This window comes from uncultured Bacteroides sp. (assembly GCF_902491285.1).
Lineage (GTDB): Bacteria > Bacteroidota > Bacteroidia > Bacteroidales > Bacteroidaceae > Bacteroides.
On the sequence record NZ_CABUHK010000013.1, the window covers coordinates 1 to 57,671 of the forward strand.

Genomic DNA, 57,671 nt, shown 5'->3' on the forward strand with positions numbered 1-57,671 from the left:
AGTAAGTTACATACGAATATAAGAGCAGGGGATTTTTCTTTTTAGAGGAAAGGTACTGATAATTTTACTAAGTCTTGTGAAAATAAATGGCTTATCTATTCAATTTTGATTTGTTTTTCTGTTCGCCCCAAGGAAGTTCAGAAGATGCACCACCTCCACCTGTACCAACATGGACTTGTGCCTGACCACCTATAGCAAGTTCAAAGGCTACTCCGAGAAGGTTGGCTTGTACCTCATTGACCTGTTCATGTGGCTCAAAGACTTCATTGATGAGTTCATAAGCGGTAGCTTCGTTCTTGCTAAACCGCTCCCATATATCACTGAAATATTCTATATAAGTCCTTGTATCATATTCTTCATTGCCAACTTTCGTCCAGATATGGATGGACGGATTCCTCATGTTTGAAATATTGTAATGCACAAGTTCCGCACCGGATGAGAGTTGATATCTGTGAGGATTGGCTTTGCGGTCAAGCAGGTCAATACGTTGGTTCTGCCTGTCTATTACAGAATCCTTTTCTTTTGATTGCTGTTCTGCTGATTCTGCCCGATGGATAGCCTTGTCTATTTCTTTTTGATAACCATTCCGTAATTGTTCAATCTCTGATTTATGCTTTTCTTGCAGTTGGGCTTTTTCTGCCATAAGCATTTTAATCTGACTTTTGAGTTTGGCAATCTGTTCGTCCTTGCTTGCGAGTTCTTTCTTCGCCTTAGCCAAATCTCCTTTGCCGAACCATGACAGGACTGTACTTTTGCCTTCTTTTGCCTGTTCAATATCAGCTTGTAATCTGGCAATGTCTTCCTCATACTTATTCATCTGTAGCTTGTAGTATTCTGAGTTCACCTGATGCTTGGCGGTAGAACCGACAATTCCACGCTCCAATCCGAAGGGCTTCATAGCTACTGCATAGCTATTCTGATATTCATGTAACTTGGCTCGCCGCATCACATCATCTGCCGATAAGCGAGCACCGGATTTCGTTTCATACTTCTTATCGCCCTCTCGCTTTTTGCGAAGTCTTTCTGTGGTTACAATGGGTACGATAGTGGCATGTAAGTGTGGAGTTTTCTCATCCATGTGTAGCACACCTTGCGATGTAATCCAGCATGGTCTATTCTGAATTGTATGGCATCCGTCCTGTTCTTTACTCCGGCAGGAAATGCAATAAGTTCCCGATTAAGCTGTGTCCTGTTCGCATCGGCATTGGCCGGGACATATACCTTGCCTTTGGCATCCTTCCTTTCTATATGGCATGACATACCAGAGTCATTGCCGCTGCCACGTTGCAGGTGGCAGACTGCATATTGTGTGTTGCTCATATTTTTTGCGTTTTTGCGATTATTATTTCTGTGTTATGGTTCGTAAAATCCCGTCAATGTGCTACAGGCAGACATGTGTACTGGGAGGGTATCCCTCCGCTTATGGGCTTTTTGACTGCCACTCAGAGAGTGAAAGCGGTGAAAATGCCCTAATAAGCTACGGGATTTTACAACCCCTTTTTACACAGACAGCAAGCTGTCTGATTCTTCCATCGCTCTACTCCTGTCCTGCATCCACAAGTTCCAAGTCGAATGTATCTATCAAGGTATGCAATGCAGGATTGCGTTCCACCATCCTTGCTAGAACCATCTGCGGCGTATCTTCCATCAGGAGGAAGTCGGCAATATCCAACCCGGCTTCGCGCTGCCTGTCGGTCGCCATCTTCTCCAACAGGTCGGAACAAGTGACACGCTTGCAAATGGAGTGGAGCATCGCTGTCTTACGTTTCCATTCCTCTGTTGCTTTCAGGTCGGGGAACAAAATCACCTCACGCCCACACAACACCTGCATGGCTTTGCTGTTGAAACTGCCGTGCATTCCACCTGTGGCAAGCCAGACGAAATCCGGAATAAAAAGGGCGGCAATCAGTGCTGTCTTCTCGCTTTCTACAATGGCAACAGTACTTGCCGGAATTGAAGTTTCGGACAATAGGTGTTCACCGAACAGGCACTGCTTCATGTGGAAATCCGGAATCCTCTTAACCGAGTGTACCCAATTTACCTGATTGAACGGATGCTTGATTCGATGCCCGGTCTTAGCATCATAACCCATAATCTTGCCTGCCCGCACATTACCGTTGATGTCTATCTGCCAGAAAACGGTTGCCCCGTTCCACATCTTGGATGTACCGACCTTATAAAGATTGAACAGCCTGTCAGTCTTCTCCTTGCCTGCCACTTTGGTTAGATATCGGTATAAAGGGTTGACGTCAAACTTCTGCATGGACTGGCTAACCCAATCAGAGGGAAGATAAGAAGTCTGTGGTGCAGAACTAGATAATGGCTTCGCTATTGGCTTGACGGCTCTTGATGGGGTGTCGCTTCTGTTATTTTGTTCAATCATGGTTTCTTTGATGGTTGGATTATCCTGAAAATACTCCTTTGGGGTATAATGGTAGCCACAGCTGTTGATATGATCACATTTGCCCACATGGTTAGGGAATGTAATTTGCGCATTCCCGTCAACATATCGGGTAAAACAGGACTTTCTGCCGCACTTTGGGCACACTTTTTTACTGCCCGGTCTGTATTTTTGAAGATGGAATCTGTACTCACTCATAATGCTTTCGTTTTTGATTACTGCAAATCCCAAAGGCCATTTGCAGTCTGCAGTTCTTGCAGCTTTGCAGGAAAACATCATTTTAGAGCCCCAAGACTGCAAGACTGAAGAAACTGCAAGCTGCAACGCGGGTCATTCATTGCAGTTTTTGGTTGATGGTTCATTTTCGTTTATGGAATATTTACCGGATTCATACACCATTTTCTCGTAATGCCCGGCTTTGGACTTTTTCAAGAGCCTGCAGTGACACAACTCCCTGAGATAGTTCATCACCGTGCGCTCGCTGATGTTCTGCAGTTCCTTACCGACCGCTATGGCCGTTTTCGTATCGAAGGTATCGGGTAACAACGACAACAATACTTTGGGAGGCTCTTCACAAGTATTGTCTGCCACGAAGGAACGGATTCGTATGTATGAATCCTCGAAATAGTCATTCAGTCGGATAGCGGCTTTCACCGACACCGGATCCACAAACTGCAGGTGGCTTTCATCGGAAGCATACCGCAGGACTTGGATAATCAGAGCCAGCCGTGCCACGTGAGCCGGATGTTTCATCTCCCGGCTGTCAACGTCGGCATCATCCTCTATCCGGTTGATACGTTCCACTTTTTCGTTCCACCAGGAGAAGAAATACTCTTTGGCTTCACTGTTCATGGAAAGCACATGGGCGGCGTGTTCTTCCATTCCATCTCCTTCCGTTTCTGTATCATAATCCAAGGCAAGCACCTTGTCCAGTATCTTTTCCCAACGTTTTGCAGCCAAAGAGGTCTTTTCTCCGTCATCATCCCGGCTTGTCCATTTTGACACTTCCCGGGATTTGGGAAGCACGAACAGGATACGGTCAAGCAGTCCGTTTTCCTCGAATCCTCTTTTGAGAAGTTCGTGAATACGTTTGGTCTGTGCAGTCCCGATGATGTTGATGCACGGGCGTTCTATATGTACAGGAGTGGAATTGCTTATCCTTATTACATCCAAGGCTCCGCCACTCCATGCGGTCAGCAATTGCTCTATGAGTTGCCCGTTCGTGTAACGGTTGGCGGAATTGAACATGCCCATGATCTCGTCCACCAGAATGGCAACGCTCCGTGGATTGTTGTTATGTGTCTGTAGAAGCGATTCGGGCGTGAAGTCGGATACGATGGTACGGTGAAGAACAGGTTTCTTTCCGTTTTCTCCTGCCGCTTTCCATGCTTCCACTTCTGCCTCATACGCCTTGAAAAGGGCATAGTCATGTTTACGGATTGGACGGTATGCAGCTTCCAGCGGTGGGGTCTTGCCTAGTCCGGGCCGGCCCACCAGAATGATGTACAGTGCGCCGTTGCTCTGCCAGTCGCTTTTGATACGGATACGGTAAGTACCGCCCAAGGCTGTCGATGCTGCCGACAGCATGGACGTCGCGATGAACTCAATCACGTAGTTCTCGTATTTGGTCATGTCAAGTATAACGGACTGTACGGCCAGAGGGAATGCGTCCAAAGGGAAACCTGTGTCTTCGGTATGCTCCGCCTCCATGCGGATTCGGTTGCACAGTTCAAGCCGGCTGTTTTTCATGTCAGCCATTTTTCTTCTTGCAATAGGATGTTACACTTTCGGACTTGCCCCCTGTCTGCACGCGGCGTACATCTGACTTGGCATACATATTCTTGTTGCCTACCTTGACAGGCACGAGGTAGCCGCGCTTCGCCCACAGGTTGAGCGTACCTTCGCATACGTTCAGCAGTTCCCGGACTTGCTTCGTGTTGAGATAGACTTCTTCCGCTTCACGCTGCATTACTGCCTTATGCTCTTCCTGCTGTGCCAGGATGGTACGCTGTACGATGGATTCGGCAAACATTTTGAGGTCCGAGGGAGTAATTTCCAGTTTTACATTAGCTCCCTGTTCGACCAGAGTTTCTATGGTAATCATAAATGTCAGTTTTGAAATTTATCACGACCATCTGTAAAAGTTCCCTGATGCCTCACTCCCGATGGCTTGTAAAAGAGAAGCACCGCCAACCTTCGGGGAAAGGATTGACGGTGCAAAAGTATGTATGAATTTAAACTAATTGATATATAATGCTTTGTCTTAAATCGTCATGACAATTTAAGACTGCATGACAATATAAAACAGCCTTATTTTACCTTATTCTGCAATATCTGTTTCTTCATCTGTTCTGATAATGCCACTGATTTCCTCTGCTAATGTCCGGAATAGTCCCCGGTTTTCGTCACTTTCTATAAGTGGTGCGGACTGGTCTTTCCCGTCCTTGATTATGTGCCTTGCCGTTTTCAGAGATCCAACGGCCTGTCGTATGGCACTTTCGCTCTTCAAAGACGGCAAATCCGGAATTTGCAGGGTCAATCCAACACTGTATTCCTTGGCGGTATGCATACCGTTCACCAGCCGCAATTCTTTCAGTACATAGTACGGCAATGCCTGATGGACGGCACTCCTGTTAATGGAAACAAAACTGCGGAGACATTGTAGAACCCCCGTTTTATTCTTGCAATTAAGATAATCTATAAGAGGTCGTTCCTGTATCTTTTTCCTTCCGGCTGTACGCTGTATCTTTGATGTTGCATCAATGCCGGAATCTGTTGATTCCGCGCCATTAATGTTACTGTCTGTATCGGATTCCATTTCAGCTGTTGCGGATTGCAAGGCCCATTCACCGATGCGATTTTCTTTAACGGCTTCGTTCATGGCTAAATATTCGTCCCAGTCGGCACGGGTACGGAAACCACTTTTGATGGATACGCTAATGATTTGTCGGGTAACAAAAGAACAGCTTTGTCTGTCCGCTTCGTCTGCTTCCGGACTCCCTGCCTGTTTGCTGACCATGCTGACCATCGCCTCGAAACTCTTTCCGTAGTACAGCCAACTCAACACAAGAGGTGCTGAAAGGATAATGCGCGGTTCTTCGGGCTTGCTGCTGAAAATGGATTTTATCCTGTCCCATAATGTGGCCGGAGCTGTATCATGCAAAGGATTACTCTCCTCCCTCTGTTCATGGTATAACTCCACTATCCGCTTGGGTACTGCATCCTCTTTGAACATGAGGTCTATATTCTCAAAATTGCCCTTACTGTCATCATCCCAACATAACTCCCATTCAGTCTTGATTCTGGGCAGTTGTCTGAATATGGCCTTACAGATGTCAAGGTACTGCCTCTCGTCCCCGTTTGTCATCAGTCGCGCGAAACGGTTGTATTCCTCTCTGTGCGTGTTCTTCCAATGAAGGATATCCGCCTTGAACTGGTCGTATGTCAATTTTCGTTCATCCATATTCATAGTGTATTATATTATTGGCAAGTATAAAAGGGGATATTAGAAAAGAGGGAAACGGTCAATCCAATAGGTTTACCAGTTCCTTTTTCATATCGTCATCAATCTTGCGGTATCGTACAAAAGCCCGGCTACCTTCCGAATGCCCCGACATGGAGGCGATCAGGTTCGGGTCTTTGACCTGCTTATATAAGTTGCCTATAAAAGTCTTTCGTGCCGTATGGGTGGTTGCCACCTCGTATAGAGGCCGTGCCACATCCTCGCGTGTCTTCGGGTCGAGGACTCTCACCATGCGGTCTATGCCCACATATTTGAGAATCTCCTTTATCTTCTTGTTGTAACCGAAATGAGAGAACCGGGGAAGTAATGCGTCTTCCAAGTCCTTATATCTCTCCAGTATGTCCAAAGCCTTTTGATTGAGCGGAACTCTGACTGTATTGGCGTGTTCCATTTTGGTCTTCTGTGGAATATATTCCACACATCCGTCCACAACATTGGCTTTGGTCAGTCTGTTCAGGTCGCTGACGCGGCAACCGATCAGGCACTGGAACATGAATATGTCCCGATAGACCGGATGGGTGGCCCCCAGACTGCTCAGGTCGGCATAGTAAACCCTGTCCCTCTCTTCGAGGGTCAGATAAAACGGGTCGCCGTACATAGGTTGGGTTATCTGGTACTGGTCAAACGGATTGTTTCTTGTCAGCCCGCGCTTGATGCACCACTTGACAACCGTCCTTATCCGGTAAAAATAGCCTGTAATGCTGTTCTCGGAGCGGATCTGCTCGTATTTCTGCTTTTCCACATCCTTATAGAACAATGGATATTGTCCGGCAAGATTATGTTCCTCCTGTAGCCAGCTCTTGAACTCCCGCAAATCATCGGCGGTAATCGTGTCAATACACAACTTAAAGCCTCTGCGATGCAGTACTTCATGCTGGAAACGCTCGTAACGGCTTATCTTGTCTATATTGCCAAGATGGTGCTTGTAGCTGTCGTCCGCCAAAGTGTTTTCTGCGATATACCGGCTGATCTGATAGACGAGATGGTATTCTTCGGCTTTGTTGCCGCCCCTTGCGTTGATATCGGGATGGTGGTATTCCTCTATCAGTCTTTTCAGCCAGTTCCCGTCCACACCACGGTGGTACTCCTTTGTGATAAGGTGGGTGATTTGCTGGATGTCCCTGTCAAAGTTCATCCGCTTCTCTTCCGATACCAGAGCCACACGTGGCTTGTAACCCTGTTTCTCCGCGCTCCAGTGATTGGGGCTGATGGAAAGCTCGCTTGCCGCTTTTATATCGACTCCGCCAATATCCCGGACACGGAAATAGACACGTGCCAGATCCGTCACATTGTTCTTGGCCGATGTCTTTCTGATGAATGCCGTTACTTTCATATATATTTCCTTCTTAGTTTATCATTTCTACCAGTTTCCGCTTCATGTCATCGTCTATGGTGCGGTATCGCCTGAACGCTCGGCTTCCTTCCACGTGTCCCGACAGGGAAGCGATCAGATTCGGATCGGGGACCTGTTTGTACAGGTTGCCTACAAAGGTCTTGCGTGCCGTATGGCTGCTGGCGACTTCATACAATGGTTTTTGTACGGTATTATAGCCGTGCGTGTCAAGGATGGTGACCATACGGTCAATGCCGCAATACTTCAAAAGTTCTCGTATGCCAAGATTATAGGTATGTATGGGCTTGAAAGGAAACAGCCTGTCCGCGTTTACATCATAGCGTTCCAGTATCTTCAAGGCCTTTTCGTGCAAGGGGACTCTGACTGTCTTTGCCTGACACTTTTTCGTTTTCTGTGGCATGTATTCCAGAAAGCCGTCCTTGATGTTTTCCCTTGTCAGCCGGTAAAGGTCTCCGACGCGACAGCCGATATAGCAGTGGAACACGAATATATCCCGGATGACCGCCAGTTTAGGATTGTCACTCAAATCCGCATCGTACAGGACATTCCTTTCCTCCGAAGTAAGGTAGAACGGGTCCCCGTATGTCGGTTCCTTGCAGCCGTAGAGTGCATACACCTCGTTGTCGGAATACTTCATCCTCTTGCACCAGTGCAGGAATGTACAGAAGAAGTTCATAATGTTGATGACGGTCGTGTTGGAGAGCGGCTTGGGTTTGTGGTTGATAAGCATACGGGGAACATAGAACTCAGGATGCTCCTGACGCAGCAGGTACTCATTCGCGACATAATCCCGGAAACCGTTCATCTGTTCCAGTGTGACAGTCTCCACAAAGAGCGTGAAGTCACGATTACCCAGTATTTCCCGTTGGTAGTCGTGATAGCGGGACATCTTGCGCTCGAAACGTATGATATGCTCTTTGGTTCTATCAGCCCCTTCGTACTTCTCCAAATATTCATGAACACGATAGAGCAGAGTTGGATGGTTGCGTTCGAAGGCGCGTGCAGGATACAGCACATCTTCGATAACCTGCTTCAGCCATTTGCTGTCCGCCTTGTCCGAAAAGGTCTTCTCCACTTTCTCGATGATGGCGGCAATCTGCTCGGGCAGGCGTTTTTGGTCGGTGGCAGGTACGGCTGTCGTGCGTTTATAACTTAGGGTATCTGCATCCCAGTACTTGTCATGAACTGTAAGAGACGAAACCACCTTTATATCCACATTCTTCTCACGGACACGGAAGCAGATGTTCGAGGTCGTAAAGGAACACTTTTTCAGATAGACGGAAACTTTCATCGGCAATGCGTTTTTGGTTCACATCGCAAAGGTATATAAATTCCCATATATGTTCCCATATATCCCGAAGAAACTTGAAACGGATTAAAACAAATTAAGAAGTCAATCCCGAAACTGATACCACATAAAGCACTGTAAATTAGTGGTTATATTTGCTTTTGTTATGCTTTTCTTTTCAATTCTTACTTCTTTTTCCTATTTTCAAAACAGATATTGCAGTTCCACGCTTTATTTATATTTGCAATACGTTTTCTGCTCGTCAGCGTGGTGAAACTTGCGGAAAGCGGTTTTTATTTTTTAGGGAATATGTAAAGTTTCATCTCTCAGAATCAAAATTTAGCGATTTTACTGCGGAGAGATGATGCGGCAGATATCGGGACGGTTGGTTGGAGAAACTGCGCAGAAGTCTGAGACGGTTGTTGCCGAACAAGAAGTCTTAAACGTGTTTACCATCCGCAGGGCTTTCCGAAGAGGAGAAGCTTTGTAGGGCATTTGTAATGCTTTAGTAAGAATTTTTATCTATTCGTTTTATTTTCTTAACTCCGAACGTTTCGTAATTGACACGAGACCACCTACTTTTATCCCCACATTTGCAGCATTTCAGAATGTCCTGCGTCTAATAAATAAAAAACTAAATCATTCTAGTCATGAAACACAGACTGTTGCTACTATTACTATTCATGTTTGCTACATTTGCGGCGGGGTGGGCGCAAAAAGCTGTAGCTCCTTCTTTTACCATCAAAGGCGTTCTTCTGGATTCGTTAACCCAAGAGGGAGAACCGTATGCCACCATCAGGATTACCAAGAAAGGCGTTCCGGACAAAGCTGTAAAAATGGCGGTGACCGGGGCAAACGGTAAGTTTCAGGAGAAATTGAATGTACCGGCAGGCGATTATGTAATCAGTATTTCTTCGATAGGTAAAGCTCCTGTTGTGAAAGACTTCACTTTGAGATCTTCTACGAAAATAGTCGACCTCGGGACGTTGTATTCTTCGGAAGCCAATAATGAATTGAAGGGAGTGGAAGTTGTCGCCCAGAAGCCTTTGGTGAAGGTAGATGTGGACAAGATAGAATATAACATTGAAGACGACCCCGACTCCAAGTCGAACAGTATTCTGGAGATGCTGCGCAAAGTTCCTTTGGTGACGGTAGATGGGGAAGATAATGTGCAGGTGAACGGAAGCAGCAGTTTCAAGATACATGTGAACGGAAAGCCGAATAACATGATGAGCAATAATCCGAAAGAAGTACTGAAAAGTATGCCGGCAAATACTATTAAATATATTGAGGTGATTACCTCGCCGGGGGCGAAGTACGATGCGGAAGGCGTAGGCGGTATTCTGAATATCATTACGGTGGGTAGCGGATTCGAGGGATATACGGCTACATTTCGGGGAAATGCCAGTAATAACGGAGTCGGGGCCGGTACTTATGCGATGGTGAAACAGGGTAAGATGACTGTTTCCGTCAATTATAATTATGATTATAATAATCGTCCGCGCAGCTACTCGGACAGTTACCGTGAGAATTACGAGCCGGGAACGAGGGACGAGAAGTTTCTCGAATCTCAAAGCAGTTCCAAGTCAAAAGGGAATTTTCAGTATGGCAATTTGGAAGCGAGCTATGAGATTGATACGTTGAGGCTGCTGACGGTGGCTTTCGGGATGTATGGCAGCAGTGATAAGAGCAACAATAACGGAAATACGGTAATGTATAGGACGGATCATGAGGACGTTGCTTATCGTTACCGGACGGATGGGCATAGTGAAAATTCGTGGTATTCCATAAATGGGAATATAGATTATCAGCGTACTTCCCGGAAGAATAAACAACGGATGCTTACCTTATCCTATAAGATAAATACGCAACCTCAAACTGATAATTCTAACAATGTTTATCTGGATATATTTCCCGACGAACAGAAAGACGAACTGGCTGAGCGATTGCGGTTGGAAAATTATCATTCGGACGGAAAGACGAATACGATGGAGCAGACTTTCCAGGTAGATTATACGACTCCGATAGGGAAATTGCATACCGTTGAGACGGGGGCGAAATATATTTTCCGCCGTAATAGCAGTGACAACGCGCTCTATGAGGCGGCAGGCGGGAGCGACGACTATGTGTACAATGAAAACCGAAGCAGTGAGTACCGTCATCTGAACCATATCTTATCAGCCTATGTGGGATATACATTGAAGTATAAGGACTTCTCTTTCAAACCGGGAGTACGTTATGAACAGACCATACAACGGGTGAAATATATCGTAGGGCCGGGTGAGAATTTCCATACGAATTACAGCGATTTGGTTCCCTCCGTCTCTTTGGGGATGAAAATCGGCAAGACGCAGAATCTGCGTGCCGGTTATAATATGCGCATCTGGCGTCCGGGAATCTGGAGCCTGAATCCTTACTTTAATAATCAAGACCCGATGTCTATCAGTCAGGGAAATCCGGACTTGAAGAGTGAGAAAAGCCATGCTTTTGATATTGCGTACAGTAATTTCAGTGCCAAGTTCAATATAAACGTTTCGTTGCGCCATTCATTCGGCAATAATGGGATAGAGAGGGTAAGCCGGCTGATAAACAATGAGGACGGAGAAATCTTTGACAATAATCCGGAACACAGGGCGCCGGACGGGGCTATGTACAGTACTTATGATAATATCGGCAAGAATCGGGATACCGGATTGTCCCTTTATCTGAACTGGAACGCTTCTTCCAAAACACGTATTTACGTGAACGGGCGCGGAAGTTACAGGGATTTGAAGAGTGAGGCGCAAGGGTTGCACAATTATGGATGGAACGCTTCCTGCCACGGAGGTATCCAGCATACGCTTCCTTTGAAAATTCGTTTGAGCCTGAATGGAGGCGGGGGGACTCCGTATATCAGTTTGCAGGGAAAAGGTTCCGGCTACCAGTATTACAGCATCGGAGTGAACCGTTCGTTCCTGAAGGACGACCGTCTCAGCCTGAACCTATATTGCAGCAATGTCTTTGAGAAGTACAGAACGTATAACAGCCATACGAAAGGCGACAATTTTATATCGAAGAGTAGCGGAAAGTATCCGAACCGTTATGTCGGGTTCAGTATCGGCTACCGGATTGGAGAGCTGAAAGCCAGCGTGAAGAAAGCTGCCCGCAGCATCAGTAATGATGATGTGAGAGGTGGTGAGGGCGGTGGAGGAAGTGCCGGTGGCGGCGGTGGTCAGTAAGACCACCACTGCTCAACTTAGCCAGAAGGATATGACGTGTCTTATGTCATATTTATCCAGTATGGCTAGGAATCTTTCATCTTCGAGACATTCTTTGTAAATATAGAACATTGCATCATACTTCACCCAACGCAGGTCGTAGTTGTATTTCAGGCCAAGTTCTATATTTCTGTAGAAGTCAAGTTTCTCATTCATGCGATATTTGATTTCTGCAAGAGTGATATATATTATATCCAGTTCCGAGTCGATTTCGAAGGCTTTGTTGACCGATTCCAGAGCTTTGTCGTATTTCTTATAGAAATTGTACATTGCTGCCTCTTCGTTATAATATATTGCATTATCTGGATGGGCTTTTATTAATTGGGCAATCGCTTCCATGTCTTTTTCTTCATTGTGATAGAGGACGTGCTCTATCTGTATCTTGAGAAATTGTGCAAGCTCATAACCTTCGTCATAAATCTTATTCAGGAGGGTTTCACTTTTCCGATAATTTCCTAACAGAAAGTTCAAGTAAACCTCTTTTAGTTGGATAGAGAACAGTTCAGGACCAAGGGTCTTAGTCGCTTTACTTGCAAATTCCAATGCTTTCTGAAGTTCGAAACGAGCATAATAATAGTTGCTTAGGAATGAATATCCATAAGAAAAATTGGGATATTTCTCAATCAGCAATTCTGCTTGTTCTATGAAACGGGTATCGTTTTCTTTATAGTAGCGTAATGCTTTGTCTACTTCTAACTGAAGCTGCTTGTATCCGTCAAAAGTGACAAGGTCTTCTTTTGAGAAATAATTCTTTACCAAAGAATCATACAAGGCCATATATTCTTTGACGGAAGAAGTTTTGGAGACTTCGTATATATAAGAAGTGTTGCAAAGCTCGTTCTCTTCCAGGCAGCGGTCCGAATGGATTACATTCGCGCTTTCGAGGGTGATGCCATTCTGTGCTAGACATTCTTTGATGATATTTGTCTTTTGCTCTACAATGATATTATGTTTTACTTTTTCATCGGGACTGTCCGGTAGAGGGATACGGGTCAGGACAAAATGATAGGTCCTCTTGATTCCCAGCAGGTTGTTTTCCGGTGCCGAGAGCGAGTTCAGGACTTTACAGCAGCCTTTGATGTTTTCTTCGTTATTGGCAGCTAGAAAGACAACGTCGTCGGCAAGCAAGGACATCGTGATAGCGGACATTTCCGTGATTCCTGTTCTGGAATCTATCAGTAAGAAGTCGGGAGCCAGTTCCTCTTCTATCTGTTTCTTCAGGTTCAGAAAGAAATCAATGCCGTAACTGTTTTCTGCGTAGAATAAGTTCCACCAATTGATGCGTGCGAGTTTTTTCCAGTAATCACTTGAGTCAACATTGCCTGCCGCACATAAATGGATGGTATTTATTGCGTTGGTTAAACGAATGTCAACCATATAATCTGATATATGACGGGGCTGTACATTTTCCACGGCATATGAATAAATATAATCCACCAATCCTTTGTCGATAGGCTGTTGAAGTTCTTTGGCATATTTGCTTTGCAACCCCGGAGCTTCCAAGTCAAAGTCGAGGATACACACTTTCTTTCCAAATTCAGCCAAGCGATTGGCTATGTTGACTAACGCCAATGTGCGTCCGACTCCTCCTTTGTATGAATAAAAAGTAAATGTTTTCATAACTCTTATATGATTAGCATGAGTGAAGCTCTTTCTTTGGCGATGCGAGTGGCTCTGGCTGATTCTTCCGTCTGTTGGAATGGAGCAGGAATTTGGCCGGAGGCACTAAGTTGAAAGTTCAATTCGCATTTTTTAGCGAGTGCCCGTATGATTTGTACGACTCGTTCAAATTTAACTTTACCATATTCTTGTTGTTCATAGCGTTGGATTTGTTGTTCCGGCACTCCTATTTTGTCTGCCAGTTCCTTTTGGGTGTATCCGGAAGCTATACGCAAGGCTATGATAGATTTAGGAAGGTTTTCGTTTGTGAAAGACAGGTATTGCCGGTTTCTTAGTTTCTCGAATTCTTCGATTTCCGAACTCAAGTCTTTCAAACGGCAGCAGTATGCTGCTTTTTGCATACGGTCGGTCAGTTCTTCTCCTTTTATCTGATACAAGGCATCCAGCAACTCTTCCATTTCCTGTTTGGCGCGTGTCAGTTGGCTTTCGTTCTTAATCATATCTTAGTTCAGATTTATTTTTATTATTCCCTTTTTCTTCCTCTTTGCTCCTTTTATTCCTTGAAAGAAATCCAGATAGGAGATATTCAAGCCTGCATAAAGGCTATAGAAGAATAGCTCTCCTTTGAATTTTTGTTTTTGCGTTTCCCGCAGTTTATAATCGTCAGTGAGGAGCAGGCAAGGCTCTTGTCTTTTCAGTGTCTTAAGAGATTGTGCACTTCCTTTGAAGCAGGCATCCCAGTCGTCGGGTTCCAGTTTGTCGGTGACGAAGCTACCGTCGATATAGATAGCTTCGCAACCGCAAATCTTTAGTATATTTATAACTTGAAGTAAGCCTTCCAGCAGTTCTTTACGTTTGGGGCTGAATCCGAAGGTTATTTCAAATTCTTCCCAACTGAGCGTGTGAATTCCTTCAGGCAAATATCCTTCTTTATTAAATTCCATAATCACACATCATTTCTGTTGTGCAAATATAGAAAAAAATACCTGGATATTGAAGGATGGATAGTTTTATTTCTGTCTCACATCTATTTCTGTCTCACATCCTGTTTGTTGGTATTAAAACCCAGCTTCGTCAGTCCCGCCTGTACATCGGGATGGCTCATGAAGAGGTTCCATAACAAGCCTGTGCGGTAGTTCTCAATCATGACGGCGATAGGGCCCTGGTCGATGGCGAGGTAGCGTTGCGGATACCAGTTGTCCGTCTCGCTGAAAGCGTCGTAGAATCCGAAGGGACCGAATACTTTGTCGCCCATATTATAGAGGTGGCGCATCACCTGCATGGAATATTCCGGTGTATAGACGATGGATGAGAGGGCGGCGGTAGGAGAGATGACTCCCTTGTCGTCCTGCTCGTTGGGTGAGTGGGCGGCATATCCGTCTACGGAGTAACTGGCGGTCAGTCCCCAGCAATCGGGGCCGAAACCTTTATAATGTTTGGGGTTGCGGATGCAATAGGCACGGTTGACTAATGTCAGGTTACGCATTTCGTGGAAGTAGCTGGGGCAGTATTCGTCTTTCAGCCCGACGGGGTCGAGTCCGAGGAACGAATATTGTGCCCAGAAAAGCGGGCCGGCTTCTGTTCCCTGGTAGCGGAGATGAAGTTCGATTCCTTCTACTTTATGTGGAGAGACGATGGCGCCGTTCTGTGCCCATCCGTCATGATAGACGGCGGCAGGTACTCCGTGCGTTGGCGAAGCGGCGGCAAGGATATACATAATCATGCATTCGTTGTAACCGTGTACGGGGAAATTCATTTCCCAGCCGTAAGTGGGGCTCCAATGCCAGTAGAGGACGTTTTGCCCGCCTTTCCGGTACCAGTTCCAGTCGACGTCACGCCAGATTTGGTCGATGCGTTGGGCGAGTGCTTTTTCTTTCTCGTTGCCGTCTGCGTAATATTGGTGTACGGCAAGAAGTCCTTGGATAAGGAAGGCGGTTTCTACGAGGTCACCGCCGTTGTCTTTCTGTCCGAAAGGTTTCACTTTTCCGGTATCGCCATACCACCAGTGCGGATAAGCTCCGTGAAAGCGGTCGGCTTTTTCGAGGAAGGAGACGATGCGTTCCATGCGTGCCAGTCCTTCTTCACGGGTGACGTAGCCGCGGTCTATTCCGGCAAGGATAGCCATGATGCCGAAGCCGCTGCCACCGGAAGTGACTACGTTGGCATCGTCCTGCGGGTATACACCATCTACATGATAGCGTTCGGGAGCAAGACCGCTGTTCGGTTCCGCGCCTTCCCAGAAATAGAGGAAGGTACGTCGTTGGACGGTATCCATCAAGGCATCGTCCGACAGTGAATCGGTGACGGCGGAAAGGTTGTCGCTTTTGCTTTTCCCTTTACAGTTTTGGAAAGTCAGGGCAACGGTGGACAGGAACAGCAGCATGAGAGGGAGTGCGCTCATTGCTGCGAGTCTTTTATATTTATCGTTCATAATCAGGGTAATAGTTTATTAAATTAGGCACGGATTACCGTGCCTACAAGTTTAGTTTAACGTGAATTTAGCGGTTTTCACATCCCGGCTATTCGTGCCAATCATCACTTCAAAGTCGCCCGGTTCAGCTACCAGTTGCAGGTCATAGTTGTAATACCTCAACATCTCCGGTGCAATCTTGAAGCGGACAATTTTCATTTCTCCCGGTTGCAGGAATATCTTCTGAAAACCTTTCAGCTCTTTCACGGGACGGGTGCTGCCGCCTACTACGTCACGGATATAGAGTTGCACGACTTCCGAGCCGGGCCATGTGCCGGTATTGGTAACTTCCACTGCTGCGGTCAGTGAACCGTTCATATCCATGCTGGAATGGCTCAGGTCAATATCACTGTAAGAGAAAGTGGTGTAAGAAAGTCCGTATCCGAACGGATAAAGCGGGTCATTGTCCACATCCAGGTAGTTACTGCGGAACTTCTCGAACCATTTGCCCTGTCCCAACGGGCGTCCGGTATTCTTGTGCGCATAGTAAAGAGGTATCTGACCGATGTTCTTCGGGAAAGTCATGGTCAGCTTGCCGCCCGGGTTGACGTAGCCGAAGAGGGCATCGCCGATAGCATAAGCAGCTTCACTACCACCGAACCATACATTCAGGATGGCAGGTACGTGCTCCTGTTCCCAGTTCAGCGTGAGCGGACGGCCGGTGAATAGTACAAGTACTACCGGTTTGCCTGTCTTTAATAATTCTTTCAGCAGGTTCTGTTGCACGTCGGGGATATTCAAATCCGTACGGCTGCTGCTTTCACCGCTCATTTCCGAAGATTCGCCGAGGGCTGCGATGATAATATCCGACCGACGGGCTACGTTCAAGGCTTCGTCCAGCAACTGCTGGTCTGTGCGGTTGTCACGGTTCAGTGAACGGCCGAACATCGTTGCACGTTCTTCATAGGCGGCATCGCTAATCAGGTTGCTTCCTTTGGCATACATGATATTCGCTTTTCCGGCGGTCATCTCTTTCAGTCCTTCTACCAATGAAGGACAACGGTCGAGCACGGCAGCTACGCTCCATGTACCCGGCATATTGCTGCGGCTGTCGGCCAGCGGGCCGATAACGGCGATATTCCCTTTGGGGTTGAATGGCAATAACGGATTCCCGTTCGGGTTTCCGTCGGGGCTGTCGTTCTTTAAGAGGACGAAACTTTCGGCAGCAATTCTGCGGGCTGCGTCACGGTGCGTTTTCGTAAAGATGTCGCGTGCCGGACGTTTTGGGTCGCAATATTTATAAGGATTGTCAAACAGACCGAGTTTGTATTTGGCTTCCAGGATGAGGCGGCAGGCGGTATTCAATGTTTCCATAGATACTTTGCCTTCCTCGACGGATTTCTTCAATGTTCCTACGAAACCTTCGCTGACCATGTCCATATCCACTCCGGCATTGATGGCACGGGCGGATACGGTCTGAAGGTCGCCGATACCGTGGTCTATCATTTCGGAAATTCCGGTATAGTCGGTTACAACGAAGCCGTTGAATCCCCATTGTCCGCGAAGGATGTCCGTCATCAGCCATTTGTTGGCGGTGGCAGGTATTCCGTCCACCTCGTTGAACGATGCCATCACGCTGCCTACACCGGCTTCGACGGCTGCTTCATAAGGCAGCATATAGTCATTGAACATCCGTTGGCGGCTCATATCCACGGTGTTATAGTCACGTCCTGCTTCACCTGCACCGTACAGGGCAAAGTGTTTCACGCACGCCATGATTTCGTCATTGCGTTGCATATTCTTTCCCTGATAGCCGCGTACCATTGCTTCGGCAATCATGGCGCCGAGGAACGGGTCCTCGCCGTTCCCTTCGGATACACGTCCCCAGCGAGGGTCGCGCGAGATGTCCACCATCGGGCTGAATGTCCAGGAAATTCCGTCGGCGCTGGCTTCTACGGCTGCAATGCGGGCAGACTCTTCGATGGCTGCCATATCCCAGGTACAAGACAAACCGAGCGGGATAGGGAACATTGTCTCATATCCGTGGATAACGTCCATGCCAAACAATAGCGGAATGCCCAGACGGGATTGTTCCACTGCCTGTTTCTGTACTTCGCGTATTTTTTCCACTCCTTTCAGGTTGAACAGTCCGCCTACTTCGCCCTTTTTGATTTTAGCGGCAATATCGCTGCTCTTGGCTTGTCCGGTGGTGATTTCTCCGGTGACGGGAAGGTTTAATTGACCTATCTTTTCTTCCAGCGTCATCTTCTTCATCAATACGTCGATGAAACGGTTCATATCCTGCGGTGACTTTTGTGCCGTGGCAGTCAGGAATCCGGTAGCGAGAAGAAGAAGTGACAATATTGTTTTTTTACTTATCATATCGTTCTATTATATTATTGTTTCATGTTATGTTAATAATCCGGGTTTTGTACCAGCACTCCTTTGGACTTGTCTATCTCAGTCTGAGGTAATGGAAGCAAGGCATTCTTGTCCTGATAGTTGACTTTTCCGGCTGCATGCAACACTTCTTTGGCGATGCCCCAACGAACCAGGTCGTAGAAACGGTCAAATTCCATGCCCAGTTCCACGCGGCGTTCGTGACGGATGGCTTCACGCAGTTCTCCCTGGTCGGTAGTCGTTACTTTTGGCAATATGTTGGTATTCGTGCCCCTGGCACGTGCGCGTACCTGTTCGAGATAGTCGATGGCCTCGCCGGGGATACCTTTTTCATTGGCGGATTCGGCTCCCATCAACAATACGTCTGCATAACGGATCAGACGGATATTTACCCAGAAACCTTTGTTGGTATATTCTTTACGCAAAGCCGGGTCGGTATAAGCTTTCTTGTTGAAGTAAGCGCCCGTTGCCGGAGAAACCGGGGATTCGCCGTAAGGCTCGTTGGTATTCTCGGGAGTAATCGGGTCGTCGTCCGAATGACGGAAGTAGAGCAGGGTGGCGTTTTTACGCGGGTCGCCCTGTTCGTAGGCTTCCGCCATATATTCTGTTGCCATGTGCCATCCCCATCCCAAGTCCCATTGGCCTGCTCCGCGCACACCTTGTACTTCGCAGAATTGGCTGCCGATAATATCACTTTGAGGAAGGGCGGTGGTGGCGGTACATTGCAGTTCGAAGATGGAGCCGCCGTTGTTTTCACCTTCGTCCGTAAATATCTCATTGTACGGGGTTCTCAGATTGTAAAGCCCTTTTTTAATGACATCGGTAGAGGCTGTGTACATATTGTTCCAGTCGTTGCGCATCATATAGGTACGGGCGTGCAGGGAACGTGCGGCTCCCCAGGTCAGGCGTCCGAGGTATTCGGTGCTCCACGTTTCCGGCAGTGATTCCTCAGCGGTTTTCAGGTCGTTGTCAATCTGCTCGTAGATTTTATCGGCGGTTGTTTTCGGAATATTGGCTTCCGAAGCGTCGTTGATTTTGTACGTCACGAGAGGCACCTCGCCGAAAGCCCTTACCAGATTGAAGTAGCAGTAAGCACGGAAGAAAGAGGCCTCGCCTTTGTTGATAATATCTTCAGCTTCCGTTTGTCCGGCAGTCTCTTTATCTGCAATGGATTTGAGAATGTCATTGCACTGGTAGATGATGGCATAATTCTGTCCCCAGTAGGCGCCCAGCAGGCCATTGTTCGCAGTATATATGAAATCATCGTACATTTCCGCTACGTCGGAACCGTCGCTGGCTATACTTCCTTTCTCCGAATCTTCGGAACGGAAGCAGTGGATGGCGAATGCGGGAGGCCCGGCAGTAATGTTATAATTACGCATCATTGTGTAAACATTGTAAATCTTACCGTTGACGAGTGCGTTGGGATTGTCGTCTTCGGTGAACTGTCCTTGCGGACTGCGGTCGAGAAAGTCGCTGCAACTGCCCAGAAACAGTGTGGTAGCGGCAATAAGGGCTGAAAATATATATTTATCCAGTTTCATATGATTATAGTTTTAGAATGTTAAGTTGATTCCGAATGTATAAACTGCCGGTACAGGGTAACTGCCGTTGTCTACTCCGAATGCGGTGGCGGTGCCGCCCAGTTCGGGGGTATATCCGGTATTATGCTTCCACGTTTTCAGGTTCTGTATGTTGACATATACTTTGAGAGCTTGCAGGCGGATTTTTGCGAGCAGGCTTTTGTCAAATGCATAAGCCAGTTGTACATTACGGATGCGGAAGAAACGACCGCTTTCAATGTAATAATCCGAATTCAGCATATTGATGGAATGTTTGGAGTTCAGCAATGGCTGGCTGTTGGAGGTTCCTTCACCGTGCCAGCGTCCCAGACGTTGTTCCATGTAGTTGAACTGGGCAAAGTTGTAGTTGTCCCATGTGCGGAAAATCTGGTTTCCGCCTTGTCCCATCATGTCGATGTCCAGCGACCAGTTGCGGTAGTTCACTCCGAGAGAGAAACCATAAGTTACTTTCGGGGTAGGATTACCTATCATCGTACGGTCTTCCGGGGTAATCTTGCCGTCACCGTTGACATCTGCAAATTTCAAATCGCCGGGGGTGACTGTGGCAAGCGTATTCTCAGGGGATGAGTTGATGTCGGCCTGTGACTGGTAAACTCCCGCCACTTTGTATCCGTAGAAATAACCGATAGGATAACCTGCCATCGTATAACTCTGCTGCTTGTCTCCGGCAATGATGGAATATCCTTCCTGCACGAGGCTCTTCACTTCGTTCTTGATAGTGGTCAGGTTGGCACTGACGGTATATCCCCATTCGCCTATCTGGTCACGCCAGGTTACTGCCATTTCCACACCTTTATTCTGAATCTGTCCAAGGTTGCCGATGCCCGGAACTGTTCCGGAGATGCCGGGAACTTCTGCCAGCAGGTCTTTGGTGTTCTTCTTGTAATAAACACCCTCGAAATGCAGACGGTTGCGGAGCAGGTTCGTCTCAAATCCGGCTTCCCAGGCTTCTACCTTTTCCCAGCGGAGATTCGGGTTGGGCAGATATGCCAGTTGGTATCCCGGGTAGATGATGGAAGGCTTGCCGAATACGGCAGAGTAAGCGTTGCTCAACAGCGGTTCGGCAGGGTAGGCCTTGTCCAGGTTCTGGTTTCCCAGCGTACCGTAAGATGCTTTAATCTTCAGCATATCCAGCCACTTGATATCTTTCATGAATTCTTCTTCGCTCATCAGCCAGCCGCCGCCCAGTGAGAAGAAGTTCTGCCATTCGTTGCCCGTGTAGGAGAACGCTGAAGAACCGTCCCGGCGGAACGACCCGTTGAACAGGTATTTGCCTTTGTAATTGTAAATGACACGTGCGAGCATGGATAAAGTGCTACGTTCCCATTGTGTACTTCCGTTGGTGGCAGTGGCGGCATCTCCGATGCTGACAAACCACTTGTCGGGGTTGTCCGGAATCATCAGTCCGACTCCCTGTTTGCGTGCTCCGTCCAGTCGGCTCAGTGAGTTGTAATAGGTAGTGAAGCCTGCGGTAGCCGTCAGGTTATGGTTGCCGTTGTCAAAACTGTTGGTATATGTCAGCACATAGTCGCTTTGTACTTTCGTCTCATTTTCCTTGAATTGGCTGACTTCCGTTTTTCCTGTTCCCAAAGTGGCGATGTCACCATTGACAGTAGGGTCGTACACTTTGACAATAGGAGTGTAGGTACGTCCGTTGTTGGATGCGTAGTCCATGGAGAAGGTAGCTCTGAAATTGAAATGTTTCAGGAAGTCCACTTCGCCGTAGATATTTCCCGAAGCACGGTAATTCTCGGCTTTGGTAGTGTTCGCCTTCAATTCGACGTCTACCATCGGGTTGTTGATTTGTGCCTTCTGGAACTCGGGCAGGGCAGTGTACAATCTATATTCATTGTTGTAAACCGGAGCGATAGGAGTGGCACGGAGCGCATTCAAGACCTGTTTGGAATCAGCGGGAAGCATACGTGCTCCGTTGAACTGGAAGCCGACTTTCAGGAAGTCCGTGATTTTATAATCATTGCTGGCATTGATGGTTACCTTGCTGAATTTCTCATGCTCGATGTTGCCTTGTTCGTAGGAGTAACCTACACCCAGGTAGAAACTGTGTTTGGGTGAAGCACCGGTGATACTGATATTGTTGTTGGTGATAAAAGCGTTTTGGAAAATCTCGTCCTGCCAGTTGGTATTTGCGTCCCATCCGGTATAATCGAACGGATCATCTCCTTGGTTGGCAAGCTGCTCGCTATACAGTTCCTTGAATTGTGAACCGTTCACCATTTTTACTTTATCCACTACTTTCTTGAAACCGAAGGACGTGTTTATATTGACCAATGTCTGCCCTTCTTTCGCTTTCTTAGTGGTGATGATGATAACACCGTTCGCACCACGTACACCGAAGATGGCGAGGGATGACGGGTCTTTCAGAATCTCCATAGATTCGATGTCCTCAGGGTTGAGGAAGTTGATGTTATCGTTGAACAGTCCGTCAACGATGTAGAGGGGTTTGTATCCGTTGATGGAGTTTGTCCCGCGGATACGGATTTCCGGGTCGGCACCGGCACGTCCTGAGTTTACGATTTGTACACCTGCCACCTTACCTTGCAGGGAAGAAAGCGGGTTCATCGCCGGTTTGTTGGCCAGTTCTTCTCCTTTGATGTTGGTGATGGAACCTGTCAAGTCTCTTTTCTTAGCGCTACCATATCCGATAACGACTGTTTCGGCCAGTACTTGCGAGTCTTCTTTCAAGGTGACGTTGATAACGTTCTGTGTCCCTACCTTGATGCTCTGCGTGGTCATACCTACGTATGAGAATACCAGTATGTCGTCCGGAGTGACAGAGATTGAGTACTTACCGTCCATATTTGTGATAGTTCCGGTGGAAGTTCCTTGTACGAGTACCGATGCGCCGATTAACGGCTCATTGGCGGCATCTGTCACTGTTCCTGTCACTGTCTTTGTCTGTGCAAAGGCAGATGCGGAAGCCAGTAGCAGGCAAGCGAGCGCAATGACGCCCTTTAGCTTGATGGTTTTTGTCTGAAGATGTTGTAAAAATCTAGTCCTCATTGCATTAAATTTTTCCATTTGTTACTATTTAGGTTGAAGTCTTTTTTTCTGCCGTCTGCGCCGGCGAAAGTAACAAAGGAAACAAACTAGACTCCAAAAAGATTTTGGAAAAAGAAAGAATGCTCGATTTTAACACAAAAGACAGGGCAAACAGGCCCTGTCTTTTGTCTGGTTTTAATTATTCTATGTTTTGTTGTTTAAAACATTTCTTTTGCAGTCGTCATGCAGTGAATGACGTCTTCTTTGCTTCCGCTGAAAGGACCGGATTTCTCAATTTTCAATGTAGACATGGCTGCCGCAAAGCGTCCTGCGTCTTCAATGCTTGCGCCTGATACCCGTTGGTACAGGTAGCCGATGGTATAAGTGTCTCCGCATCCTGTCGCGTCTACTACTTTTTCGGGTTGGTAAGCCGGGATACGATAGAAGGCAGTTCCGTCAAAAATAAGCGAACCCATGCTTCCGAGTGTGACTAATACTTCTTTTACTCCCCATTCGTATAATCGGCGGGCGGCTTCGTGTGGGTCGGCAAGACCTGTCAGTACTTCCATCTCGTGTTCGTTGACTTTGAGGAAGTGGATATATTGAAGTGCTTCCCGTTTATCTGTCCAGTCTACCGGATACACGTGCGTGTCACGTACTTCGCGAAGATAACCTTGCGAGTCCACCGCTATCAATCCTTTCTGAGAAAGTTCTTTGATTACTTCCAATGAGAAGTCATCAGCCAGTAAAGAACCGAGATGATAAATCTCCGCGTCTATCTCTTTGAGTTGGGAAGCGGTGAAAGGGTCTGCTTTTGCCAATACACGTTGGGTACGGTCGTCTGGATTATCTCCATAGATATTTTCAAAATATACCGAATACTTGCTGGGCAATGCGGTAACATTAATGCCTGTTTCGCGTAGTTGTTCTACTACGTTCATTTCGGTAGCACCGACTGCTGTCACCAATGCGTAGTCAATATCATTGAAACAACGGATGGCGTGCGAACAATAAAAGGCAGTCCCGCCCGGCATATAGACCGTGTTTTGTGGAGTAACCACTTTGTCCAGTGTGATGTGACCGATACAGCAAAGTTGATGTTTATTCATATCCAATCAATTAAAAAGCCTTCAAGAGAGTATCTTGAAGGCTTCTAGTTTTATTTCTGTGCGGATGATAGGACTCGAACCTACACGCCTCACGGCACCAGATCCTAAGTCTGGCGCGGCTACCAATTACGCCACATCCGCATATGTAGCTTTTTTGTTTAGCGGTGCAAAGATAGGAAGATTTTCTGATTTGACAAATAATTCGGTGATAAAGTTATTCACTTAATATCTCGAATGCCTTTTCAATCAGGGTATCTTTCTTTTTAAGTTGGTCTGCTTCAGACATATTGATGGCAATATCCGGTGCGATACCTTCTTCTAACGGTTGTTCGTTTTTGTCGAAGTGTGGACTGGCAGAGAAGCGTATGCTCCATCCGTTCGGCAATTCCGATGAGAAAGGAAGTCCCGAACCACCTCCCGTCCAGTCACCGACCTGGATAATTTCTGTGTCTTCTATGCTACGCATTGCATTGACAAAATCGTTTGTCGCACTGTAGCAACGGCGATTGGTTAATATGACGACCTTCTTCTGCCAGCGGATACTGCTGGATGGTTCCAGATAAATCGGTTCCTTCTTAGAGAAGTCATTATGTCCCGGTCCGGTTTTATGCTGGATGTATCCGGTCAGCGTTTTTTTATTGGTAAACCGGGCGGCAATGCGGGTAGAGTTTGTCAGGTTTCCACCACCGTTGTCGCGTACATCAATGATTAATCCGTTGCAAGGTGCCAGATAAAGGAGAACCTCGTCCAAGTTGCCGTTTCCGACTCCGGCGCTGAAACTTTCATAACGGATATATCCTATATTATTATCGAAAATCTTGTATTTCAGTCCGGAAGCCGTGTAATAACCACTGCTGGCACTACCCAGATAAGTTTGATAGAGAATATCTTCCCGGTAGTTCCAGTCGTATCCCTGATACCAGTCATCGTAGAAAGAAGTGCGTTTGGCAGAAGAAAGATTGACATGCCCGTCTTTCAGGATATACAGCATCTGGCTTAGAATATCGAACAGGTCATCGTTGGACATGGTCGGTATGATTAGCTTCCTGTATTCTTCGTGAACGGCATCCCAGTCAATTCCTTTTGCTTCCAAAAAACAATACTGTTCGTCAATGATCTTCCATAGTTGCTCGAAGTTGCCTATGGGATCATTGGCGTACTCATCCTCCCTAATGCAACCGGTCAGTACTGGTAAGCAGCAGATTAGCAAAAGTAGTTGTATAATCTTATTTTTCATTCTTGTTATTTCTCACGCTTTGAAATTTCAACATTAAATTTTAGTTCTCTTAGTAAGCTCTTACCGATGATGGCAAAGAACCTGTTCCTTTTTTATTTCGGATACGGTATAGGTCTTTCACAAATCCTACCATGAATACATGGGAGTAGGTATGTGTTTTGATATTATTTACTTTGTATTGCTGCAAATCGGCCAGATAACTGAAGCGCATTTTTGTATATCCTATCGGAAGGTCAACGGAAAGCATCTGCCGGAGTGAAGGCTGGTTGTGTAGGGAAGTGAATTTAATCACTCCATTAGAGTTGCCCAAGGAGAATATCTCATAATAGGATTGTCCGTAGTGCGGTGAGAAAAGCACTCCCATTACAGGCAAGTTGACCTGATAACGTAACACCATCGGATAACGCTTGATTTTCAGATGCCAGATTGCCATTCCCGAAGCGTCCAGATTTACGTAAGCTCTAGCGGAAGCGGGGTTGTTGGTGTTCCGGAGATTGTAGACAAAGCCACCGTTGGCATCTATCAATCCACCTGCCAGTAATTTGAAATTCTCTGTCAGCCGGAACTGGTAATGAAGACCGTAATTCCAGTTGACCAAACCGGAGAATGTATTATTGTTGTCGGCACGGTTGTGCGTATAACCGATATCTGCCTGAAAGAAATTCTGTACGGAAACATTTCCATCGAACAGTTTGGTCATCCGAATCGTCTCACGGGAAACACGGAAGTCGATTCCTTTATATTCCTGTGGCGAAAGATAGGTGTCAAACACATTAGTAAATCCGACACCGTACATGGTAGCACGTGTTACATAGCGATGAGCCTGCAGACTGTCGGTCTGAGCTTGTAATTTTGTGCAGAGGGCGAACAGGATGCATCCTGCCAGCCCCCAGTATATTAGTTTTTTCTTCATCAGAATAATTTCATCTGCCCGGTGATTTCATCAATGATATCCCCTTCGCTTTTGTCGCTGTCCGGATCCAAGTTCTCCGGCTCTTCTTCCGGTTCTTCCTGCGGTTGCTGTTCGGGCTCGGGGAAACGGGTAGGTTCAAGTTCGTTAATCGTCTCTACCGTGTAGGTAGTGAGGCGTTTTCCTTTAGCCTTGAATCCTTTGACAGCAATAAACTCTTCTGCATCAATTTCCAACGAGTCACGGAAACTGTCGTGTCCGCCAAATACAACTTCCAGGCGGGGGTAGTATTCATCGGTCAGCAAGATGAGGCGGTTATTTTTGTTTTCACCCAGATAGTTCTGTTTGCGGCTGGAACCTTCAAAACAGAAACGTTTCAGGTACGGATAATTCTGCTGGTCGGCATCATAAAGTGCGGCGGTCCATACCTTGTTGGGATCGAACTTCTCAACGATGCTTACATTATCTTCGTAGTGATTGCTCAAGTCGAAGTTGCTGGTGTAGAAGTCACCGTTGTTCAGAACAACCAGTATGGTGTCTTCACTCTGGAATTCACCCAGATATTCACCTCGGGCATCATAGTTGAGGCGGAGGATGTCGCGGTCAAACCATACTTTACGTCCTCCGAGCGTAGAACCGCCTTTCTGTTTCAGGGCGATTTTGTGTATCGGTAGACGGGTGAGGATGATACCGCGTGCTTGTCGGCCTTTAATGCCCACTTCGCTGAAATCTTGTTCGAAGATGATGCGGCGTACACGCGGATTAGGTTTCAACGTAACCTTGATGATTTCAGCTTCTCCGTTCGGATTGGCGCTGAAATAAGTGATACGTGAATCGGGTGTGCCCTGTGTGATGTCATACTCACGGTCGCGGACTACGGAAGTTACGGCGAAACGTTTGACATAAGTCGTTCCCTCTTTTCCGTCACGGTATGCCACGTTGTAAATTGTACGTTTGTCGTTCTTCTTGAATACGTTGACGTAAAGAACGTTCTTGCCCACAAACTTCTTGTCGGCAACAGGCGTGACAAGGTATTTGCCGTCACGGAAGAAAATGATGACATCGTCAATATCCGAACAGCAAGCCACAAATTCGTCTTTCTTCAAGGCAGTTCCGATAAATCCTTCTTCGCGGTTGATATAGAGCTTTTCGTTCGCTTCCACTACTTTGGCGGCCTCGATGGTGTCGAAGTTGCGCAGTTCCGTGCGGCGCGGGAAGTTCTTGCCGTATTTGTTCTTCAACATCTGATACCAGTTGACGGTATAGTCTACAATATGTGCCAGATGGTCGTCAATTTCGGCGATGTCTTCTTTCATTCTGGCTATGAGTTCGTCCGCTTTGTCCGAGTTGAATTTCAGGATACGTCCCATCTTGATTTCCATCAGTTTGAGAATATCCTCTTTGGTCACTTCACGGACAAATTGCGGATAATAAGGAGTCAGGCGGTTGTCGATATGTGTGCAGGCGGCATCCATGTCTTTGGATTGTTCGAACTCCTTGTCCTTATAAATGCGCTCTTCGATAAATATTTTTTCGAGAGAAGAGAAGTGTAAGGCTTCCAGTATTTCGCCCTTCTTGATTTCCAGCTCCTGTTTCAGCAGGTCGAGTGTGTTGTCTGCAGATTTCTTCAGAACCTTGCTGACGGTGAGGAAATGGGGTTTGCTGTCGTCGATTACGCAGCAGTTGGGCGAGATACTTACTTCGCAATCGGTGAAAGCATAGAGGGCGTCGATTGTTTTGTCCGATGACGTTCCGGGTGCCAGGTGCACTAATATCTCTACGTTGGCAGCCGTGTTGTCGTCTACCTTACGGATCTTGATTTTTCCCTTCTCGACAGCTTTTAGGATGGAGTCGATAACGGATGAAGTGGTCTTGCCATAAGGAATCTCCGTGATGGCAAGTGTCTTGTTGTCAAGCTTGTTGATTTTCGCACGTACTTTTACAGCTCCGCCGCGTTCTCCGTCGTTGTACTTGGCTACATCAATGGAACCACCCGTCTGGAAATCGGGATATAGCTGGAACTCTTCGCCACGCAGGTAGCTGATAGAGGCATCACAAAGTTCGTTGAAGTTGTGTGGCAGTATCTTGGAAGAAAGTCCGACGGCGATACCTTCCACTCCCTGTGCCAGCAATAACGGGAATTTCACGGGAAGAGTGACCGGTTCCTTGTTTCGTCCGTCATAAGACAGTTTCCACTCGGTAGTCTTGGGATTGAAAACAACATCCAAAGCAAACTTGGACAGGCGCGCTTCGATATAACGGGGAGCGGCGGCACCGTCTCCGGTGAGGATGTTACCCCAGTTTCCCTGGCAGTCGATTAACAAATCCTTCTGCCCGAGCTGCACCAAGGCATCTCCGATAGAAGCGTCACCATGCGGGTGGAACTGCATGGTGTGTCCCACAATGTTGGCAACTTTGTTATATCGTCCGTCATCCAGACGCTTCATAGAATGCAGGATACGTCGCTGAACAGGTTTAAAACCGTCATTAATGTGGGGAACAGCGCGCTCAAGAATCACATACGAAGCATAGTCCAGAAACCAGTTCTGGTACATGCCTGTCAGTTGATGTTTTACGTTTTCGTCCCGCGCGTCCGCCGGTTTGTAGTCTGAATGTTCTTCCGGTATCTCGTTAATTTCGTCACTCATAAATCAATCTTCACTTTGCTTTTACAACAAATAATCTTCCTGAACATCAAAAAAGGGGATGTCCACGCAAAAATACGAAATAAATTCATATGAGGACGAAAAGAACTCACGTTTTTTATGATACTGACAGCTTCGTTAATCCTTTGTTTTCACATTCCAAACCAACAATGCGAAAAAGACGGAGAGTAATGCAGCGCCAATCCAGAAGATGTTGATGTAAGAAAAATCGTAGATTTCCTTACCGTCAATGATACTTTTATGTCCTTCGATAAGAATACCGCTCATGATATCCTGTATGCCGGCACCAATGTAACTGGCAACTCCCACAATTCCCAAGGCGGCTCCCGATGCATTACGTGGTGCAATATCGACAGCCATCAGCCCGCCGAGAAAACAGAGCAGTACACCGATAGCTGTTCCAAACAGAACCATTGCTGCTACATCCAGCCAGAAGTGTACACCGGGAACGAGAAGGAACAAACAGAGGGCGGCTACGTTCATAAGCCCGAAGATTAGTGCAGGCATATTGCGGCGCCCACCGAAGAACTTGTCCGAAATGACACCGGAAAACATGGTGCCGATAACTCCGCAAACAGAACTGATGGAAATGATAAAACTTGCGTCTAAAGTAGAATATCCTTTTTGCGCTTCCAAATAGAATACTCCCCAACTGTTGACTGCATAACGGCTGATATACATGAGTGCGCTGGATAAGGCCAATATCCATATTGCGGGCATACTTAATGCTTGCCGTTGTGCTTTGTTGAAATCGGACTGATTTATGGCGTCTTCTACTTTCTGTTTCGGATGATTGACCGGAGGAATCCCTTCGCTTTCGGGTGTGTCATGAAAAAAGTTCCATACAACTAAAGCTCCGATAAGGCCGATGATTCCCGCTCCGAAGAATCCGTATCTCCATCCGAGTACGCTGACAATAGATGCTATGATTATAAACGTCATAGCTTCGCCGATGTTGTGGCTGGCAGACCAGAATCCATAAAACGACCCTCGCTTTTTATCACTGAACCAGCGTGAGAGTCCGACGACACATGAAGCGGCTCCCATCGACTGAAACCAACCGCTGATTCCCCACAGGATTGCGAATAATATAAACGAATGGGCGAAACCTAAACAAAGATTGACCAAGGCAGTCACCAAAAGCCCGGTGGACATAAAATGTCGGATGTTGCTGCGGTCTGCCAGAAAACCATTGGTGAATTTCCCTATTGCATAAGTAAAGAATAGCACTGCGCCGATAATGCCTAGTTCAGTCTCCGAGAAAATCCCCTCGTCGACAATGGGCTTTTTGATTACATTCAGGCTGAGGCGGCACACATAATAAATGCCATATCCGGCAAGAGCGGATAAAAAGGTAGCCCATTGCAGTTTCTTGAGTTTATGAGAATTTTCCTGTAAGATGGGAGCGGGGCTGCTGATACGATAGAAATTTATGATTCTTTTTAACATGATAATTAGGGTGTTGTTTGCCCGGAAAAGGCAATAGTTATGAGGGAAGGTGCATCGAAACCGCTCGATACACCTTCTTCTGAAAAATCTTATTTGTCTTTTGATTAGTAGCTTAAACCATCTTCCCAGCCTGGATTTTGGGTGAGAACGCCTTGTGTCAGTACACGTTGGTCAGCAGGTATCGGCCATAGGTAATCCCTTTCTTCTTTCCAGTCTTTGCCGTAAGTGACTTTGGGGAATCCGACAATATAGCCGGACGTTCCCTCGGATAGAAAAATGTCTTTGTCCAGTTTCTTCTTGTTGTCACATTGTGAAGTGGCTGTTGTTTCGTAGATTTCCAGGTCAGGTGTGCCGTCACCGTCCATATCATAGGTTCCGACACCGGGAATATAGATACCGTGGTAAGGAACATATTGGTTGAACATTTGCTTTGCTTCTTTCCAACGGAACAAATCCCATTGTCTGAGTCCTTCCATAACCAATTCAACGGTACGTTCCCGGCGGATTTCAAGTATGACACCTTTGTTTGCTCCCTGGTCGACGTTGGGGTAACAGGCTGCTAGGTAAGGATCGGGATTGTTGTTGGCGTCTGCCAGAATGAGATCGTCCATTTTTGCCCGTTCACGAATTTTATTGATGGAGATATCCAGGTCTTCCTGTTTTAGTGTGCCCAATTCGGCTTTGGCCTCCGCATAGTTCAGATAAACTTCCGCTGCCCGCATCAGAGGCCAGTCGGATGTACCTTTAGCTGCTCCGTCGTGGTCTTTGGTACTTACAAATTTAATAGGTCTGTAACCGCAGTAGGCGGTCAGGTCGTTGGCGGTGACAGTCGTTTCCCCTTTCTGTATGTAGTTCGGGCAAAGTACGGTCTGTTGCAGACGCGGGTCACGGTCTTTCACCTCGTCTGTATAAAACATCGTTTCATAACCCGGCTTATCTGTGAAACGTGTACCGTCCGCCATCAGATAGTGATTCATGAATCGGCGGGTAAATCCCATTTGCAGGTTGGCAATACTGAATTGTACGGAATGTGACAGTTGCAGCCCCTCAAAGTTGTAGGCTCTTGCCAGTACGACTTCCGTTGTTTTGGCATTGTCTGCGCAAAACATATCCCGATAAGGTTCCGTTCCCTCTTTATACAGGCTGAACCCACTTTCGTCAATAAATCGTTTGGCAGTGCTTGCGGCAATTTCCAGGTATTTCTCATAATTGTCCAGACCGTGATATTTCCGGTACGTTCCCTCGTAAAGTGCCGCCTGACTGGCAAATGCCAGCGCTGCCCATTTGGTGACTCTTGTGTTTCGGGTTTCCGTACTCTTGACTGGTAAGTTGGCAGCGGCATCTTCAAAATCTTTGAGAACCTGGTCCATGACGAACTCACGGGAGTCTCTGGCCTTAGTCAGCAATTCCTGGTCTTCCGAACCCAATACTTGATCATACCAGGGCACGTCTCCATAACGGCGTACTTTTACAAAGTAGAAATAAGCTCTGAAGAACTGTGCCACACCGTTATATTGGTCACGGGCTGTCTCGTCGTCGCAGTTGGAAGAATGTTGCAGGAAGTAATTGATATGGCGGAGTTTCGACCACGACCATCCGGTTTCGCTGGCAGCCGAGCGGGTGCCTTCGATTACTTGCCCCATCCCTTTGTCAATCATGTCATCGGCATTCGTTCCTGCTGCGGCATCCGGTTCGTCCAATAATGTATAAAACTGGTTTGTCCACAACTCCAGATCAGATTTATTTTTAAAGTAATTCTCCGGTGTCACTGCGTTTTCGGGCAGAAGGGTTAAGTCACAACTACTGAATAGTGCGGTGACCATTCCCAAAATTATTATTTTGTTGATAGCTTTCATACTATATCTGATTAGTCATTAATTAAAAAGTAATATCTACTCCCACTGTGTAAACGCGTGGATAAGCATACCCCGAACCTGTATTATTCTGATAGGTACTGCTGGAGATAGCTAACTCCGGGTCAATCGTTTTATTGTGCTTCTTCAGAGGCGACCAATAGTATAGATTCTCTCCCGACACGTAAATGCGAACTTTTTCGAAGATACGTTTGCTGACAGGCAAGGTGTATCCGATGGAGAGGTTCTTGAAACGCAGATAAGCTATGTTTTGTATATACCGGTCGTTGACTGTGCCGAGTGAACCTCCCGAATAGGACTGATATCCTCTGATACGTGGGAAGAAAGCGTTCCTGTTATCTTCTGTCCAGCAGTCATCCGGAAATGACTTTTCTACAAATGAGGTGGAAGGGAAGGAGTAAGGGCCCCAGAAGGAGTTGGCTCCTTGTGATGTCGAGTTATGGGGTGGATACCAGTCTCTTTTCCCGATTCCCTGGAAAAAGGCGGATACGTCAATACCACTCCAGCTTGCATTCAGGCGGAAAGAGTAATTGTATCTAGGAGTTGTATTTCCGATAATACGTTTGTCCCCCGGATCATCTACTGTTCCGGCTCCGGCTCCAATCACGTTATCACCATTCAGGTCGGCAAAGCGCACGTCGCCTGCACGCAGATAACCGTCCACTTTGCTACTGTAAACACGCCCGTTGACGGCTTTATCATTAATTTTGGCCTGATATTCCGCGGCTTCTTTATCTGTTTTGAATAATCCGTCGACATGATATCCCCAGATTTCCCCCATCTTCTTGCCTACATAGTGGTCGGAAATCAGTTTGTCGGGATTATTGTATTTGGTGATGGTACGCTGGTAATCTCCCAATGTCGCTTGTATCCCATATCTGAAAGGCTTGTTGGCTACTTTGAACGAGTCGTTCCAGGAAACGGATAGTTCCCAGCCGTTTGTCCGTAAGTCTGCACAGTTGGCTTTCGGGGTGGAAGCGCCATACACATCGGGCAGAGTTAACGAGGTTGTTAACATATCGGTTGTTTTACGAACATAATAGTCGGCATTCACGTTTAATCGGTTGTTCAGGAATGACATATCAACTCCGATGTTATAGGTGGTAACTGTTTCCCATGTCAGGCCGGAAGAGATCGGGTTGGATATTTTTGCGTAATATGCTTTGCCTTCCCCGTCGAAAGTATAATTGAACTGGTTATCGGAAGTAATGGTTTGCAGGTAGGCATAATAATCTACTTGTTGGTTTCCCAAGCTACCTACAGATGCACGCAGTTTGAGGCTACTCCACCAATCGCTTACCGGCTTGAAGAATTTTTCTTCCGAGATTCTCCAACCTGCTGATATGGAAGGGAACACACCCCATCTGTCGCCTTGTGCAAACCGGGAAGAACCGTCGGCACGGCATGAAACTTCAAGCAAGTATTTACCCATGTAGTCATAGTTGACACGTCCGAAGAAACCAAGGGTTTTGTAAGCGTTGATATCCTGTGACACGGTAAGTACACTCTCGGGAGTTACGGCGGAAAATGAGTCCAGGTTATCATTGGATAAATTAGTCATGGACGTGTCTTTATTGACATTCCGGTAGGTCTCATACTGGCTTCCTGCCACTGCTTTGAAATTATGCTTTTTGGCCCATGTATGTTCATAAGTTATATAATAATTCAGCATATGGGTGACCGGAAAAGATTCATCTTCTTCGTAGTTGTTGAAAATACTTCCGGAAGTAAAGGTCTGCGTTACTCCCTGGCTGCGTGAATAATCGAATGTATTGTTCCGGTATCGGTATAGTTGCTTTCTTTGCTGATAGCTATAGTTGGCGGTCAGTGTAAGTCCTTCCAGCAAAGTCAGGTCTATTTGGTTGACTACGGACAACAGTGTTCTTGATTTCGTATTGTGCCCTCTTTGGGACGTCAGATATCCACCGTCACCGGCTCCGAGAGGAGAGTTGGCGTAAAGTTGGTTGGTATATTGCACGATGCTGCCATCTGGATTGAAGGGTACGAATGACGGACTGATATTCGACTCCAGGCGGGCAATGGTCATGGCGTAATTGGACGTTCCGTTATATTTATAATTGTTATTGTCCAGCCCGACGTTTGTCGACCATTTAATCCATTTGTTCAGTTGGGCGTCCATCTTGGCACGGAAAGAGTAGTCCTTGTAAAGGTCCTTGTCAATGTTGAACATACCATACTGCTGGTAATAACGTCCGCTGATGTAGTAATTAACTTTCTCACCGCCACCGGTAATGGAAACATTATGTTCCATTTGCGGACGGGTACGGTTGTAAAAATAGCCGTACCAGTCGGTATTACCATAATAATAGTACTTACCGTCGTCTCCGATTTCTACCCATGGGCGTTCCGGATTTTCGGTCATATCGTTCCGGCGGTCATAAAGTTTCTGAAGTTCTTCATCTTCGTACAGATACATATTAACCCCGTTGTATGCATTGTAGAATTTATTGGCGAATGTGACATAATCGTATCCTGTACGGATAAAGTCGGTAGATGTTGTATTCTGCGTCCATCCGAAACGGCCGTTATAACTTATTTTTGCTTTCCCTTTCGCTGCCGCACTGCCCGATTTGGTTGTGATAAGCACGACACCTGCTGAAGCCTTTGCTCCGTAGATAGCACAGGATGAAGCATCTTTAAGTACTGAAATAGACTCGATATCATTGGCGTTCACCTGATTCAAGGGAACTTCTACGCCATCACAAAGCACTAGCGGAGAGCCGCCGTTTACGGAAATGCCTCCACGAATGTTCAAAGAATAGCCCGATTCGGGAGAACCGGTACCGAAAGTCAGATTTACAGCCGGGTCGGCTCCCTGCAAGGCGTTGGCGGCCGATACTACCGGACGATTGTTCAAGTCTTTGCTGGAAATCGTTGATACCGCACCTGTCAGGTTACTTCTGCGCTGGCTGCCGTAACCTACCACGACCACTTCGTCAATCATCAGACTGGAAGGTATCAACCGGATGGTTTTCGTTTGCCCGTCTTTTGCGTGTACAGTAGCTTTCTCGTATCCTACGTACGATACTTCTATTGTAGAAGGGATGAAGGCTTCCAAAGAGAATTTACCGTCCAGGTCGGTGATACCTCCCTGTGCGGTTTCCTTGATAATCACGGAAGCACCGATGACAGGATTACCTTCTTCGTCATAAACAATGCCGGCGATTGTCTGTTGTTTCTTTTTCTCACCGGGCTTTTGCTGGGCTGTTCCCGCCTTTTTGCTGATAATGATACTATGCCCGTTAATGGTGTAACTGACATTTTGTCCCACGAATATTTGGTCCAAAATTGTATTGATGGTAGCGTTTCTGGCATTGACAGACACTTTATTACTCATGTTGACTTCGGATGACCTGATTACAACTGAATAATTCTTTGTTTTATGTAAGGCTTCTATCGCTTCTTTTACTGTAACATTCTGTAATTGTAGGGTTATGTCTTGTGCTAGAACGGGTTGAGAGAAAATGATCATCACACAAGCAAACCAGATTGTTGATATATATTTTCTATAAATATTAGTTTGCTTCATATTAGGTTACACTACTGCTGATTTTATTGAGTCGCAGAGGTAATCATGATTACTCCTTGACTTCGGGTTATGGACATTTGTCCGTCTGTATTGAGATTGGATAGAATCTCATCGAGAGTTTCCCCGTTAGTGAAGTAAGCGATATAGTTACTATCGGCTAACTTTTGATCTAATATGATGATTCTGGTATCGAAATAATATTCCAGTTCCTTCACAATGTCACTAAGGGGAAGATTACTGAAATAGAATCCTTCGTTTTTGGCCGGGCACTTGTACATATTGGCAAGGAATGTATCGCGGACAATCTTTTGTGAAATACGGTTATACTGAATCATTTCCCCTTTTGTCAGAAGCTCATTGGGATGAGTGGGAGTCTTGAACAGTACCGAACCTTCTACGAGTGCGACTTCTATGGTTTCGATGTTTCCGTAAGCGCGAAGATTGAATTTTGTACCCAGCACCTGCACATGAACGTCACCGGCAGAGATGATAAAAGGTTTGTCCGGGTTCTTGGCCACTTCGGCAAAGAGTTCGCCACTGACAAAGATTTCTCTTTTATCTTCTGTGAACTCGGATGGGTAGATAACCCGTGTGCCTGAATTGACATGGAGCCTGGTGCCATCCGAAAGAGTGAGCGTCTGATGCATACCGTGGGGTACGGTGATATCATTCCAGTGTGTATTCGCTTTCTTGTTGAGAAGCAAATAACCGGCTAAAAGCAAAAGCGGGATGAAAAGGACGGCGGCCACCTGTTGAATCCGGTGAATGGTACGCCGGAACTTAGGCTGTAATGTACGAACCTGTCTGGGATGAGTCGCTTCTTGAAATTTCAGAAAGGCTTTTTGAGATAACTCACGGTCTTCCATTTGAATTTCAGAAATAATCTCACGGAAACGTTGGTCCACCTGGTCATTGTCATTTTCTGTCAACCACTTTTGGATTTCTATTTCTTCCTCGTGAGAACACTTATCATAGAAATAATCTTTTAATATGTCGTTGGTTACCTTCATAGCGTATCTGTTTAAAATACAAAAATGCATCTTTTTTCTTGAACAGTGAATATATTATGTTGATTATTTCCGAATAAGGTGTTCTATTCGGGATAGATTTGTTTTCTTAATCTGACCTTATCATAGTTCTTGTTTTTATGGGGCTGCTTGATGGTATTACAATCTTTTAGAATTAATCGTGACGTCCGATTTTCTTCAGGTAGCTGATTAATAACTCCGGTCGGTCTGTTTGTATGATTGACGTTCCGAAGTCGAGCACTTTCTGGTAAACTTCCGCCCCATGCTCAAAAGCATAATCATCGTACAGACCTGCTTCTTCACCGCCACAGAGCGAAGGCCAAAGGGTGTTTACCCAGATTTTGGAGCCTTGTGCGAGAATGTCTTGCATACATTTCTCCACTTCGGGAGTATTCCGCTGCCAGCATACCTCATAGGCCAGAGGAACGATTTTCTTGCTTATGTATTGCTGGAACAGCTTCTGACCGTTTGGTTTGTTGATGTCAATAATGGGCATATACATCATCTCATGTTTATATTTCTTAGCCTGGGCTTCTACAAAGTCAACAGGCTTTTTCCCTTTAATCAGGATTTGTTCCGTTACACCCAGTTCTTCTGTGATAGCCATCACAAGATCATAATACTGGTATCCCTGGTCGATGTTGACTACAATACGGTCTTTACAGACTGCCAATGCCTCTTTTAAGGTCGGCATTTTGTATTTTGTCGGGCAGTTGTGTCCTGTTTTCAAGTAGCAACTTTGGATATAGTCATAGGTCACTTCACTTACCCGTCCTTTTCCGGTGGTAGTCCGGTCGATCGTTCCGTCATGGCAGAGGACGAGTACGCTGTCGGCAGTCAGCTTCAAGTCAAGTTCCATTACGTCGACTCCCATACGTATAATGGACTCGATGGCAGGAATTGAGTTTTCGGGGTAATCCCGCCAGTCTCCCCGATGAGAAACTACTACCACATAATTGCTTTTGGGATTGTGAATGGCGTCTACAATCTTTTGCGCATATGTCTTTTCCGGAGAAACGGGATTTGTGGCAAAAGAACTTAGGGTGAGCAAGGTCAAAAGCCCGGCATAGAAGATTCTTCTTTTCATATTTATATCGTTTTAAGGATTAATTTTTCTTGAATAAGAGTGGTCTGATTACCAGATGGCGCAGTTCATAGGCTGTGATAATGAGATGTCCCTCGTCGAAACTATTTTCAAATGTTACGGTAAGGGTGCGGGTTTCTTTATCAAGCGTTGCTTTTACATTTGCTGTCTGGGCAATGGCGACAATTGCGTCCTCTGCCGATTCTCCCGTCACTTCATATTCAATTTTTAATGGTTTGGATGTGTCGCTCACAGTAGTAACAGCATCCGATTTGAGTTTAAGATTCAGAGAATTGAAAATTTCCAGTGTCAGTGTTTCTCCGTTGCCTAAAGTGATTTCAAGATACCCGTCCTTGGTTTTGGCTATTTTCTTGAAAATGCAGGTCTCATCGGTTGTGGCTGTAATCGGATTCCCTTTGCTGTCTTTCAGGATTTCGCCATTTACAGTCCAATAACCGTCTGCGTTTACCCCCATTTCGGGGGTATAACCACAGACCGGAATTTTCTTGCCGGCATTGTCCGTGAGCCAGTTCGTTTCATTGCCGATAGTCGTTGTCCAGTAGTACAACTGGTCTTCGTTATTGAGACGTACACCCAGTACGGGAATTTCGATAACGTCTTCTCGGGTTGCTACAATGACAGCTTTTTCTTCGTTGTTGCTGTCCTTATAAGTAAGGACATATTGCCCGTCGGAATTTTGTGTGACAGAAGTGATAACATTGCCTCCTGTCAGATATCCCAGTTTGGAAATATCTTTGTTGAGCTTGTCCGCTTTTTCTTGAAGGACGGCAATTCGTTCCTTGAAGTCGTTGAGCTTGTCTTGAATTGCAGAGTCGTCATAATCCTTGCAACTGCCTAACAGAAGGCCAAGGAGTACCGAACAGAAGATATATATTCTTTTCATATCTTATTCCTTTGTTTTTAGAAGTTTATACTAGGATCGTAGTTCTTGTTTGCATGGCAGAATGCATTTTCATTGGTTGCGTCCGGTGCTGAAGTCGGGTTGTCCTTGTATTTGCTGTAATCGCCTACATAACCGCCGCATACACAGGCTTTACAGTTAATCCAGATCGCGGTGGAAGCTCCCGAATAGCCGCATAGCCAGCCCGGTCCGTGTCTGTTGGTGCCGTTTCCTTCGGTGAATACGTCTCCGAGTACTGCTCCCTTGTTCACACAACCTATTATCTGTATGTTGGAGTGACCGATAATACCTCCTGTACGGACACTCAGGTGAGTGATGACGTTACCGTAGTTTGTACACGATTCCACTGTACATTCCGGTTTCGTACGCAAATCATCCGTACCGCCTACAATTCCGCCCATACGCTTATAATTGTAAGTGACACTCATTTCTTTGCCCTCGTATTGCCCTACTTTATCGTCTTCAACGGTTCCCCTGTTGTCGCAGTTGTATATATTGCCATACATTAATGTGGCTACAATACCGCCTGTTCTTCCGGTCGGACTGCTGATATCGCCATAATTGGTACAATAACTCAACTTGCCGCCTTCTGCCTTTGCCATGAAAGCACAGATACCTGCTGTCTGCATACCCGTACCACCGTTGGCTGTGTTGCTGATACGACCGGTGCGGACGAATCCTCTGTTGGCACAACTCTGTGTCTTGGATTCTCCTCCGATAGTCGTATTGATGATTGTGCCTGCCAGACCGGAAAGGGCTACGAATTCTCCTGATTTATTATCGGCGGTAAAGTCTATATTATAATAGTTGGTGCATCCCTCTATTATAGAATTTCTGGCGAAGCAGACAAGCGGTGCGATGATGGTATATTTGGGTGCTGTTCCGCTCATCGTCCAGGTTACAGCCGTATTTGCATCTCCTAAGACCAGATTTTTGACAGTCGCATTTTCTAATGAACCGAATAATCCGTAGGACAATCTTCCGTTGGTTATATCCGAACTGCAATTCAGGTTTTTAATGGCATATCCCTGACCGTTGAAGACTCCGGTAAACGGATGTACCGCCACATAAGGTTCTGCTGTTGTGTAGTTGGAAGCATCTACGTCACCTATCGCTGTCCAGTCTGTAACAGATGCCATATCTATATCGTTCAGCAAGACAACTTCTCCTGCATCATTCTGCCAGCGCGAAGTGCTTGAACCGTTGTTTACGGCTTTGGCAAAGTTCACAAGATCGGCAGTAGTACTGATGCCGCCTTTATCTTCCACTTCTTTCGCTTCCTGTATGACGTTGATACTGGAAGAAATATTGTAGAGTGAATTGGAGAAGGTAATCTTTCCGGTACGTTCGTCGCCTGTCTTGTTGGCTAGAATGGTGAAAGCGTGGGTTGTTGTCACTAACGCACGGGTGCCTTTGTAAGTAATCCAATCATTTTCGGTGGTGACCTGATAAGATATATTGGCGGATATCTGCATTTCTATATCCATCTGAGTCCCTTTGAGTTGGATAGGACCGATATGTCCTTGATACTGCGGTTCGTCGAGGATGGCAGTTCCGTAGGTAAAGTATACCGATTTCAGTATCGTATGATTGCCTGCGCTTGCCAGTAGCAGGATATTCCCTTCCGTTGCTCCCTCTTTCATGATAGCGGTAAGCGTGGATGAGGCTTTATCTATTTTTACTTCCATATTATAAGCGGTAAACAGGTCTACATAGGCATTCTCTGATTGGGTTCCATATATTTCGTATGGGATATGAACCGGAGTGGCGTAATCTGTAACAGCATTGTACACCGGGCTGTTGAACCGGATGCCGAGTGCTTCTTGCAGGGTCATCCGCAATTCCTGCCCGTCAGCCAGAATGAATACAGCTTCTCCTGTTTTATCGTCTATATAGGCGGATTTGAATAACAGGTTGCTTACATCATTGGCCAGTACGCCGGTGCTGGTTCCGTTTACACTCCAGTATCCGTTTTCGTCTATCTGAACCTTGGGTATAACTCCGCCTACCGGAAACTTCTTCCCGTCTCCGTCGAGGATGAAGGTATAGTTCTTTCCTTTATCGGTCGTCTGTGCCCAGTAGAGTTTACCGTCAGTATCTTGTTTTGCGGTGATGATGGGCAGCTTGGTCACTTCGTCCTGAGTGGCGATGGTAACGGTGTGGTTTTCTCCACCGTCATTACTGTAAGATATGACATAATTCCCGTCAGCATCCTGACTGATTAGCGTAATGAATGAGCTTCCCAACACTTCAGACAATGAAGCCATCTGTTCGTTCAATGTACGGGTCAGAGACTCATAATCTCCAATCGTCTGTTCTATATCGTTGAGGTCCTGCCATATTCGTTCGTCATCATAGGAACTGCAGCTTCCCAGGAAGCAGGCGGATATAAATAATGAGATACCTATTAACTTTTTCATATATTCAGTGATTAACATTCATTTGATTCGTTATTCAAGTGTTCTGACATGCAGGTAATTCATGCAACTTCTTTCTCCATTGGTATCAGATACATGATTAATGATTTTGCCGACACCATTTTCATAAGTCCACATCACCGTAGAACCACCACCGTCAAAGCGGATAACATCATATAGTCCCAGTTTCTTGGAAACTCTGTAAGCCTCGTAGAAGTCGAGTCCTCTGTCATTATCGGTTCTTCCGTCTACACAGAAAATAATCATCTTTGATTTATCTTGCGTCATACCAAGATTGGTGGTCGGGTTGATTGTTTCTGCATCTTCCTTTTTGGGTGGTGCGGCATACACTCCGTTGTAAAGGAAGCGGTACATACTGGAATTATGAACCTTGATGGGAGCGGTAGAGCTACCGATTTTAAGCTCTGCGCTGATTTTTATCTTATCGCCGTTTTTCAGGCTTTGTGCCAGTTCGTCCGCTTTCTCTCCTGTTACCTGTAATACCCATTCGTTTTTACCGGTCACGTACGGAGCTTCCACAATAGCATTTCGTCCGTCAATGATTTGAGTGACAGTAGCATCGAAATCACCGGAATTAACTTTCAGTGGCTGGTCGTTTCTGCCTACTATAAACAATGCTTTGGTGCCTATCGGATTAGTCAGTCCCGGATGAGGCTCTTTCACATACCTGAATGTGTAGAGATTGGCGTCATAAGATGGCTTACCGCCCAGGCGGACAATGGTATCATTCACTGAATAATACTCATATTCTTTGGCTCCGACTTTGAATTTACCGGTGAAATCTCTCTTTTCGAAGCTGACAGTACGGTTATCAAAGAAGGTGAATCCCCAGACATGATTGGTCAGGATGGAACGCACATGAGGATTATTGACGAACACCGGTTCTCCTTCCTCTATATGCATACCTCTGGGAAAGCCGTCATGGGAATTGAAGAAACCCGTATTGATTCCTACCACGATGTCTCTTCCCTCATTTCTGCGTCTTACACAAGTCTCGGAAAGCGTTTCGCGAAGTATCTTTCCATTGTTCGAGTTATTATTCCCGTTAGGGTTCGGGCAAATCTCATCTGCCATTACTGTCTCGAATGTAACTTTCGGGTTGTTCATATCAATCTCGATTGCATAGATATTCTGGTTGAAATTGGTGAACGAATAGTGTTTGTATGTAATTCCCGACGCTATCTCACGGTCTTCTGTTATCGTCCAGTCATAATATGCCTCATCCTGATTGGAGAAATTATTGGCTTCTTTGGAGAATGCTCCGTGGCGGACTGCATTGCTGTAAGTTGCTGCGGAAGCATCGCCCGGGTTCTCTTTATACGTGCTGTAATCTCCAACTTTTCCACCGATGTGACAGTCAGTAATATAATCCACACCGGTTTTAGTGCCGCTATAACCGCATGCCCATCCGGCTCCGTGCTTGTTGGCACCGTCTGCGGTTGCATCGGATAAGATGATGCCGTTGTTTGTGCATGACTGGACAAATCCGGCATTGTGACCTACAAATCCACCTGCACGGCTTCCGTTTTGAGAAAAGACGTCTCCGTTGTTGACGCAGTTCTTGATTATTTTGTCGGTGTTCAATCCGCCAGCCAGTCCACCGATACGTTTCACATTGTATCGTTTGCTTGTTCCGGTGAAAACGTCGTTAACATCGTCCTGGATTAATCCTTCATTGACACAATTTTCCATTGTCCCTTCTTGCAAAGTCCCTACAAGACCGCCGCCGCGTCCCGAAGGTGAACTGACGGAACCTTTATTGACAGCATAGCCGATATAGGCTTCGTCATTTTCCACATATCCGGCAATGCCGCCCTGATTGAATGCGGAATAGGCGCCGGAAGCTGTGTTAGCGATTGCTCCGCAAGTCAGCATGCCTTCATTGATGCATCCGTTTGCCTGCGTTGTGTCGCCTATCTTATTCCCGAATAATACACCTGCCAGACCGCCTAACCGGACGCCGAAATTGGCGGCGTCTGTTCCTTCAAAAGAGATATTGATTTTGTTGGTGCAGGCTAATATACTTCCTTCGCAATACCCTACTAATCCACCGATTGCCGCTCCTTGCGGAGCATCACCTGTGATGGTGGCGTTACCCGAAACGGTCAGGTTTTTGATAATACCGGAACTGCCGAGCGCGTTGAACAGTCCATGGGCGATATTCCCGTCTTCAAGGTTATATGTAAAGGTCAGATTGGTAATCGAGAACCCCTTACCGTCAAATGCGCCGTTGAAAGTCTGTTCTCCGGCTGTATAAACGACTTTTGTATTGGCTTTGGTCGTATTGCTGGCTACCGGGCTTCCTGCACCGCTTGTCAGCGTGATACCTTGCATGTCAATACTGTTCAGAAGTACTACATCTCCTTCTTTATTCTTGAACTTACGTAAACTGTTGCCGTTGGTGACAGCATCTATGAATTCCTTGAAATCAGTTCCGGTGGCAATGCCGCCGTTTTCAACAACAGGCAGCGTAAAACGTACCGGCTTGATTAGGATATTGTCCTCGGCATCGTAGAGCATAATCATCGTCACACCTTCTTCAAAGCTATCGGCAAAAGTGGCAGCCAATGTTTTATCGGTACTGCTCAACTTGGTTTCCAGCCCCTCGTCACTGCGTGTTATAAGCATTAATGCTTGCGCTGCTTTTTTACCGATAATGCTGTAACTCAGCGTAAGGTTTCTGGTTCCTTCTTCTATAATAATAGGAGAGATTGCCGGCTGCTCCCCGTTCTTGAATTCTACATTAAATAAGGTGAACGTGCTGACTGATAATGTCTCTCCGTTTCCTAACGTAATAGAAGCCGTCCCGTTATCATTCATTTCTACTTTTGTGATTAGTGAAGTGGTTTTCCCTTCTGCTTTGATAGGTTTCCGGTCGCTGTCCAGAATTTGTTTCCCGTTTACTACCCAGTATCCATTTTCGTCCACCTGTATTTGCGGGGCACTGCCTGTTACAGGGATTTTTTGATTGTTGGCATCGAGCAGGAAAGACGTTTTCCCTCCTGTTGTAGTAGTCCAGTAGTGAATACCGGCTTCTTCTTGTATTCCGATAATCGGACTGGAAATCATTTGGTCGGAAGTGGCGATTGTGAAGCTGTGTTCTACATTGTCAGTTCCTTTGTAGGAGATGACAAAGCCGCCATCGGCAGCTTCCGTAACGGAAGTGATGGCACCGCCTTTAATGATTTCACTCAATGCGTTCGCTTGCAGTTGCAAGTTGTTGAGTTTCTCTTTCAGTTGGTCGAGATCCTTATAGATTTCGTCGATGTCCTTCCATGCAGCCGAGTCATTATAATCGTCGGAGCAACTGCCAAACATGGGCATGAGTAACAAGAATAAAAGTAGAAAATTTCTCATGTTCTTTAAATAAAATTGATTCAATGGTGTAATGTGAGCCGTCTCTATAGTGAAGAACACATCATCCGGCAAGGGTACGTAATCAGTATTGAACTTTTTTTTAATTTCGTTAGTATTTGTGGTAAGGCTTGAATTTTTCATATTAATTTCATAGTTTTGTCACCTGAAGTACACTGTCCCTTATCTATTCCCCTTTAGTATATTACAATATGATGTGATTTTTTGGATGAGGTAGTCTATCTTCTGTTTTATTAATAGCTTTGTTGACTGGAATCTTTTTCGAAGTATAAATGATGGATAAAACTGAATCATCTTCTATTATTGAGGAACAATTGTTGTTACGACAGTTGAGAGAGGGAGACATGGCTAGTTATGAAATCCTGTTTCATCGTTATTACCCTACATTTTTTGCTTTTGCCAAGGGAATGTTAGAAGACGAAGGGGCTGCCGAAGATATTATCCAAAATGTATTTATGAAGATTTGGATACATCGCGAAGCCCTGGTCGAAACAATGTCTATCAAGAATTATATTTATGTACTCTCCAAACGGGAAGTATTTAATCATTTACGGGCAAAATATAATACGCACGTCGTTCTGACAGAAGATATGATGACATTAGAGCATCCTTCGGAACATGAAGAAACGCAGTCGGATTATAGGGAGCTGTGCGAAGCAGTGCAGAATGTGATTGATGCCATGCCGCCCAAGCGTAAGAGTGTGTTTTGTCTTAGCCGTTTCAAATCATTGACCAATCAGGAGATTGCGGATAAATTGGGAATTTCTATCCGCACGGTGGAAAAGCATATTGAGCTGGCTCTTCGTACGTTTAAGGAGCAGTTGGGGGGATTCTTTACGCTGCTGATGGGAGTGCTATTTTAATTGTTCCCATTTCTTTCAACATACTCTGTTGGGGAGCAGCCGTAAATTGCCTTGAAGCAACTACAGAAATAAGAATGACTGTTGAAACCAACTAAAGTCGAGACTTCTGAAACGGTAATTTTCTTTTCTATTAACAGGCGTGCTGCCATTTGTAAACGTGACCGTCGCATGAATTCGGTAGGAGAGAAGTTAGTCAGTTGTTTGATTTTATAGTAGAGATTGGTCTTGCTCATTCCTATTTCATTACAGAACTTTTCAATGTTTAGTTCCGGGTTCGACATATTTTCTTCCATGACGGCATATAGCTTTTGTAAAAAGCGGTCGTCAGCCGACGTTATATTGGCGCCGATATCATGTGTGTTAAAGTTTTTGCTATATATTTTTTTTAATTTATCTCTGGAAGTAAGCAGGTTTGTAATGCGAACTTTCAGATGCGTCATGTTGAATGGTTTGGTGATATAATCGTCTGCTCCTATTTTTAATCCTTCTTCTACTTGCAAAACAGTAGTCCGTGCGGTGAGTAAGATGACGGGAATATGCCCAGTACGTAAGTCTCCTTTTATGATGCGGCATAATTGAATACCGTCTGTCCTAGGCATCATGATATCACTGACTATCAAATCAGGCATATAGCTGAATGATTTTATTTTGGCTTCTTCACCATCGGCGGCCTCTATGACATTATAGAACTTTGATAAGTTCTGTTTTATGTAGTGACGTAATTCTTTGTTGTCTTCCACAATTAATATCGTATACTTCTTGTTCGTAACTTGTTCCTTTGTTTCATAGAATTGTTCGTTGGAGTCAAACTCATTTAATGATAAATTAATGTAACGTGTGATGTCTTCACTGTCCTTGTAGTTTACAATAATCTCATCTGTGGACAAATGAGCATTTCCAGTTGGTAATTCTACGAAGAAGGTACTTCCTTTTCCTTGGACGCTTTCTACATAAATACGTCCCTTATGCATTTCTACAATAGCTTTTGTAAGATATAACCCGATACCGGTTCCGGGAGTGGACGAATCTGACTCGTTGACCTGATAGAAAGGGTCAAAGATGGCGTTTAACTTGTTTTGTGGAATGCCGATGCCTGTATCTTTTATTGTCAATAAGATTGATTGTCCGGTTGTTTCATTATAAACGGTTCCTATATCTATTCTTCCACTATCAGGGGTATTCTTTATGGCATTTGACAGTAGATTGAACAAGACTTTTTCCATTAGTCCGCGGTCGTACCATAGGTTGATAGGTGCATCCGGTAGATTATAAAAAAGGGTAATACCTTTGGAGTGTGTGAGTTCCTGAAAAGCCAGTACAATTTCTTCTATGAACTTGGAGAAGTTACCTTCTGCCGCTCTTAGACTCATCTTACCGGCTTCTTTTTTCCTGAAATCCATAAGCTGGTTAATCAGAAATAGGAGACGTTTGGAATTGCTGTACATCAGTTCCAAAGGTTTTTTTACAGTAGAAGATAAATCCGGACGGTTTAATAATTCCTCTAAAGGGGCAATGATAAGAGTCAAAGGTGTGCGTAACTCGTGAGAGAAATTTGTGAATAAGTTGATGCGGTCATTATGCAATTTCTCGGAGTTCTCCTGCTCCATTTGCTTTATATGTACGTCATTCGTTAATTTTATTCTTACTTTTAAATAATGCAGGTATGAAACGATGATGCCTAATAAGATAAGAATATAGATACCTATCGCCCACCAGGTTTTCCAAGGCGGTGGTAATACTTCCAGCCGGACGCTGACTCCTTCTTCATTCCATACGTTATCGTTGTTGCAGGCTTTTACATGAAAAGTATATTTTCCTGCGGGCAGGTTGGTGTAATGCGCCATTGTCCGGTCACTGACATATATCCAGTCCTTATCGAACCCTTCCATATAGTATGCATATTGGTTCTGGTCGGAACGTATAAAATTCAGGGCGCGATAATCGAATGTAATATTAGATTCATTATAATCTACTACAATTGCATCTTTGTGAATATTCAACTGCTTTAGTGGAATTCTCTTGTTATTGATTGAGATGTTTTTTATTACAACGGGTGGGATGTTGGTATTTGTGCTCCGGTGGGAAGGATTGAAAGATACGATGCCGATATCACCTCCGAAATAGCAGATAGAGTCTGTGCGCAGGCAGGAGCGTAATGCGAATTCATTGACTTGGAATCCAGTGAAATTACTGATACTTTTTTCTTCCGGAGTAATTTTGGCTACAGAAGAAAAGGTCGAGGCCCAGATATTCCCGTTTGCATCTCCGGTGATGGCACAAATAGTGTTTGATTTTAAGCCATCGTCAATGGTATATTGGTGAGCGACTTTCTTGTCGCTTGTCAGCCCGATAATACCTTGTCTGGCTGTTGCTACCCAAATTTGGTTGTTGATGTCACGATATAACTGGTTAACACAGATATTTAATCCGTTTTTGTCCGTATGTAGAAAAGAAGAACAGTCGCGGGTCTGGAAGTTGTAGCGGTAGATTCCATGTGAATTACTTCCTAATAAGAAATAGCCGTTCTCGTCTTCTAAAATAGAACAAATATTACTGAATGTGATTTCTTTACCGGAAGACAAATAGAAACAGGTTTGTATCTGTCCGTCTGCGGAAATGTAGACCAGCCCTCTTGTACCGGAAATACCTAATAAGATGTTGCCTTTGGAGTCGGGATGAATAGTGATGATAGAAGACCCGCCGGGTAGTGTAACAGTACGAAGTATTTTTCTTTGTCGAATATCGAAAAGAGAGAGTTTCCCGCTGTTTGTTCCTATGTATAATATGGAACCGTTGTTATATAGACAGGTCACAATATTGGAACGGAAATCAAAATCTCCTTCTTTATTGTTGATATTGTACCTTGTATATTCTTTTCTTGATATATCATAATGAAGGAGACCGCCGCCTTCGAGCCCTATCCATATCCCATTATTATCATTGGCCAGTGGACCTACAATACCGAGTAGTCTTTTCCCTTCAAAGGTAGGAGTGTAGAATTGGAAAAAGTTATTGTTTTGCAGATTGAAGTAGTTGACACCACCTGCCCAGGTACCTAACCAAATCGTATTGTCTTTATCGCAATAGGCGGAGTGTATGGAAAAGTGAGACAGCCCGTTTTGATTATCGAATTTTTGCTGATAGGCTATGAACGTTTTTTTCAGAGGATTGAAGATGTTAATTCCGTTGAATGTTCCGATTATAATATTGCCATCATGGTCTTCGGTAATACATCTGATAGAATTATTACTTATACTGTTAGGATTATAGGTTTGATTTACATAATGTGCTTTAATGTCCAATTGGCGATCTAATACAAACAAGCCATTTTCGGCTGTACCGATATATATGGAACCATCTGTACCTTTATACAATATTTTAATTCCGGAGATCATCTGTTTATCGGGAAGTGGAACAAACTTATTTTGTGAAGGATTGAAAAGCAGTAATTCGCTGTCAGTACCGACCAGATAATTGTTGTTGGTATCCAGATCGATAATTGTATTGATTCGGAAGCTTTTTGTTGAGTCCGGAGAATAGTGGGTAAAGTTTCGGTAGTCAGGATCAAACAGGTTCAACCCGTTATCTGTGCATATCCAGACTTTCTCTTTAGGGTCTATATAGACCCTGCGAATAATACTTGAACTAAGAGATTGTCTATCGTCTTCTTTAGCGTAAAACTGTTCAAATTCTTCGGTTTCTGAAGAGTAGCGGTTGAGCCCGTACAATGTACCAATCCATAATGCTCCTTTTTTGTCTTTTCCTACCGATATTACATAGTTGTTTGATAAGGAAAGGGAATCATTTGCCCGGTTTTGAAAGACATCTATCGAGTATCCGTCGTATCGCGCCATACCGTCTCTGGTGGCAAACCAAATATAACCTTGGTCATCCTGAATAATATCGAGTACGCTCATTTGGGGCAAGCCCTGGCGTGTTGTCAGGGATTCGAATGATACATTCTCAGCGTATACAGCTTTTGTATATGCAATGAGTAATATAATAAGTAGAATATGAAAAGCAGATGAATGATGACGCATAAACAGTTTGCTATTACCGATACAAATAAAAACAATTATTTTATAACCTGCAAAAATAATGCTGCGTTTAAAATGTGTCAAGTGTGTTCTCTAGCATAATTTCCAGTCCGTCGTATTCAAAAAAGTCCATGCCACGGAAACTTGGATGCTGATTACCACGGGCATAAATATCGGATAGGGTTTCAATCAGGTATTTCCAGCCTTTGGGTTGCAAGGAGGTATTCTCATTTCCCTCATCACCATAAGTATTTACACTCACTTTGACACATACACTTACTGCATTCTTATAAAGTTTATTCGCATCCTCAAGTAGGGGAAGACTACGGTTCCATATTACTTCTGCACGATTGTAATAAGCCATGACATGAACGGACTCGCATTGTTGCAAAAACTGTGTTGTACTACCATAAGACAAACGACCTTCATCATATTTGGGCTGATATAAAAAAGATATCGATTCTTTGAGCTTAAGGGGGGATAGCTCAAAAGAAGCGCGTTGAAGTATATTTAGTGTGCGTTTGAGAAGCTGGTCGTTTTCTTTTCCGATGCCATAATGGTTGTTACTGTCCCAATATATGTCCAGTCCTTCCGGCGCCTGTTCGTTTTCCGACTTAAGGGTATGAGGTTCGAGGTCGGCCATAACGCCATCCAGTTTCTCGGAGTTATGGACCGTCTGGTTGTACAACTCCAGGTTACCAAGATCCTCAAAAAGAAGATCTTGGTTGGTATATAATCGGGGATTGCTTAACAATAAGGCAAACACTTGGATATTGTATGTGTGTAAAAATGAGATGAATGTTCGCATCCACTGAAAGTTAGCACTTTGTATAGTGCATAAGGTCGATTTGGGGGTAGATAAATAAACTTCGCTGAATCCTGATAAAATGATTCGGGCGGCTAACTTTTCGGGTGCATCCAAGTATTTGTCTATTGTTTTAGAATATACATATATACCGTTCCGGCTGGAATTTGTAGGATGAGTAGTGGCTTGGAACTGTTTTACTCTCTCCATTGTCGATGATGTGAAATCAGCTTGTTCAATCAAGATTTGATTGTCTGTAACTGAACTTCCCTTACCGGGCTTTTCCTCTGTTTCTTCATTCGCCCCGCAAGAGGTGACAAACAGTAAAAGGAATAAAAAGAAGTATGTCCCTATATGTTTCATTGATTAATTCTTTTATTTCCATTGTCTTTCCACATCATTTCAAAACCTTGAAACTCAAAAATGTCGATACCTCTGAAAGATACGAACCGGGACGATTCATTCATTAAAAACTGGAGTGCGTTGATCATATAATCCCAACCATGAGTTTGAAAAGAAGTAATAGGCCCTTCATCACCGACTGTACCTAGGCTTGTTTTGACGCATACACTGACCGTTTTTTCTTTGTCTCCGGCAGCGGTTAAGATGGGTTTTGCCATCTCAAATACCCGTTCGGCTTTATAGTTATAAGCCATGACGATTAATTGATTACAATATTGCAAGAATTCTTTGGCACCACCATGTTTCAGTAATCCGTTGTCCACTCTTGGTTGGAAAAAGAATCCCAATGCTTGGCTCAAGGGAAGTGGTTTCAGTTCCTTTTGTGCCATTTTCATTACTTCCACCGTCCGTTTCAATAACAGGTCGTTGTCTTTTCCTATTCCGAAATTGTTTTTAGAATCCCAGTATAGGGTCAATCCTTTGGGATAGTCTATAAAGCCTTTTTTGAGAATATGGGGTTCCAAGTCTGCCGATACACTGTCAAACCGCTGTTTCTTTTTTACAGAATAGTTATAGTCGTTTACTAATTTACAATCTTCCAATACACGCATGTCATCAACATATAAGCGGGCACTGCTCAGTCTGAGGGCATGTACTTTCATTCCATATAGATGGGCTTCTTCAATGAACTTCTTCTGCCATTTTAAGTAATCATCCGATTTTCCGGACAGGGCTTTCTCTGAACCTAAATATACATCTGTAAATCCCAATACTGCCAAGCGGGCTGCCAGTATGTCCGGTGTCGCCAGATAATCGTTGATACTTCGTTTGGTATAAATATATACTCCGCTTCTGTATCCTTCATTGGTCCTTAATACCTTTTTGAATTCAGCGGCCCGTTGCAACTGCTTTTCGGTGAGCTCTGCTTTAGAGGCCGGGTCTTCTGTTGCCAATGACAGGCTGCATTGTTGGCAGATAATAAATAATAGTAGTAACAGTTTGGTTCTCATAACTCTATTTGTATTAATCTTATTTTATTTCAATTTCATCGATAAACAGTAGTCCCAATTCTCCTTCACGTTTTTCGGGAACGGGGAAACCACCCAATTTGTGGGGTAATTTTCCATTCTTGAATCTCAATTTCACATAACGTGCCTTTTGTGGTTCAAAATTAAACTTTTGTTCGAACATTTGCCATTTATTACTAATAGTATAGGTGAACTTTTTAGAAGCAATCCGTTTGAAAGAGATTGAATCGTTTGAGATTTCAATATCCACTGATTCGGGGGCAACCGCTTCCTGCCCGTATCCATTCATTACTCCATAACGTATTTTATGGAAAGAGGTTATGGTATCAAGATCGACAATAATTTCAGTATATTGAGCTGGTTTGAAGGCAACCCAGGGATGTACGTGGTTTAAATAGCCGCGTATACCGTTGGTTAGTCCACAGAAATTAAACTCGCTGTAGTCCTTGGCTCCGGGATTATCAGGTTTGAATCTATAGGCTACATTTGAAGAAGTGCTTTTCCCTGTTGCTTTGTTTACGAAAAAAGATTTTTGTGTGACTTTGCCGACTTGCGCTCCGTTCTTAAAAACAACTGCTTTAACCTGAGTATCTTTTGTTACTTTAATGGGCTGGGTGTATATGGCAGCTTTGCTTGTCGGCTCATTCCCGTCTAATGTGTAGTGAATTACCGAGCCGGGCATCATTCCTTTAAGCCGTATTTCGAAAGCACGGGTACGCGGGTTGTATGCCCCATCGATATAGGCATCGAAATAATTGCGGCAAGCGTGAATCGACTGGTAATCCAGACGTTTATAGTGCGGGCCGATATTCGCAAGGAACTCTTGATAGCGTTCAGGTTTGTTTGTGCCCCAGGCAACTTCTGCGAATGCATAGAAACGGGGATACATATAATAATCCACTATTTGGGGATTTTTCATGTATGGTGTCCATAATGCAGCTTCGGTACCAAGTACATATTGGCTCAATTTGCCTTTTAGTAGCGTGGATAACGGGTTGAAACGATATACTTGTTCCATGGGAAGGAAACTGCCGGAACCTACCGGAGCAAATTCCGGATCTTCCTGATAATAATTCAGGTAGGTATCCGCATTGGGAATCATAATGACCGGATGACCTGCTTGGGCAGCTTCGATGCCGCCTCGTTCGCCCCTCCATGACATGACGGTGGAATTAGGTGCCAGGCCGCCTTCCAATATTTCGTCCCAACCAATCAGTTGTTTACCTTTATTGTTTAGTATTTTTTCCACACGGTGGATGAAGTAACTTTGCAGGCTGCTTTCATCTTTTAATTGTAATTTCTTTATTAACAGCTGGCAATGCTTACATTGTTTCCAGGCTGTTTTAGGACATTCATCTCCGCCGATATGGATATACTTTCCGGGGAAAAGGGCTGCGACTTCAGTGAATACGTCATCCAAGAACTGGAATGTTGTTTCTTTCGGGCAGAAAACATTATCAAAGATTCCGAAGTTCTTTACTACTTCATATTCTTTTTTTATTCCGCATGACAGTTCCGGATAAGCGGCTACCGCAGCCGAACTATGTCCCGGCAGTTCTATTTCGGGAATGATAGTAACATATCGCTTCTCTGCGTATGCTACTATTTCCTTGATGTCTTCCTGGGTATAAAATCCTTGGTGTTCCACTTCATCGGGAATAACCGGTGCATGGAAATGTTTGTATCCTGTTTGGGTATAGGGTCTGTATGCACCTACTGAAGTGAGCCGCGGATATTTTTTGATTTCAATCCGCCATCCTTGATCTTCTGTCAGATGAAAGTGGAAATAGTTGATCTTTTGTGCGGCTAACCGGTCTATAAAGTCTAATACATATTGCTTGGGCATAAAGTATCTGGCAACATCCAGCATCATTCCCCGATAACTGAAACTTGGCTCATCTATGATATGGGCACAAGGAATTTGCCAGGTGACATGATCCCCGATGAAGTCCGGAGAGCAAATCTCCGCAGGCAATAATTGCAGGATACTTTGTACTGCGTAGAAAAAGCCGTTGGGAGTTGCCGCCTTGACAACGATTCTTTCCGGCGCTATGTTTAACAGATATGCTTCATTACCTAATGAATTATCTTTTGTGAATATGATATCTGCTTTTGTGTTCTCTTGAGAGATTGACAGATACAGGCCGGATACTTCCGATAACTTTTTGGTGAAATCATCAGCAATCTGATGTACTTTTTTATTCTCGAAAGGTACTGAAATTTGCATATTGTTTTTAAGGATAAAGTATCCCTCCATAGCCTGCAGACTTTTAGGATAAGGAATAATGGGATATTTGCCACAGGCATGGACTTGGGTGATTCCCGATAGGATGACGGTTAATAAAAATATAAAGTGTTTCATATAAGTCTATTTAGGCATGAATATGCTGGAACTATCATTGTCGATGTATAATGTGGCATGAGGATGATTTCTTAAGATGGACGCCGGACATCGGGGAGATACTGCCCCTGTTAATGTCTCGTTTACAGCCCATGCCTTTGCTTTTCCGGGTACCATGCAGAAAAGGTAGCCGGCTCTATATAAAGCAGGAATTGTCAGCGTAAGTGCATGAGTCGGTACTTTGGCAATACTGCTGAAACATCCATCGTTTACTTGTTGCTGACGGCATTTTTCATCAAGGTCTACGATTTTCACCAAATATGGATCCTGAAAATCCGCTACATGTGGGTCGTTGAAGGCTATATGTCCGTTTTCACCAATTCCCATAAAGACAATGTCGGCAGGATAATTTAGCAAAAGGTCTGTATATTCCTGACATGCTTCCTGTATGTTATCCGCTTGTCCATTGAGATAAAAAACAGCCCGGAAAGGGACTTTTGAAAAGATATGTTCCTGTAAGAAATTGCCGAACCCTTGTGGAGCATCTTTATCCAGCCCGATATATTCATCCATGTGAAACGCATTTACTCTTCTCCAGTCGATTCCTTCTGTTTTGCTGAGTGCATCCAGAAATTCATTTTGGGATGGTGCGGCTGCGAATATGATGTTGGCTGTTTCTTTCTCTTCTAATAATCGTTTTAAACATGTAGCGGCTTCGGAAGCTGCATGAGTTCCCATTAAAATACGGTTTTTGCTTATTTTTACAGATAAATTATCTACTTTTAGTTCCATTATTTTTCTTTTTATAGGTTTTCGTATACAATATTTCCCTTGATCATGGTCATTTTTATTTCAATGTTTTCATTGAATAAAAGTAAGTCAGCATCTTTCCCTTTCTGTAAACTCCCTTTATGCTGCTGGATACCCATAATCCGGGCGGGAGTTGCCGACGTCATTCTGACAGCTTCGCATAGAGGAATCTCGGCTATTTTAGTGGCAGTTCGTACCAGTCTGTCGGTAGTAGCAACACTGCCTGCGAAAGCAGAACGATCCGGCAGTTTGGCAACACCATCTTCTATGAGTACCTCTTGTCCTTCTTCAATACTGCCGAGAATACTTTTTCCATCCGGCATGCCGGCGGCTCGCATCGAATCCGTAACCAAGGCAATGTTCTCTGCGCCTTTGATTTTATAAGCTAATTGCATCAGACTTTTAGGTACATGTATTCCATCTGCTATAATTTCAATAGTCATTCCATCCATTAAATAACCACTTTCAATGACGCCTGCATAACGGAAGGCATTTCTCCGGGTAATTCCTGACATGGCAGAGTAAAAGTGGGTGATATGCCTGTATCCACAATCGAATGCTTTCTGTACTTCCTCGTAAGTGGCGTCGGTGTGGGCAATGGAAGGCAATATTCCCTGTTTGTCAAGATAGCAGCCTAAGTCAAGTGCACCCGGAAGTTCAGGTGCTATGCTCCATCGAACTATGTGGCTGGTATAGGATAATATTTCCTGATAATCCGATGGAACAGGTTTTTTGAGGAATTTAGGATCTTGTGCTCCGCATTGGCTTTGGGCAAAATAGGGCCCTTCTAAATGTATTCCGCCAAAGGCTGCTCCTTGATGATTGCGTGAACAGGCTTCTTCATACTTTGCAAAACTCTTGAAAAGAGCGTCATTGGTGCTTGTCAGAGTGGTCGGAAACAGTAATGTGGTGCCGTGGCATGCATGGGTACGTGCGGCTTCCAAATAGGCTTCTACACTTCCATCCATGAAGTCGTGGTTGCCGGCACCGTGTGTATGTAAATCTATAAAACCGGGAGAAACATACATTCCGTTTCCGTTAATTTCTTTTGCATCAGTAATTTCTATTCTATTTGTTGTCACCTCTTCTATTACTCCGTCTTTTACGATGACCATTGCATCCGGTAGAATATGAGAAGGCGTTATTGCTTTACAGTTGTATATTTTGATGAGTCTCATTTTATTTCCATGTTTTTATTTTGTGACCGTAGGCTGCATAAAAGACCAGATATATGAAACAGGGAATCAATACCCAGTATCCTGTACGTACATCATATGCATCAGCAATAGCTCCATAGGCCATTGGCAAGAAAGCGTTGCCGCATAATGCCATGACCAGCAGTGAGGAACCTAAATTAGTGTGACGCCCCAAATCATGGATGGCAAGAGGCCATATTCCGGCATATATTAGCGCATTCGGAAGCCCGAGCAATACAAGAAGACATATGGATATGTCCACTTGCATTCCCATAAAATCAATCTCTTTTGATACTATTACTACTCCCACGGATAACAATAACCCTAATATAGTGCATATTTGTAAAGCGCGGGTTTGGGAAATGATTTTAGGAATGAGACAGACGCCTATTGTGTATCCGGTTAATGTACAGATTAAAGTGTACGACGGAAAATGTTTTGCGTCAATGAGACTCACGTTCATGCTTTCGGCATATCCGATAATCGTATCGATGGCGATGACTTGAGTCCCTACATGAAAAAAGAGAGCCCAAACACCTAATATCAGATAGGGGTAATCCCAAATGCTGCCTTTCTTTTGCAGGGTTACGGTTTCCTCTTTTTCCTGTTTCCGAAGATTCATCTCCGGGAGAGAGGAATAGCGGATAAACAGTCCGAACACAAATAGAATGAATGCAAGGATTGCATAGGGGATCATAACTCTGCCGATAAGCTCATCAAGTGCGGTGGTGCGCTCTTCGCCAATCAGGATGTTTTGATTGAGTTGCCTGAATAGTTCATTGTCGGATGTCTTTAAGACTAGTGCGGCAAAAATTAAAGGAGAGATGATTCCTGCAAACTTGTTACATAGCCCCATAATGCTAATCCGTTTGGCGGCACTCTCAATCGGGCCTATATTGGTGATGTATGGATTGGCGGCAGTTTGGAGAATAGCCAGTCCGGTTCCTAAGATGAATAAGCCTGTCAGGAAAATACTATATGTCCTGGTGTATGCGGCAGGTACAAACAAGAGCGCTCCTAATGCCATTGTCCATAATCCGATAGCCAGTCCTTTTTTTATTCCTGATTTATCCAGTAAGAAAGAAGCCGGCACTGACATGATAAAATAAGCTATATAAAAAGCGAATGTTACCAAGTATGATTGGAAATGGTTTAGTTCGCATCCTATCCTGAAATAAGGAATCAGTATGGAATTCACCCAGGAAACAAACCCGAAGATGAAGAACAGAAACCCCATAATGAATATAGGATAGATATACGGCTCTTTTTTTATAGTACGGTTCATATGTATTTATGATAATAGGGGGTTATTTGGTAGCAACTCTGGTCGTAGTTGCTACCAAAATGAATTTTTGTTTGATTATTTTTCAATCTTTACTTTGATCATGAATTTGGAAGCGGCCAAATTTTGTGTAGTACGTTCTACAAAATGATCATAAGTGACGATTACTCGCTTGGCGACTCCGTTAATCGGTGTTTCGTATACCCCGACTGCTTCTGTCGCTGTTTCGAAGTTTCCTTCGGTAAGTGATGCCACTTCGGTGAAACCTGTTGCGAGTCTCTCAGCTTTCATGTCGTTGATAGTTGCTTTGTCAAAAGTACTTCTCTTTATGTTTGAGGCAGTTCTGAAATAAACGCCTTTCACATTATCCCATTTGTCAAGGCCGCATGTTGTGTGTTTGAATTTGGTGATACTTTGCTTTAAGGAAGC

At 44.9% G+C, this 57,671-nt stretch carries 36 protein-coding genes, 1 tRNA gene and 1 pseudogene (1 of these 38 running past the window's edge); 2 read left to right on the top strand and 36 right to left on the bottom strand.

Annotation, left to right across the window (positions count from 1 at the left end; all coding sequences use genetic code 11):
- Window positions 1-91: 91 nt before the first annotated feature.
- The 8 genes and pseudogenes from RDN93_RS05070 to RDN93_RS05105 form a co-directional block, all read right to left on the bottom strand.
- A pseudogene (locus tag RDN93_RS05070) lies at window positions 92-1,320 on the bottom strand (plasmid recombination protein).
- Between the two features lie 217 nt (window positions 1,321-1,537).
- Window positions 1,538-2,599, bottom strand: coding sequence for a DUF6371 domain-containing protein (locus RDN93_RS05075; protein WP_308744491.1), 1,062 nt, complete (start codon window positions 2,597-2,599; stop codon window positions 1,538-1,540).
- Window positions 2,600-2,731: 132 nt separating this feature from the next.
- Entirely contained in the window at window positions 2,732-4,159 is a 1,428-nt protein-coding gene (locus tag RDN93_RS05080) for a DUF3987 domain-containing protein (protein ID WP_308744492.1), read from the bottom strand.
- Window positions 4,152-4,505, bottom strand: coding sequence for a helix-turn-helix domain-containing protein (locus RDN93_RS05085; protein WP_118172380.1), 354 nt, complete (start codon window positions 4,503-4,505; stop codon window positions 4,152-4,154). Before RDN93_RS05085 ends, RDN93_RS05080 begins: the two co-directional genes overlap by 8 nt.
- Window positions 4,506-4,721: 216 nt before the next feature.
- Window positions 4,722-5,870, bottom strand: a complete 1,149-nt coding sequence (locus tag RDN93_RS05090) for a DUF6043 family protein (protein WP_118435348.1) — start codon at window positions 5,868-5,870, stop codon at window positions 4,722-4,724.
- Window positions 5,871-5,925: 55 nt separating this feature from the next.
- Entirely contained in the window at window positions 5,926-7,257 is a 1,332-nt protein-coding gene (locus tag RDN93_RS05095; protein ID WP_308744493.1) for a tyrosine-type recombinase/integrase, read from the bottom strand.
- A gap of 13 nt (window positions 7,258-7,270) precedes the next feature.
- The gene (locus RDN93_RS05100; protein WP_118172374.1) at window positions 7,271-8,569 is read right to left on the bottom strand and encodes a site-specific integrase; all 1,299 of its coding nucleotides are present in this window, start codon (window positions 8,567-8,569) and stop codon (window positions 7,271-7,273) included.
- Between the two features lie 345 nt (window positions 8,570-8,914).
- Entirely contained in the window at window positions 8,915-9,061 is a 147-nt protein-coding gene (locus tag RDN93_RS05105; protein ID WP_308744494.1) for a hypothetical protein, read from the bottom strand.
- Between the two features lie 155 nt (window positions 9,062-9,216).
- Between RDN93_RS05105 and RDN93_RS05110 the strand changes: the two genes are divergently transcribed.
- Window positions 9,217-11,784 carry an outer membrane beta-barrel family protein gene (locus RDN93_RS05110; protein ID WP_308744495.1) on the top strand — a complete coding sequence of 856 codons (2,568 nt, stop codon included), beginning with the start codon at window positions 9,217-9,219 and terminating at the stop codon, window positions 11,782-11,784.
- A gap of 12 nt (window positions 11,785-11,796) precedes the next feature.
- Here the strand turns inward: RDN93_RS05110 and RDN93_RS05115 are convergent, their stop codons facing one another.
- The 20 genes from RDN93_RS05115 to RDN93_RS05210 all read right to left on the bottom strand — a co-directional run bounded on the left by RDN93_RS05115 (window position 11,797) and on the right by RDN93_RS05210 (window position 44,460).
- Window positions 11,797-13,443: a KGGVGR-motif variant AAA ATPase gene (locus tag RDN93_RS05115; RefSeq protein ID WP_308744496.1), complete on the bottom strand. Its 1,647-nt coding sequence runs from the start codon at window positions 13,441-13,443 to the stop codon at window positions 11,797-11,799.
- A gap of 5 nt (window positions 13,444-13,448) precedes the next feature.
- Window positions 13,449-13,943, bottom strand: coding sequence for a helix-turn-helix transcriptional regulator (locus RDN93_RS05120; RefSeq protein WP_308744497.1), 495 nt, complete (start codon window positions 13,941-13,943; stop codon window positions 13,449-13,451).
- Window positions 13,944-13,946: 3 nt separating this feature from the next.
- Window positions 13,947-14,387: a hypothetical protein gene (locus RDN93_RS05125; protein ID WP_308744498.1), complete on the bottom strand. Its 441-nt coding sequence runs from the start codon at window positions 14,385-14,387 to the stop codon at window positions 13,947-13,949.
- Between the two features lie 83 nt (window positions 14,388-14,470).
- Window positions 14,471-15,874 (bottom strand): glucoamylase family protein, encoded by a 1,404-nt coding sequence (locus RDN93_RS05130; protein WP_308744499.1) that lies wholly within the window; start codon window positions 15,872-15,874, stop codon window positions 14,471-14,473.
- Between the two features lie 51 nt (window positions 15,875-15,925).
- Window positions 15,926-18,235 (bottom strand): beta-glucosidase BglX, encoded by a 2,310-nt coding sequence (gene bglX, locus RDN93_RS05135; RefSeq protein ID WP_308744500.1) that lies wholly within the window; start codon window positions 18,233-18,235, stop codon window positions 15,926-15,928.
- 32 nt (window positions 18,236-18,267) lie between these two features.
- Window positions 18,268-19,797: a RagB/SusD family nutrient uptake outer membrane protein gene (locus RDN93_RS05140; protein ID WP_308744501.1), complete on the bottom strand. Its 1,530-nt coding sequence runs from the start codon at window positions 19,795-19,797 to the stop codon at window positions 18,268-18,270.
- 12 nt (window positions 19,798-19,809) lie between these two features.
- Window positions 19,810-22,875, bottom strand: a complete 3,066-nt coding sequence (locus RDN93_RS05145) for a TonB-dependent receptor (RefSeq protein ID WP_308744502.1) — start codon at window positions 22,873-22,875, stop codon at window positions 19,810-19,812.
- Between the two features lie 179 nt (window positions 22,876-23,054).
- Window positions 23,055-23,945, bottom strand: coding sequence for a PfkB family carbohydrate kinase (locus RDN93_RS05150; RefSeq protein WP_308744503.1), 891 nt, complete (start codon window positions 23,943-23,945; stop codon window positions 23,055-23,057).
- Between the two features lie 59 nt (window positions 23,946-24,004).
- Window positions 24,005-24,086, bottom strand: a tRNA-Leu gene (locus RDN93_RS05155).
- Window positions 24,087-24,159: 73 nt separating this feature from the next.
- Complete coding sequence (locus RDN93_RS05160) at window positions 24,160-25,182, bottom strand: S41 family peptidase (RefSeq protein ID WP_308744504.1); 1,023 nt, start codon at window positions 25,180-25,182, stop codon at window positions 24,160-24,162.
- A gap of 49 nt (window positions 25,183-25,231) precedes the next feature.
- Window positions 25,232-26,095, bottom strand: coding sequence for a DUF3316 domain-containing protein (locus tag RDN93_RS05165; protein ID WP_308744505.1), 864 nt, complete (start codon window positions 26,093-26,095; stop codon window positions 25,232-25,234).
- Complete coding sequence (locus RDN93_RS05170) at window positions 26,095-28,740, bottom strand: DNA gyrase/topoisomerase IV subunit A (protein WP_308744506.1); 2,646 nt, start codon at window positions 28,738-28,740, stop codon at window positions 26,095-26,097. Before RDN93_RS05170 ends, RDN93_RS05165 begins: the two co-directional genes overlap by 1 nt.
- A gap of 135 nt (window positions 28,741-28,875) precedes the next feature.
- A complete protein-coding gene (locus RDN93_RS05175) occupies window positions 28,876-30,207 on the bottom strand; it encodes an MFS transporter (RefSeq protein ID WP_308744507.1) in 1,332 nt (443 codons plus the stop codon).
- A 104-nt stretch (window positions 30,208-30,311) separates the two neighbouring features.
- Complete coding sequence (locus RDN93_RS05180; RefSeq protein WP_308744508.1) at window positions 30,312-32,063, bottom strand: RagB/SusD family nutrient uptake outer membrane protein; 1,752 nt, start codon at window positions 32,061-32,063, stop codon at window positions 30,312-30,314.
- Between the two features lie 22 nt (window positions 32,064-32,085).
- A complete protein-coding gene (locus RDN93_RS05185; protein WP_308744509.1) occupies window positions 32,086-35,631 on the bottom strand; it encodes a TonB-dependent receptor in 3,546 nt (1,181 codons plus the stop codon).
- Window positions 35,632-35,654: 23 nt separating this feature from the next.
- Window positions 35,655-36,641, bottom strand: coding sequence for a FecR family protein (locus RDN93_RS05190; protein WP_308744510.1), 987 nt, complete (start codon window positions 36,639-36,641; stop codon window positions 35,655-35,657).
- A 172-nt stretch (window positions 36,642-36,813) separates the two neighbouring features.
- Window positions 36,814-37,746 carry a glycerophosphodiester phosphodiesterase family protein gene (locus tag RDN93_RS05195; protein ID WP_308744511.1) on the bottom strand — a complete coding sequence of 311 codons (933 nt, stop codon included), beginning with the start codon at window positions 37,744-37,746 and terminating at the stop codon, window positions 36,814-36,816.
- A 19-nt stretch (window positions 37,747-37,765) separates the two neighbouring features.
- Window positions 37,766-38,647, bottom strand: coding sequence for a PL29 family lyase N-terminal domain-containing protein (locus RDN93_RS05200; protein WP_308744512.1), 882 nt, complete (start codon window positions 38,645-38,647; stop codon window positions 37,766-37,768).
- A 17-nt stretch (window positions 38,648-38,664) separates the two neighbouring features.
- Complete coding sequence (locus RDN93_RS05205) at window positions 38,665-41,085, bottom strand: PL29 family lyase N-terminal domain-containing protein (RefSeq protein WP_308744513.1); 2,421 nt, start codon at window positions 41,083-41,085, stop codon at window positions 38,665-38,667.
- A gap of 30 nt (window positions 41,086-41,115) precedes the next feature.
- Window positions 41,116-44,460, bottom strand: coding sequence for a PL29 family lyase N-terminal domain-containing protein (locus RDN93_RS05210; RefSeq protein WP_308744514.1), 3,345 nt, complete (start codon window positions 44,458-44,460; stop codon window positions 41,116-41,118).
- A 293-nt stretch (window positions 44,461-44,753) separates the two neighbouring features.
- On the opposite strand from RDN93_RS05210, the gene RDN93_RS05215 reads away from it, so the two are divergent.
- Entirely contained in the window at window positions 44,754-45,341 is a 588-nt protein-coding gene (locus tag RDN93_RS05215; RefSeq protein WP_308744543.1) for an RNA polymerase sigma-70 factor, read from the top strand.
- Here RDN93_RS05215 and RDN93_RS05220 read toward each other — a convergent pair.
- The 8 genes from RDN93_RS05220 to RDN93_RS05255 form a co-directional block, all read right to left on the bottom strand.
- Window positions 45,338-49,381, bottom strand: a complete 4,044-nt coding sequence (locus RDN93_RS05220) for a two-component regulator propeller domain-containing protein (RefSeq protein ID WP_308744515.1) — start codon at window positions 49,379-49,381, stop codon at window positions 45,338-45,340. The two genes, RDN93_RS05215 and RDN93_RS05220, sit on opposite strands and share 4 nt — an antisense overlap.
- Window positions 49,382-49,448: 67 nt before the next feature.
- A complete protein-coding gene (locus tag RDN93_RS05225) occupies window positions 49,449-50,546 on the bottom strand; it encodes a hypothetical protein (protein ID WP_308744516.1) in 1,098 nt (365 codons plus the stop codon).
- Window positions 50,543-51,595 carry a hypothetical protein gene (locus RDN93_RS05230; RefSeq protein ID WP_308744517.1) on the bottom strand — a complete coding sequence of 351 codons (1,053 nt, stop codon included), beginning with the start codon at window positions 51,593-51,595 and terminating at the stop codon, window positions 50,543-50,545. Before RDN93_RS05230 ends, RDN93_RS05225 begins: the two co-directional genes overlap by 4 nt.
- 19 nt (window positions 51,596-51,614) lie before the next feature.
- A complete protein-coding gene (locus RDN93_RS05235) occupies window positions 51,615-53,975 on the bottom strand; it encodes a glycoside hydrolase family 20 protein (RefSeq protein ID WP_308744518.1) in 2,361 nt (786 codons plus the stop codon).
- Window positions 53,976-53,981: 6 nt separating this feature from the next.
- The gene (locus tag RDN93_RS05240; RefSeq protein ID WP_308744519.1) at window positions 53,982-54,746 is read right to left on the bottom strand and encodes a glucosamine-6-phosphate deaminase; all 765 of its coding nucleotides are present in this window, start codon (window positions 54,744-54,746) and stop codon (window positions 53,982-53,984) included.
- 11 nt (window positions 54,747-54,757) lie between these two features.
- Entirely contained in the window at window positions 54,758-55,942 is a 1,185-nt protein-coding gene (gene nagA / locus RDN93_RS05245) for an N-acetylglucosamine-6-phosphate deacetylase (protein WP_308744520.1), read from the bottom strand.
- A 1-nt stretch (window position 55,943) separates the two neighbouring features.
- The gene (locus RDN93_RS05250) at window positions 55,944-57,245 is read right to left on the bottom strand and encodes a sugar MFS transporter (protein ID WP_308744521.1); all 1,302 of its coding nucleotides are present in this window, start codon (window positions 57,243-57,245) and stop codon (window positions 55,944-55,946) included.
- A 75-nt stretch (window positions 57,246-57,320) separates the two neighbouring features.
- Window positions 57,321-57,671, bottom strand: the 3' portion of a protein-coding gene (locus RDN93_RS05255; protein WP_308744522.1) for a hypothetical protein. 1,506 nt of this gene lie beyond the right edge of the window; 351 of the gene's 1,857 nt are visible here — the last part of the coding sequence; its start codon lies off the right edge, out of view; its stop codon occupies window positions 57,321-57,323.

Excerpts from the sequence above, each read along its gene's own strand:
- RDN93_RS05150 (WP_308744503.1), bottom strand. The coding sequence starts at position 23,945 with ATGAATAAACATCAACTTTGCTGTATCGGTCACATCACACTGGACAAA.
- RDN93_RS05165 (WP_308744505.1), bottom strand. The coding sequence starts at position 26,095 with ATGAAGAAAAAACTAATATACTGGGGGCTGGCAGGATGCATCCTGTTC.
- RDN93_RS05125 (WP_308744498.1), bottom strand. The coding sequence starts at position 14,387 with ATGGAATTTAATAAAGAAGGATATTTGCCTGAAGGAATTCACACGCTC.
- RDN93_RS05085 (WP_118172380.1), bottom strand. The coding sequence starts at position 4,505 with ATGATTACCATAGAAACTCTGGTCGAACAGGGAGCTAATGTAAAACTG.
- RDN93_RS05215 (WP_308744543.1), top strand. The coding sequence starts at position 44,754 with ATGGATAAAACTGAATCATCTTCTATTATTGAGGAACAATTGTTGTTA.
- RDN93_RS05190 (WP_308744510.1), bottom strand. The coding sequence starts at position 36,641 with ATGAAGGTAACCAACGACATATTAAAAGATTATTTCTATGATAAGTGT.
- RDN93_RS05115 (WP_308744496.1), bottom strand. The coding sequence starts at position 13,443 with ATGAAAACATTTACTTTTTATTCATACAAAGGAGGAGTCGGACGCACA.
- RDN93_RS05180 (WP_308744508.1), bottom strand. The coding sequence starts at position 32,063 with ATGAAAGCTATCAACAAAATAATAATTTTGGGAATGGTCACCGCACTA.
- nagA (WP_308744520.1), bottom strand. The coding sequence starts at position 55,942 with ATGAGACTCATCAAAATATACAACTGTAAAGCAATAACGCCTTCTCAT.
- RDN93_RS05110 (WP_308744495.1), top strand. The coding sequence starts at position 9,217 with ATGAAACACAGACTGTTGCTACTATTACTATTCATGTTTGCTACATTT.
- RDN93_RS05130 (WP_308744499.1), bottom strand. The coding sequence starts at position 15,874 with ATGAACGATAAATATAAAAGACTCGCAGCAATGAGCGCACTCCCTCTC.
- RDN93_RS05145 (WP_308744502.1), bottom strand. The coding sequence starts at position 22,875 with ATGGAAAAATTTAATGCAATGAGGACTAGATTTTTACAACATCTTCAG.
- RDN93_RS05100 (WP_118172374.1), bottom strand. The coding sequence starts at position 8,569 with ATGAAAGTTTCCGTCTATCTGAAAAAGTGTTCCTTTACGACCTCGAAC.
- RDN93_RS05185 (WP_308744509.1), bottom strand. The coding sequence starts at position 35,631 with ATGAAGCAAACTAATATTTATAGAAAATATATATCAACAATCTGGTTT.
- RDN93_RS05195 (WP_308744511.1), bottom strand. The coding sequence starts at position 37,746 with ATGAAAAGAAGAATCTTCTATGCCGGGCTTTTGACCTTGCTCACCCTA.
- RDN93_RS05200 (WP_308744512.1), bottom strand. The coding sequence starts at position 38,647 with ATGAAAAGAATATATATCTTCTGTTCGGTACTCCTTGGCCTTCTGTTA.
- RDN93_RS05075 (WP_308744491.1), bottom strand. The coding sequence starts at position 2,599 with ATGAGTGAGTACAGATTCCATCTTCAAAAATACAGACCGGGCAGTAAA.
- RDN93_RS05120 (WP_308744497.1), bottom strand. The coding sequence starts at position 13,943 with ATGATTAAGAACGAAAGCCAACTGACACGCGCCAAACAGGAAATGGAA.
- RDN93_RS05220 (WP_308744515.1), bottom strand. The coding sequence starts at position 49,381 with ATGCGTCATCATTCATCTGCTTTTCATATTCTACTTATTATATTACTC.
- RDN93_RS05240 (WP_308744519.1), bottom strand. The coding sequence starts at position 54,746 with ATGGAACTAAAAGTAGATAATTTATCTGTAAAAATAAGCAAAAACCGT.
- RDN93_RS05175 (WP_308744507.1), bottom strand. The coding sequence starts at position 30,207 with ATGTTAAAAAGAATCATAAATTTCTATCGTATCAGCAGCCCCGCTCCC.
- RDN93_RS05095 (WP_308744493.1), bottom strand. The coding sequence starts at position 7,257 with ATGAAAGTAACGGCATTCATCAGAAAGACATCGGCCAAGAACAATGTG.
- RDN93_RS05140 (WP_308744501.1), bottom strand. The coding sequence starts at position 19,797 with ATGAAACTGGATAAATATATATTTTCAGCCCTTATTGCCGCTACCACA.
- RDN93_RS05080 (WP_308744492.1), bottom strand. The coding sequence starts at position 4,159 with ATGGCTGACATGAAAAACAGCCGGCTTGAACTGTGCAACCGAATCCGC.
- RDN93_RS05105 (WP_308744494.1), bottom strand. The coding sequence starts at position 9,061 with ATGCCCTACAAAGCTTCTCCTCTTCGGAAAGCCCTGCGGATGGTAAAC.
- RDN93_RS05210 (WP_308744514.1), bottom strand. The coding sequence starts at position 44,460 with ATGAGAAATTTTCTACTTTTATTCTTGTTACTCATGCCCATGTTTGGC.
- RDN93_RS05170 (WP_308744506.1), bottom strand. The coding sequence starts at position 28,740 with ATGAGTGACGAAATTAACGAGATACCGGAAGAACATTCAGACTACAAA.
- RDN93_RS05235 (WP_308744518.1), bottom strand. The coding sequence starts at position 53,975 with ATGAAACACTTTATATTTTTATTAACCGTCATCCTATCGGGAATCACC.
- RDN93_RS05230 (WP_308744517.1), bottom strand. The coding sequence starts at position 51,595 with ATGAGAACCAAACTGTTACTACTATTATTTATTATCTGCCAACAATGC.
- RDN93_RS05225 (WP_308744516.1), bottom strand. The coding sequence starts at position 50,546 with ATGAAACATATAGGGACATACTTCTTTTTATTCCTTTTACTGTTTGTC.
- RDN93_RS05250 (WP_308744521.1), bottom strand. The coding sequence starts at position 57,245 with ATGAACCGTACTATAAAAAAAGAGCCGTATATCTATCCTATATTCATT.
- RDN93_RS05090 (WP_118435348.1), bottom strand. The coding sequence starts at position 5,870 with ATGAATATGGATGAACGAAAATTGACATACGACCAGTTCAAGGCGGAT.
- bglX (WP_308744500.1), bottom strand. The coding sequence starts at position 18,235 with ATGATAAGTAAAAAAACAATATTGTCACTTCTTCTTCTCGCTACCGGA.
- RDN93_RS05160 (WP_308744504.1), bottom strand. The coding sequence starts at position 25,182 with ATGAAAAATAAGATTATACAACTACTTTTGCTAATCTGCTGCTTACCA.
- RDN93_RS05205 (WP_308744513.1), bottom strand. The coding sequence starts at position 41,085 with ATGAAAAAGTTAATAGGTATCTCATTATTTATATCCGCCTGCTTCCTG.